The following is a 56,241-nucleotide window of genomic DNA, read 5'->3' as shown; positions in this document are numbered from 1 at the left end:
ATTGGCAGCAGAAGAATCCTGACGGCTACGTAGAATAGATCTTTAGCTTTTCTCGCTCGTCCCTGAAGGACTGCCGTTCTTCAGGGATGAACCAGTCGATGTCTCAACGACGCTGCAGCAGGGTTTGCACAATGCGCTCGCTGGCTTTTCCATCACCGTATGGGTTGTGAGCGAAGCTCATCTTTTGATACTCCGCGGTATCCGACAGCAGCAGCCTGAGTTGACCTGTGATCAATGCCACGTCCGTGCCGACCAGGCGTACCGTGCCGGCCGCCACGGCCTCGGGACGCTCAGTCGTATCGCGCATTACCAGCACGGGTTTGCCGAGTGATGGCGCTTCTTCCTGGATGCCACCCGAGTCAGTCAGAATGATGTGAGCCCGCATCATCAGGTAAACAAATGGCAGGTAATCCTGTGGTTCGATCAGGTAGACGTTCTTCAGATCGCGAAGTAGACGGGTGACTGGTTCCCGCACATTGGGATTCAGGTGCACGGGATAGATGAAATCTTCGTTTGGAAATTCCGCCGCAGCGGCGGCGACACTTTCGCAGATGCGCTCAAAGCCGGCGCCGAAACTCTCACGGCGATGACCGGTGATGAGAATCACGCGGCGGTCCGTTCGCAAGTAGGGAAAGCTGGCCTCGAGTTTCTGGCGCAGCGCGAGATCGTTTTTGATATTCTCGGTGATGGTCAACAAGGCATCGATGACCGTATTGCCTGTTACCACAATGGCGCTTGCGGGTACGCCCTCGCCCAGGAGATTGGCCTTGGAAGTGTCGGTAGGGGCGAAGTGGATCTGCGCCAAGGCGCCGGTCAACTTGCGGTTGGCTTCTTCCGGCCAAGGGGAGTAGATATCACCTGTACGCAGGCCAGCCTCTACATGACCGACGGGAATCCTCTGGTAATACGCAGCCAATGATGCAGCCAGGGTCGTTGCGGTGTCGCCGTGTACCAGCACGTAGTCAGGTTGAAATTGCTGCAAGACGCCTTGCATGCCAGATAGAATTCCCGCCGTGACGGCAGTCATGTCTTGGCCCGGCTTCATGATATTCAAGTCGAAGTCAGGCTTGATGCCGAACAGCGCGAGAACCTGGTCCAGCATTTCACGATGCTGCGCTGTTACGCAGACTTTCGATTCGATTGCCGGGTTGTCGGCAAGTGCCTGAACCAGAGGCGCCATCTTGATGGCTTCGGGACGAGTGCCGAATACGGTAAGGATTTTCATTATTCAACGGGATGAACGGCGGTGCATGGGCCGCAGGCGGAAAGGCTCTCTATGGCGCTTGGCGCCCGGAGGTCCATTACGATAGCAAGAAATTCCGTAAAATTGCGCCCCTCTTGAGGCAGTTCCACTGTGCGCCGCGCTTGTAGCCGGTATTGGTGAAAGGTAGACATGCGCTTACGGCAAGTAGGGATTGGACGGAGTGCTGCTGTCTTGCTCGTGATTGTGGCTTTCCTGGCCATAGCGATGGTGTTTCGTCCAGAACCCGTTTCCGATTTCCTGTATTACTGGATGATCGCGCAAGCGCCTGATCTGTACCACAAGGGTGGTGTGGTGGGTTGGCTGTTCGCTCCAATGAGGGCAGCCGGCATTGCGCCGTACGCCGCGGCGGCATTGCTCAACATATGTTGCGCGGTCCTGGCAGTCTTCGCCATATTGCCTTCAGGCAGGTGGCCGGGCAATCGCATGACGTCGCTCTCGGGTGCGGGCGTGGTGATACTGGCCATTCTTGCCGCCACCCCTGCGGCAGCGCTGGTGGCTACCGATTTGATGGCGTTGAGCGCGTTTGTGATCGGGATGCGTCTGCTCACATGCCAGGGCCCGTCGTCGCGTCGCTGGCTGACGGCCACGGGAGCGCTATTGTCGCTAGCCTTGAGTGCATCGTTGCGCCCGATCTATGCGCCGGTGATGATCGTTTCCGGTGTCGCACTGATGTTGATCCAACACGGAATGTGTGCCTCAGAGGAGACAAGCCGCTTGAAAGGGCACCGGTTTTCAGCAGGCCTCGCGGGGGTGCTGATCGTGCTTGGCGGGCTCCTTGTGGCCAACTTGCTAGAGCGCAGCCTGTTGAATCATTCCCGCACCAGTCAATATGCTCCCGGCGTGGTGCGCGCAGTGGTCGCCATTGGCCATGATATGGGGGATGGCAAGGAGACTTGCGGCCGGTGGTCGGAAAGCCGCGCGCGTTTTGGCCTGGATCGCAGGGCAGAGCCTTTGGTGCCGTTCATATTGGACCGGCAGAGGGAAGTCGGTTGGAAGAATCTGCCTGGGCTGTATGCATGCAAGATTTCCCGCTTGCTGGGCTTCCGAGATTGGTTTGCTTCTTGGTTGGAGGGGTCCCAGCGCTACCGCCAAGATCGGATCTTGGCGGACAGCATGGGGGTGGATGTGTCGGAGGTGGACGCGGCGGCGCAGCAAAGCCATGTTGCCAGAACCGACGAGATGCGGCTCGCCTATGAGGCGCGAGCCCGCATGCTTGTCAATGCCTCTCATTGGATCGGGGGCATGTTGCAAATCATGATTGTGCTGTTTCTTGCCGCGTCGACGATGGCGCTAGCGCGTGCCAGGTCGCTTCGATTTGATTTGTGCGTGCTTGGCGTTTCTCTTGTTCCGGCCATGGCGTTGATCGTTTTGCACGGCGTATTCTTCGAGGTGCAGGCGCGCTACGCCTTTCCTGTCTGGGTGCTTCCCCCTGTTTTCATGACGTTGATCGGTAAGGCAACGGACAGCGGCTTTCTCGCCGCAACGGCTGGCCGGCCTCCGGTGCCGGATGTGGTGTAAATTCGCGAACTACCCGTTCCTGGTCCGTTTTCCCGTCTCTTGATGCCAACCCGCATTCTCATTGTCCGCACATCGTCCCTGGGCGATCTCGTGCATATGCTGCCCGCCATTTCGGATATCGCCCGCCATGTGCCGGACGCTGAAATCGACTGGGTCGCCGAAGAAGCGTTCGCCGAGATCCCCGCCTGGCACCCCGCCGTGAACGAGGTCATCAAGGTCGCCCACCGTCGTTGGCGCAAGGCATGGTGGTCGGGCCAGGTGCGGGCCGAGCGCAAGGCGCTGCGCGAGCGACTGCGCGCCAAGAAGTACGACATCGTGCTGGACATGCAGGCTCTGCTCAAGTCCGCCTGGCTGGTGCGCCAGGCGCGCGGCGTGCGCCATGGCCTGGACTGGCGCTCCGCGCGCGAGCCGCTGGCGTCCCTGTTCTACAACGTCCGCCACAAGGTGGAGTTCTGGCAACCGGCGGTGATCCGCCAGCGCAAGCTGGCGGCGCTGACCTTCGGTTACCAATATGCCGGGCAGCCGGACTTCGGTTTGCAGTCTTTTGCACGGCAGGGCGGGCCGGGCCTGGCCGGCGATACGGTTCACGATGTCCCGAGCGAGGGGCTCAACGTATCCGACATGCCCAAGCTGCACCATCTGGACCTGGACCGGGGCTATGCCGTGGTCATGCCGTCCGCCAGCCGGGACGACAAGCTCTGGCCCGAGGACGACTGGCGCGTTGTGTTCCGCCGCCTGCGCGACGCCGGTTGCGCCCTGAAGCTGCTGGCTGGCAACGAACAGGAAGCCGAGCGCGCCCGCCTGCTGGTCGCCGGCATGGACGGCGCCGAGGTCTTGCCGCGCATGAGCCTCACGGACGTCGCCCGCCTCTTGGCCGGATCCCGCCTCATGGTAGGCCTGGACAGCGGCCTGACGCATCTTTCCGCCGCGCTGGGCCGCCCCACGATCGGCATCTATCGGGCCTCGACCCCGGTCCGCACGCCGCTGGTCGGCTCGAACTACACCGCCAGCCTTGGCGATCGCGGCGCTTCGCCCTCGCGCGAGGCGGTCATGGCCTCGGTCGAGCAGGCGCTGGCCGCCAAATGACATGAACCGCGGCGTCTATACCCTGGCGCTGCGGGCCGCCTCGCCCCTGGTCTGGCTCTGGATGGCTCACCGGGCGCGTCGCGCCGGCGGGCAGTGGCAGATTTTCTCCGCCGAACGTTTCGGCCGCGGCGCAATGCCGCCGGCCTCGTTCGCCGCGCCTGTCTGGGTGCATGCCGTCAGCCTGGGCGAGACGCGCGCCGCGCAGCCCCTGCTGCAAGCCCTGCTGGATCGCGGCCTGCCGGTGCTCTTGACGCACATCACGGCGACGGGACGGGCGGAAGGCGAGCGCCTGTTCGCCGACGCCATCGCGCGCGGCCAGCTGCGCCAGGCCTGGCTGCCCTACGACTTTCCCGGCGCCACCCGCCGTTTCCTGGCGCGCTGGCGGCCGCGCTGCGGCCTGCTGATCGAACGCGAAATCTGGCCGAACCTGCTGGCCGCGGCGGGTGCCCAGCGCGTGCCGATGGGCCTGGTCAGCGCCCGCTATTCCGAATCGTCGCTGCGCCAGACCCGCCGCATGGGCGCGGTGATGCGTGAAACGCTGGCAGGCCTGGACCTGGTGCTGGCGCAGACGCCGCAGGACGCGGAGCGGCTGCGGCAGGCCGGCGCGCCGCAGGCCGTGGTGACAGGCAGCTTGAAATTCGACCTGACGCTGCCGCCGGCGCGCGTGGACGCCGGACGCCAGTGGCGCGCGGCGCTGGGCCGGCCGGTCGTGGCGGTCGCCAGTACGCGCGAAGGCGAAGATGCCGGTTTCATCGATGCGATCAAGCGCGTGTCGGCCCTGCCGGGCGCGCCCTTGTTCCTGCTGATTCCCCGGCATCCGCAGCGCTTCGACGAAGCGGCGGGCCTGCTGGATGAGGCCGGGCTGCCCTTTGTCCGGCGTTCCCGGGATGTATCGCCGGGGCCGGACACGGCGGTGCTGCTGGGCGACAGCCTGGGCGAAATGGCTTTCTACTACGCGGCCTGCGATGTGGCGATTGTCGCCGGCAGCTTTGCGCCGCTGGGCGGGCAGAACCTGATCGAGGCCTGCGCGGCCGCGGTGCCGGTCATCGTGGGGCCGCATACGTTCAATTTCCAGCAGGCGGCGATCGAGGCCATCGAGGCCGGCGGCGTTCTGCGCGCGGCCGATGCCGGGCAGGCGGTGCAGGTGGCGCTGGAATTGCTGAAGGACGATGCGCGCCGCCAGTCGATGGGGCGGGCCGGGCGGGCGTGGTTCGAGACGCATGCCGGCGCCGTGGCGCGCACGATGGGCGCCTTGTCGCCCTGGCTGGCCTGAGAGCGCCATCGCCCGGTTTCCAGGCGGCATGACATCCCCGGGTTCGTGGCGATCGGCCGTCAGTGCTGCGGCGCGGCCTTGCCGGTGAGCGTGACCGCCCCGGCGTTCAATTCCTGGTTCAGGCGCCGCGCGTCGCGGCCCGCGTCTTCGGGTCGCATGCCGAGCATGCCTTGTCCCAGCGCATAGGCCCACAGGTTCGCCAGCAGGATCAGGATGAACAGCACGCGCATGGCCGGCCCGTCCCTTCAGTCCGGATTGCCGGCCGTGGCGCGGGCCATGGCGGCCAGGCCGTCGAGCACGGGATGGTCCAGGTAGACCGGCACGGGCGTGGCGCCGAATGCGCCGCCGGCGTCGGCGAGCAGGCGCTCGATTTCCTGGTGGACTTCGGGCCAGCCGCCGCCCGCCGCGAAGATCTGCGGCGTTTCGCCATAGCGCTGGCGGCCGGCCAGCCATTGGCGCACCACCGCGCCGGCCTGCGCGGCGGCGATGCCGGAGGCGATCGCCTCGTGCGTATCGGCGGGATAGGCGACGACGCGGCCGTCGGCGACCGGCAGGTTGGCGGTGCCGTGGGCCAGCGCGTTGCGCATCATGGCGGGGCCGGGCAGGATCAGGCCGCCGGCGAACACATTGTCGGGGCCCACGGTGTCGATGGTGGTGGCGGTGCCGAAGCTGGCCAGCAGGAAGGGAGGATGCGCGCCGGGCAGGCGCGACAGCACGCCCAGCAGCGACGCCCACCGGTCCGAGCCCAGCTGGGCCGGCTGGCGGTAGCCGTTGGTCAGCCCCAGCGTGCTGGGCTGCGAGCGGGCCCAGGTCACGGCGCAGCCGCGCTTGAGCAGGATCTCGGCAATGGCCGCGCCGCGCGCGTCGCCGGCCACGTTCACGCCCAGGGCGCGCAGCGGGCGGCGGGGCAGGCCATCCAGCCAGCGGTCCAGCGCCGCCAGGTCCAGGCCGTCGAACGCGACAGCGGCCGGCTCGCGCGGCATGTCGGGATTGTTGGCGTCGAGCCAGCCGACCTTCAGGCGGCTGTTGCCGGAGTCGATGAGAATGATCATGCTTGCGGCCGAATCGAGATTTCGCCGACCGAGACGGGCGTGTCGCCGGCCTCCGTGCGCAGCAGCAGCCGGCCTTGCGCGTCGACGCCGCGGGCGGTGCCGCTCATCAGCACGGCGCCCTTGTCCAGCACGTTCACCGGTCGTCCGGCCAACGCGTCCACGTCGGCGTAGCGTTGCGCGAAGGCGCCGAAGCCTTCGCGTTCCAGCGTGCGCACCGCGTCGTGCCAGGCCATGGCCGAGGCGCAGACCAGGTCCACGGGCGTCGAGGGCCGGGCGTCCGATTGCGCGGCCACGCGGGTCCAGTCGGCCACGTCGCGACCCAGGGCCAGCGACAGCGCGTCGGCGTCGATCAGGTTCACGCCCATGCCGATGACCACGGTGTAGCCGGCGTCCGCGCCGCCGGGGTTGCGCGTGGTTTCCACCAGCACGCCGGCCAGCTTGGCGTCGCCCCACTGGACGTCGTTGGGCCATTTCATGCACAGACCGGGCCGCGAGCCGGGGCCCGCGACGGACCGCAGCGCCTCACAGGCGGCGACGCCGGCCAGCGGTGACAGCGCGGGCAGCTGGGCGGCGGGCAGGTGCACGTCGAAGGCGCAGGAAAACATCAGGGTCGCGCCCGAGCGGTTCTGCCAGGGGCGGCCGGCGCGTCCGCGGCCGGTTTCCTGCAGGTGCGTGCCCAGCAGCCAGGGCTTGCCGGCGCCTTGTCCGGCGCGGGCGCGGCCCAGCAGGTCGGCGTTGGTCGAGCCGGTGCTGGCCGTCCAGGCGACGTCTTGAAAGGCGGGCAGGCGCGAGCCGAGTTCCCGGGTCAGGGCTTCGGGCGCGGGCAGCGCGGCGTATGGGTCTTGAACGGGCATGCCCGCGATTGTAGGGCAGGAGCGCCGGATCCCGGCAAAAGGCGGCCAGGGCCGTTCCCGGTATGACCGCAGGGCCTTGGCGGGCGCCGGTAATGCCTCGCGAGTGAAACGCGGCAGCGTATATGATGGCGGATACATTTTTGCATCGGTGTGTCTTCCCTATGCCCCATTCCAACTCATGCCCGCCCGGCGCCGCGCCTTTCCGCAAGGAAGGCGGGGTGTGCCATGTTGCGGGAGACTGGAGCGTGCTGGCGCTGGCCCAGCCCGGCGAGGTCGAGCGCCGGCGCGAGGCCATGGCCCGCGCCGCGGGCGGCGAGGGCGTGCGCTGGGATCTGCACGGCATCAGCCGGCTGGACACCATCGGCGCGCTGCTGATCTGGCAGGCCTGGGGCGAACGCCTGCCGGAGCGCGTGCGCTGGGCGGCCGGCCAGCAGGACGTGTTCAACGCGCTTTCCCTGAACAAGGGCGGCACCCGCGATGTGCCGGCCAAGGAAGACCCCTGGGGCTGGCTGCGCGCCGTGGGGGATGCCGTGTTCCGCGCGGCCGGCAATGGCCGCGCGCTGCTCATCATGCTGGGACAGCTGATCCTGGATCTGGGCGCCATGCTGCGCCGTCCGAGGCTGGGGCCATGGCGCGAGATCTCGGCCCAGGTGTACCGGGCCGGCGCGCAGGCGCTGGGCATCACGGCGCTGGTGGGCTTCCTGATCGGTGTCGTCTTGTCCTATTTGTCGGCGCAGCAATTGCAGATGGTCGGCGCCGACCGCTTCATCGTGCGCCTGCTGGGCGTGTCCATCGTGCGCGAGCTGGGGCCGGTGCTGGCCGCCATCCTGGTGGCGGGCCGGTCGGGCTCGGCCATCACCGCCCAGATCGGCGTGATGCGGGTGACCCAGGAGCTGGATGCCATGCTGGTCATGGGCATCTCGCACGGGCAGCGCCTGATCCTGCCGCGCGTCGTGGCGCTGGCGGTGGTCATGCCGCTGCTGGTGCTGTGGACCGACGCCATGGCGCTGCTGGGCGGCATGCTGGCGGCGCAGGCGCAGCTGGGCGTGTCGGCGCAATGGTTCCTGACCTCGCTGCCGGACGCGATCTCGCTCACCAATTACTGGATCGGCATCCTCAAGGGAGTGACTTTCGGCGTGCTGATCGCGCTGATCGCCTGCCATTTCGGCCTGCGCATCCAGCCCAACACCGAAAGCCTGGGGCGCGGCACTACCACCTCCGTGGTCACCTCCATCACGGGCGTGATCCTGCTGGACGCCCTGTACGCGGTGATCTTCAGCACGGTGGGCATCTGATGGGACGGTGCCGATGAACGCCGCGACCCAGAACCGCCTGTTCGCCGAGGACGGCGTCACCACGGAACCGGTGATCTCGGTGCGCGGCCTGCGCACGGCCTTCGGCGACCACGTGGTGCACGACAACCTGGACCTGACCGTCTTTCGCGGCGAGATCATGGTGCTGGTGGGCGGTTCGGGCACGGGCAAGACGGTGCTGCTGCGGCAGATCATCGGCCTGGAGCGGCCGGCGGCCGGTTCCGTGCGCGTGCTGGGCCAGTCCCTGTTCGATCTGGCGCCGGCCGAGCGGCGGCGCCTGTCGTACCGTTGGGGCATGCTGTTCCAGGCCGGGGCGCTGTTCTCGGCGCTGTCGGTGTACGACAACGTGGCCCTGCCGCTGCGCGAACTGCGCGCCATTCCCGAAGATCTGGTGCACGACGTGGTGATGTGCCGGCTGGCCATGGTGGGCCTGTCGGCGCAGGATGCCGGCAAGCGGCCATCGGACCTGTCCGGCGGCATGGTCAAGCGGGTGGCGCTGGCGCGCGCGCTGTCGCTGGATCCCGAGCTGGTGTTCCTGGACGAGCCTACCGCGGGGCTGGATCCGCTGCGCTCGGACGAGTTCGTCGACCTGGTGCGCAGCCTGCACCGGCAGCTGGGCTTCACCGTCGTCATGGTGACGCACGATCTGGACACGCTGCTGGCGCTGGCCACGCGCGTGGCGGTGCTGGCGGACAAGCGGGTGATCGTGTGCGACACGGTGCCGGAAGTCCTGAAATTCGACCACCCGTTCATTCATACATTCTTCCTGGGCGAACGCGGCCTGCGCGCGCTCGGGGACCTGGCGCCGAAGGGATTGCAACATGGAAAACCGTAGTCATGCGCTCATGGCCGGTATCTTCACGCTGGTCTTGCTGGCCGCCGCCGCGCTGGTGGCCATCTGGATCGGACGGGACCGGACCCAGCTGCAGCCATATGAAATTGTCTCCGCCACCGCCGTCAGCGGCCTGAACTCGCAGTCGACCGTGCGCTACCAGGGCGTGCCGGTGGGCAAGGTGCAGTCGCTGGCGCTGAACCCCGACAAGCCGGGCCAGGTGCGCATCCGCATCGGCGTGGCGCCGTCCACGCCGATCACCGAATCGACCTGGGCCGAACTGGGCGTGCAGGGCGTGACGGGCTTGGCCAACGTTGAGCTGCGCGACGACGGCAGCTCGCTCAAGCGGCTGACCTCGACCGCGGCGGAGCCCGCCGCGATTCCGCTGCGACCGGGCTTTTTCGAACGGCTCGAGCAGCGCGGCGGCAAGCTGATCTCGAACGTCGAGGAAGCGACCAACCAACTCAAGCTGGTGCTGAGCGAGCAGAACGTGCAGGCGCTGGGCACGGCGCTGCGCAACGCCGGCGAGCTGACCGAGTCGCTCAAGAACGCCAGCCGCGAGTTGCAGCCGGCCATGGCCAAGATCGGGCCGCTGGTCGATTCGCTGGGCGACGCCTCGCGCCAAGCCGGCCGCGCCGCGCGCGAAGTGGGCGATCTGGCGCAGCAGGCGCGCGAGTCCCTGGCCCGCCTGAACGCGCCCGACGGCCCGCTGGCCACCGCCACGCGCAGCCTGAGCGACATCGCGTCGGCCGCGGCGCGGCTGGACGGCGAGACCCTGCCGGCCATTACCGGCATGGCCCAGAACATCGGCCAGGCCGCCCGCGGCGCCACCTCCACCCTGCGCCGTGTGGACAGCACGCCGCAATCCTTGCTGTTCGGCCCCGCGCCGGCGGCGCCCGGACCCGGCGAAGCCGGATTCGCCGGCTTTGGGAGCACGTCCAAATGAAGATGCGCAGCGCGTTTCTGGTCTTGACGCTGGCTTTGGCCGGCTGCGGCGTGGGCCGCGTCGGCACGCCGCCGTCCGTGTTCGATCTGGGAGCTGACCTGCGGCCCGCCTTGCAGCTGCCGGCGCGCGCGCCGATCGCGCTGGCCTACACGTCGGTGCCCGCGCTGTCGGACTCAGGCATCATCTGGCGCGTCGGCGACAGCGCGGCGCCCAAATCCTATGCCACCTACCGCTGGGCTTCCTCGCCGTCGGACCTGGTGCGTCAGCGCCTGACCGAGCGCCTGTCGCGCCAGGGGCCGGTGCTGGGCGAACGGGTCAACGGCCAGACGCCGCAGCTGCAGGTCCAGCTGCAGCAGTTCGAGCAGGTCTTCGCGCCGGACGGCGCGTCCAGCCAGGGCCGCGTAGTGCTGCAGGCGGTGCTGGTGAACGGGCACAAGGTGCTGGGCCAGACCCGCATCGCCGTCCAGGCGCCCGCGCCGACGCAGGACGCGGCCGGCGGTGTGGCCGCGCTGCGCCAGGCGACCGACGACGCCGCCGACCAACTGGCGCAATGGCTGGCGACCGCGCTGCCGTCCGCCGGTTAACATCGCTGCTTTCCGCTACACCGCTTGAGTCCGCCCATGTCCGCACGCACCGAAACCCTGGCTTACACCGGCGCCGCTGGCCGCATCGATTGCGCCGTCGATTGGCCCGACGGCACGCCGCGGGGCTGGGCGCTGGTGCTGCACCCGCATCCGCTGCAAGGCGGCGCGCGCGAGAACAAGGTGGTCACCACCATCGCGCGGGCCTGCGTGCAGCATGGCCTGGTCGCGGTGCGCCCCAACTTCCGTGGCGTCGGCCTGTCCGAAGGCGAATTCGACAAGTCCGTGGGCGAGACCCGCGACATGCTGGCCCTGGTGGCGCAGGTGCGCGAGCAGCATCCCGAGCTGGCGCAGGCGCCCTGGGTGCTGGCCGGCTTTTCCTTCGGCACCGCCGTCGCCGCGCAGACCTATGCGGCGCTGGCCGAGCAGGGCGATGCGCCGCTGCCCTCGGCGCTGATGCTGATGGGCCCGGCGGTGAACCGGTTCCAGTCGCACGAGGTGCAGGTGCCGGGCGACACGCTGATGGTGCATGGCGAGCAGGACGAGGTCGTGCCCTTGTCCGAGGCCATGGACTGGGCGCGGCCGCGCTCGATTCCGGTGGTCGTGATCCCGGGCGCCTCGCATTTCTTCCATGGCAAGCTGCTGGTGCTGCGCGAACTGGTGCAGGCGCGCCTGACGGTCGCGCTGGGCTGACGGGCGCCTGATCGCGGTGCGGCGGCCGCGCGGCGTTGCAACAGGTTGCATGTTGGAGCGCACGGGGAACCCCTTGCGCGCGGGGCGGGTCCTATCGACTGCCTATAATTGTCAGCCACTTGCCCCGCGCCGGCGGGCGTCTTTCCTGGACCCACGTTGCCGATGAAGAATTTGCCTTACTCCGCCCAATCCCCCGTTGTCTTTGCCCGCCGTGCCCTGTCGGGCGCCGTGTTGGCCGCGCTGCTCGCCGCCGGCGCGCCGGTCCTGGCGCAGCAACAGGCGCCCGCCGCCGCGACCGCGCCCGCGGCCGCCGTGCCGGCGACGACGGGAGTGGTGCCGGTGGGCGACGTGTCAGCCGTGCCCGCGCCCACCATCGCCGCCAGGGCCTGGATCGTCATCGACGTGAACAGCGGCCAGCTGCTGGCTGCGTCCAACCCGGACCAGAAAGTCGAGCCGGCCTCGCTGACCAAGATCATGACTGCCTACGTGGTCTTCAATGCGCTCGAGGAAAAGCGCCTGACGCTGGAGCAGACCGTGCCCGTGTCCGAGCACGCCTGGCGCACCGGCGGCTCGCGCATGTTCATCGAGCCGCGCAAGCCGGTCACGGTGGACGAGCTGAACCAGGGCATGATCGTGCAGTCGGGCAACGACGCCTCGGTCGCGCTGGCCGAGGCCGTGGGCGGCAGCGAGACCGCCTTCGCCGCGCTGATGAACCAGGAAGCCGAGCGCCTGGGCATGAAGAGCACGCACTTCATGAACGCTACCGGCCTGCCCGATCCGCAGCACACCACCAGCGTGCGCGACCTGGCCACGCTGTCCTCGCACCTGATCACCGACCATCCGCAGTTCTTCCACTACTACAAGCAGAAGAGCTACACCTACAACAAGATCACCCAGCCCAACCGCAACCGCCTGCTGTGGGCCGACCCCTCGGTCGACGGCATGAAGACCGGCCACACCGATTCGGCCGGCTACTGCCTGGTGTCGACCGCCATGCGCGGCGACCGCCGCATCCTGGTGGTGGTGGTGGGCACCGACAGCGAAGCCACGCGCGCCGAGGAAAGCCTGAAGCTGCTGAACTGGAGCTTCCAGAACTTCGACACGGTCAAGCTGTTCGACAAGAGCCAGCCGGGCATCGACGCCCGCGTCTGGGAAGGCACCGTCGAAACCGTCAAGCTCGGCCCGCCCAACCCGGTCTCGATCGCCGTGCCGCGCGGCAAGGCCGGCGAGCTCAAGCCGGTGGCGCAGCGCAACGATCCGCTGATCGCGCCGCTGGCCAAGGGCCAGCAGGTCGGCACCCTGCAATTCACGCTGGACGGCAAGGTGCTGCGCACCGAGCCGCTGGTGGTGCAGGACGCGGTCGAGCGCGCGGGCTTCTTCGGCCGCATGGTCGATACCGTCAAGCGCTGGTTCAATTAGTCCACCCCCGAAGCGCCCTTGGCGCTTCCCCCTCAAGGGGGCGCCACGACGGACCGGCGGAGCCGGATCCGTGTGGCCTGGCTTGTGGGGCGGTGGTGGCTGGCGGGGGCGCGTGCCTCGCACTCTCTTGAGTCTTCTTGGCTGTGGTTGCGTTGTCTCGTGACCTGAAGAACCTCATTGTTTCCGCGCCGCCGCTGGCGGCGCGGGTGTAAGCTTGCTACGGGCGTTTCCCTTCGGGGGCGCCCGTTCTCCATTTGGGCGCGCGCCGGGCGGCGCGGCCCTGTTCAATTCATATTCTTGGGGGTTTCATGATTCCGGGCGTGCAGGGCGACAGCCAGGTTTATCTCAATGGTGATTTCCTGCGTATCGACGAGGCCAGGATCTCCGTGCTGGACCGGGGCTTCATCTTCGGCGACGGCATCTATGAAGTCGTGCCGGTATACCGCGGCAAGGCCTTCCGCATGGCCGAGCACCTGAACCGTCTGGACCGCAGCCTGGCGGCGCTGCGCATCGCCCAGCCTCACGACCGGGACGGCTGGGTCCAGCTGATCAATGAGCTGCTGGCCCGCAATATCCAGGACACCTGCATCGTCTACCTGCAGGTGACGCGCGGCGTGGCCAAGCGCGATCACCAGTTCCCCGCCCAGCCCGTGCCGCCCACGGTGTTCGGCATGGTCTCGCCCTGGGCGCCGCCGTCGGCTGCGCAGCGCGCCAGCGGCATGACGGCCATCAGCATTCCCGACGAGCGCTGGCTGCACTGCGAGATCAAGTCCGTGTCGCTGCTGGGCAACGTGCTGGCCAAGCAGCAGGCCGTGGACGCTCAGGTCGATGAAGTGGTGCAGTTCCGCGACGGCTTCCTGACCGAGGGCTCGTCCACCAATATCTGGGTGGTATCCGGCGGCAAGCTGCTGGCTCCGCCCAAGAACAACCTGATCCTGGAAGGCATCCGCTACGGCTTGATGGGCGAGCTGGCCGCCGAGGCAGGCATTCCTTTCGAGTCGCGCCGCATCGGCCGCGAGGAAGTGGAAAACGCGGACGAGCTGCTGCTGTCCTCGGCCACCAAGGAAGTGCTGCCCATCGTCGCGCTGGACGGCAAGCCGGTGGGTTCGGGCAAGCCCGGCCCCGTTTATGAGCGCCTGCGCGCGGGTTATGATGCCCGCATCGCCGGCCTGTAAGCCGGCCGCGGCACGCGCCGGTTCCTACGTTCTCGTGGGGCTGGCGCACCACCCGCGACGCCTGGACGGGCATCGCTACGCGGGTGGGTTTCACATCAGGCTTCCATCATGCACATCCCGCCCGAAGAATCCCTCATCGAGTACCCCAGCGACTTTCCCATCAAGGTCATGGGCAAGCAGCATCCCGAGCTGGCCCAGACGCTGACCGAGGTGGTGCTGCAGTTCGACCCGGGCTTTGACGCCGCCACCGTCGAGATGCGGCCCAGCAAGGGCGGCAACTACATGGGCCTGACCTTCACCGTGCGCGCCACCTCGCGCGAACAGCTTGATGCGCTGTACCGCGCGCTGCATGGCCACCCCATGGTGTCGATCGTCATCTAGGCCGGCATGGCTGTGATCAAGTGGCTCGCGAGTCCGGCCGACTACCTGTCGGTCTGGCGCGACATGCAGGATTACACCAACCTGCGCGGCGCCGACACGCCGGACGAGATCTGGCTTTGCGAGCACGCGCCGGTCTACACGCTGGGGCAGGCGGGCTCGCCCGGGCATGTGCTCAATCCCGCCGGCATCCCCATCGTGCATTGCGACCGGGGCGGGCAGGTCACGTATCACGGCCCGGGCCAGGTCATGGCCTATGCGCTGTTCGACCTGCGGCGCGTCGACATGTACGTCAAGGAATACGTCACGCTGCTCGAGGGCGCGGTCATCGACACGCTGGCCGAGGCCGGCGTGGCGGGCGCCTGCCGCAAGCCCGGCGCGCCGGGCGTGTATGTGCCGGATCCCGATGGCGGCGGCGAGCTGGCCAAGATCGCCGCGCTGGGCATCAAGATCCGCAACGGCCGCGCCTATCACGGGGTGTCGCTGAACGTGGACATGGACCTAGCGCCCTTCCTGGGCATCAATCCCTGCGGCTACGCGGGCCTGCGCACCGTCGACATGGCGGCCTGCGGCGTGCGCCGCGAGCTGGCGGACGTGGGCGAGGCGCTGGCGCGCAATCTGGTTGCCGCCTGGCACCGCGCACGGCCCACGGCGGTCGGCGGCGAACCCGCCTGTAGTCCCGTCTGAACGCCGGTTCAGACGCAGCGTTCGCCATCCGTTTTCCCGCCAGATCCTTCTCGTCCGACATGAAATCCATCACCGCGGCGGACATCTCCGCCACCACTCCCGCGCAGCTGGCCGCGCTGCGCGCCGGTCCGCCAGAGGCCTACGCCGCCTGGATCCAGGCCGCCGCCGACCTGGGGCTGCTGGAGGCCCAAGCCATCCTGGGCCAGATGCTGCTCGACGGTCATGGCATGGCGCGCGATCCCGAGGCCGCGCTGGGCTGGTTCAAACGCGCCGCGCAGGCCGATCACCTCATGTCCATCAACATGGTGGGCCGCTGCTACGAGAATGGCTGGGGCGTGGCGCGCGACGAGACCGTGGCCGCCTACTGGTTCCGGCTGGCCGCTGATCGCGGCCTGGACTGGGGCATGTACAACTATGCCCACATGCTGCGCGATGGCCGCGGCGGCGTGGCGCAGGATCCGGCTGCCGCGTTGGCCCTGTACCAGCGCGCGGCGCAGTCCGGCCATGTGAAGTCCATCGGCGTGGTGGGGCGTTTCCACGAGGCCGGGACCGTCGTGCCGCGGGACCTGGAGCAGGCGTTCGATTGCTACCGGCGCGCTGCCGAGGGCGGGGATTTCCGGGGCATGTTCCATCTGGGCCGGCTGCTGCTGCAACGCGGCCAGCGCGACGAGGCCGAGGCTTGGCTGGACCGCGTGCCTCAGACCGCCACGGCGGTTTTCCTGCGCGAAGCGGACGCCATGTTGCGGGAAATGGGCGTTGCGGCGCGCTACGGCGAGCCCGCCGTCAAGGGCGCGTAGTCCGGTTCCGTCCGGCGACTTTGCGCGGCACGCGGAGCGTTTCGCGTGGCCGAACCAAGGGCGGTCACGCCGCTTGCTTCGTGCCTGCCTCGCCGTCGGTGCGCCTGCCTGCAGCGTTCAGGTGCTGAGCCGCGCTTCCAGGACCGCTTCCAGCACGACGCGCGCGCCCGGTCCGCGATCGCCCGCCAGCCGTTCCAGCAGCAGCAGGCCGGCGCGCCGGCCCAGCTCCGCCGCGCTGGCCGTGAGCGTGCTCAGGCCCGGCGCCCATTGGGCCGCGCTGCCGTCCTCCGACACGCCCAGCACCGCGACATCCTGCGGCACATGCAGATCGCGGTGGTGGGCTTCGGACACGGCCCCGGCAGCGAGCAGATCCGAGCTGGCGAACACGGCGTCGAACAGGGTGTTGGTGGCCAGGAGCCGCAGGAAGGCCATTCGGCCGTCGTTCGGCTGGCAGGCCTCGGGCTGGATGATATCGGCCGCCAGTTCCAGGCCCAGCGACCGAGCCGTTTCGATGAAGCCCTGCCGGCGCTCGCGTTCCCAGGGCGTGTCGGCGCTGACGCAAGCTACGCGTGCATAGTTTCTATCGGCGAAATGGCGGGCGGCCAGGCGGCCGGTATCGATGTTGGCGTACAGCACGGCGCTGTCCAGCGGCCCGGCGGGCGTGGCCCAGGTTTCCACGATGGGGATTTCCAGCGACGCCAGCGCGGCGCGCAGGCCCGGATCGTCCGCCGGCCCGATGCACAGGACCGCCGCCGGCGCCAGCGCATGCAGCCGGGGCAGGCCAGCCGGCTCGTGCCAGGGACCGGCAGCCAGGTAATGACCGGTCTCGGCCAGTACGCAGGCGCAGGCCTGCACGACTTGCGCCGTCGGCCCCGTATCCAGGCGGGGGGCGATCAGGGCGACGGGGCGGGGCAAGGCGGGCATGGGCGGATTCTGGAAAAAGACAGGCGTGACGATAACCCAGACGCTGCTGGGGGCGGCCTGATACGTGCGGCCCCAGACTGGCAGACTCAGACGGGCGACCCCGGGGCGGGCGGACCTGGTCCATGAAGGGTAAAATGCCCTTTTTTGTCTCGGACCGGGCGCCTGGGTGCGCCGGTCATGAAGGTGCCTCATGTCCACGCTTGTCGAGTCCCCTGTCCCCTCGGACGAATCCGCCGCCGCTTCCGCCGTGGCCTACGATCCGACGCAAAAGCAGAAGTCGCAGGCCAAGACCGCGCGCATTCCGATCAAGATCGTTCCGGCCGAACGCCTGAAGAAGCCGGAATGGATCCGCGTCAAGGCCGCCGCGCCCGGCTCGCGCTTCTACGACATCAAGCGCATCCTGCGCGAGCACAACCTGCACACGGTCTGCGAGGAAGCGTCCTGCCCCAACATCGGCGAATGCTTCGGCAAGGGCACGGCCACGTTCATGATCATGGGCGACAAGTGCACGCGTCGCTGCCCCTTCTGTGACGTGGGCCACGGACGTCCCGATCCGCTGGACCCCAAGGAACCCGAGAACCTCGCGCGCACCATCGCCGCGATGAAGCTGTCCTACGTGGTCATCACCTCGGTCGACCGGGACGACCTGCGCGACGGCGGCGCCGGCCATTTCGTCGATTGCATCACGCATATCCGCGAACTGTCGCCGACCACCCGCATCGAGGTGCTGGTGCCCGACTTCCGCGGCCGCCTGGACCGCGCGCTGACCATCCTGAACGCCGGTCCTCCAGACGTCATGAACCACAACCTGGAAACCGTGCCGCGCCTGTACAAGCAGGCTCGTCCGGGTTCGGACTACCTGCACTCGCTGAAGCTGCTGGCCGAGTTCAAGAAGCTGCATCCCGAGGTGCCGACCAAGTCCGGCCTGATGCTGGGCCTGGGCGAGACCGACGAGGAAATCCTGCAGGTGATGCGCGACATGCGCGAGCACAACGTGGACATGCTGACCATCGGCCAGTACCTGCAGCCGTCGGAGCACCATCTGCCGGTGCTGCGCTACGTGCATCCGGACACCTTCGCGATGTTCGAGCGCGAGGCCTATGCGATGGGGTTCTCGCATGCGGCGGTGGGGGCGATGGTGCGGTCTTCGTACCATGCGGACGAGCAGGCGCACGCAGCTGGGGTGAATTGACGCGGTGAGCCGCCATTTTCTGCGGTCTTGCCCGAAGGAATAGGCGCTGCCGCACGGCAGCGTATTCTCGTTGGTCAGGCTAAGGAAGTGCGAGGGACTCGTACAGGGCGAGATCGCTTGCGGAATCGACTTCGCCCCATTTCCCCGTATAGGGGATCGCTGCAATGGGCAGCGCGTCCAGCGCCAACGCCCTTTGGATGGCGCCGGTCATATGCAGTGAATCGCGCTCAGAATCGTCCAAGCTGGCCCGCAAGCGCTCAAGCATGGCCCAACCGGCGGGCGTGAATCGTAATAATCCCATGTATTGGCCTTGGACTTCTTCCACGCTTGAAGGCTTGCTGCCAATTTCCAGCAGCCTGCCGCCATCGGACACGCGGAACGTTTCAGCGTCCGACAGCGGGCAATCAAAGCGCGCCTGCCATAGTCGCAGCCAGTCCGGATCGTATGTCAGTGCGAGGGCTGCGTCGCTGTCCATGAGTTTACGGACAGCGTTTGCTTCGTAGAAAATATCGGAATAGCTCACGATGCAGGCTTCTGCCTGCAGCCATTCGCGAGCGCATGCCAGCGACGTCACCATATTGGTTCGCCGCCAGTCGGGATTGTGAAACATGGGCAGGCCGTAAGGGGACAAGGCTTCGTGTCGGTAGCCGGTGACTAGCGCGATTTCATGGATGCCAGCCGCCCGCAGCGACGCCAACTGCCATTCAAGCAGCGGCTTGCCTCGCAAGCTCACGAGCCCTTTGGGTTGCGTATCCGTCAAGCCGCCCATGCGGCTGCCGCGGCCAGCCGCGAGAATGATAGCCTTCATGCAAACAGCCTCCTGATACTGGCAAGATCTCTTGGATCAGGCGTAGATTCGCGTTCTGGATGCCACATCCAGCCCTCCCATCGCAGGCGCTCGTGGGCGAGTCCTTCCAGAGTGCCGTCATCGGCGGTGGCAAGAACCTGATAGCCGGCAGGGCAAGTAGCCGGCGCCTTGCTGTGAAAGCTGTTCACTTCGCCGCTATATCGACCCTGGATACCATGGCGCGTTGCGATGTGTCCGGGTACGGGGATGTTGTCGACGCCTGCGCGATACACCATCAACTGCAGGCCGCGGCAAATGCCGAGCACGGGCATGCCTTGTGACTCGGCCCAATCCAGGAGGGCCAGTTCGGTGGCATCGCGCAAGGGCGCGGCGCCGATGTCTTCGCCTCCTGACAGAATCAAGCCATCCAGCCGCCAACGCTCGCAGAAGCGCCGGGAATCTTCCGGTCCCAGATTGGGTACAGGCAGCCAGACCAGGCCAGGCAGAGCCACCGCCATGAACCTGTGCCAGTCCTGGGCCAGTGCGTCGCGCGGTTCACGATAGTTTTCGGCGTGCACGATGCGCATGGTAATGCCGAGGCGGCGTTCATTTTGCATGCAAGGGCCTAAGAATCTTCTCTGCGCAGTTCAGTTCCGCTGCGCCAGCTTGCGTCAGCCGCGCGTAGAGACTGTCCCCGCAGCCTATGGCAGCGGGAAGGCCGAATTCCGCGCAGCGTATCGCCATGTGCGAGTTGGCGCCGCCGAAACGGGTGACCAGCGCTGCCGGGTGTTGGGTAAAGATCCAGTCGAATCCCGGGTCTGCGTTCTCGATACAGACGATCATGCCCTGGATGTTCACACGCGCAGACATCTCGGCAGTCAGCTTCACGATGCGTCCGGACGCCGCCCCTGTGCCCACGAAATTGGGGATGCTGCGATTCAGTGTTGCGACATAGATATCCCGAACGCTGAAAATGATATGAGCAAGCTTGAACTCATGTGCGGCTTCCATCTGGATGCGCGAGGCCGCGACCTGCGCCAGATAGTGGCGATCCAGAAAGTCCATGGGCGGTACCGTGAGACTGGACTCGATAGAAGCCCAGTCCAGGAATGAGAGATCTTCACGCGACAAGCCGATTTTCTCACCCCAGGACACCAGGTCGGAGAGCGCATTGGACAGTGTTCTGGAAAAGATGAACTTGATCTGCTCCCGCGCCGCAATGGCGCGGGCGGCGTAGGCCAGCAGCTGTCGTGAATTCAGAACATCGAGCCCGCATTCGCGCAGCAATCCGTCGATCGCAGTGCATTCATCCTCGTTCATGGAGAAAACGGGCGTCGTTGAATGAGCAAGTTGTGGCGCCTGATCGTGGAACAGATCGTCTCGTTCGTCATATCGCAGCGAAGTGATCTCGTAGGTGCCGGGACGCAGGTGTCCATAGCGTGTCAGGAAGTCCTCCCGGGAGATCTCGCCATGACAGACCTGTGAGTACTCGTTGACGATGTTGCCAGTGATGGTGCGTATGCTGCGCTTGAACTCATCCAGGCGCTCCTGCCGCAAGCCATTGCGACGCACCGCAGAACGCAACAGCGCCTCGGCAATGAACGCATGCCTGGCAGCAACCGCGAATGGTTTTACGCCGAGACGGCGGCAGGCCTTCAACAAGTGACTGGCACGGACCAGGAAGGCATGCGGTTCCGCGTGATTCACATCAGTCAGCCGTAGCGCGTCCAGCTGTGCGGCGAGTTCCAGGGCCCGGTCCAGTGTGGAGTCCTGCTTCGGCCCGATCGCGTTTCTGGTCAGGATGCGCAGCGCCTGCGTGTACTGTTCACGTTCTGCGGTCGAGAGAATGTTTGGATAGCGCTCCGAGAAATCATGTTCGAAGCAGAAATCCAGGCATGTCGGAACGATGTCAAATTCAATCTTGTCGTGTAGTTCCGGGCAAGACTCCAGCCGGTTCATCCAGGCGCTCACGAGCTTGCCGCCCGTGTCGCGGTCCAGGCCCTCAGGCAGGAAAGAGTTGAAGCTCATCCGCACGTCAATATATGGATGGCTGTTGATGAGATACATGAGTTCGCCATCACCCAGCTCCTGGTAGCCCATCTCGGCGCGCGCTTCGCGCCAGGTGCTGCGGGTAATGAGCGTTCTATAGAGAGAAGATGACAGTGGTTGCGGCGTTGTGCCGATCAGCTCCGCTGGATTCCAATCGGGCATGATGGCCAGAATCGTCCGCTCGCCGACCACGCCTTCACGAGGCAGGGAGCATTCCTGGACAAAGCGCTCGACGAACTCCAGCTGTCGGGCGACGCGGCGTTCGGTAACGGGATGCCAGTGTCGGGCCCTAGCCATCCGGCGGACTTGGAACAGATAGAGTTTTCCCGTGCGATCCAGGCCGAATTCGATGTCCAGTGCGAGGCATGCGCACAGGGATTCCAGTTCTTTCGCCAATTGCAGGAAGCGCAGAATGCGGGGAGAGCGCAGCAAGCCAGGTTCGGCGTGACGGTAGACGAAAAGCCCCTTGTTGATGACGCTGCCGCCTGTGATGGTGTCGGTCCTGCCGCTCTCGTCGTCGAAATCGATGCAGTAGTAGGGCGTGCCATGCACCATGTCATACGTCATGATGACGCCGTTGACCGCGATGTCCTCGATCATCGGCTGCACGAGCACTTGGTCCTGGGGGTTGCCGGTCATGGATTGCATGACGCGGGTGATGGCGTCGGTCACGTCGCCGGGGCTCGCGCCATTGACATGTTGCAGGCTGAGGAAGGCGCCTGCCATCGATTCGTTGGCGCCATCCTCGATCAACGCGCTGCTACGCACGGCCAGCTTCGCGCCTTGGAATTGGTCGCGGATACGCTGCAGGATCCGCGGCCTGGAAGCTTGCCACTCCTGGATCGAGAAAAAGTAGCTGTCGGGCACGGTGGCCTGCGTGAGCCTGCCCTTGAGGGTTTGCAGGGTTTCCGCCTTGCTGCCGAATGTGAACAGCCGGGCGTGCGCGGCATCATGAGACGTGCGGGTTTCAGGCATGGTCGGGCCGTGATTCAAGGGAGAGGACGGCAAGGTGCTTGAGCACGGGGTGTATCACGTAGTAGGGCGGATCTTCGACTTGGGGTTGCGGCTGCGCGTCGATCATGCCGTTGGCCAGAAGCCGAGTTCGCATTACGCGCAGAAGCAGGTCCGCCCGGATTGCCGAGTCATACTGGTGATCGATGTCGGCTCCGGCCGGAGGCTTGGGATACGTCCGACGAGCCACGATGGGGCCCGTGTCTATGCGGGGATCCAGGAACAGTGCCGTCACTGTCGGGTGGTCGCCGTTCAGGAGCGCATAGTACAGCGTCGTGCTGCCTCGGTACGTTGGTATATCCCCGGAGTGCATATGCAGGAACCGTGGTCCGAGCGAGAGGATGGCTTCCCCCACGATTTGACCGCCAAAGCCGGAATAAATGACCACGCGCGGCTGGATGGAACGGATGATGTCCGCGATTGCCGCGTCGTTGACGTTGCGGGCATCGCAGGTTTCATGGGAAATGCCTGACGTCGCGCAGGTCTGCAGCAAGGGTTCGTCCAACCTGGGCAGCAACAGGTCGACGATCGCGGGTTCCAGGACCGGCAGGGAGGGGTTGGGCTTGGGGCGTTGGTCGCCCATCAGCACCACATGCCCGGGCAGCATGTCATGCGCCACGAGCGCCTGGAGGTAGGCTTGAGAGCGGCTGGTCGGCGCGGCGAGCAGCAGTACGTCGTCCAGGATCATGGGAGTGTCACTTGCAGGCGTGCGCTCAAGGCGGCGATAGCGTCGCGTTCATGTCTCAGCAGTTGGCGTAGCCTGTTCATCTGATCAACGTCCAGGGCGCCTATGTACGCGGAAAGCGTGTCCATGCATTTCAGCAGAGCGTTCAGATATTGCAGGCGTTGCGTCCGTTCGTAGCCCAGAACCAGCGCTTCGGCGAACAATAGATATCGTTCCAGATCCCTGAAGTCCTCAGGGTCCGTAGGGCGCCACGAGGCGTCGTATTGTCCGTGTAGGCGTTTTGAAACCTCGAACCTTTGCAGCAGGCGGTCCAGGGTTGCGTAAGCCGAGGCGTCCGGTGCATGCGCCAGTTGCCGTGTCAGGCGAGCCAATAGCGAATGGGTCGGGCACGAAACCACATCCGACCTTGTGGCGCGCGGAGTTGTCTCCAGGCCGCAGTTCTGTCGGGCTGAACGCCAGGCGCATAGAAACTCCCGTCCTTCAAAGCGGGTGTAGGAGTAGGTATTGCGCTCGTCCAGCAGTGCGCCGCGATCGTAGGGATATTGCGGGGTATCGGTGGGCGTCATGCGATGCCGGCCTTGCCCAGCACGTGCCGGGCCAGTTGTGTCATGTCCGGCTCTGGTCCCGATGTGGAAATCGTGAGGTCGGCCGTTTCTGGTCGCGGAAAGGGAATATCGACGCCGACCACATTGGGGCGCGCGCCTGTCAGTGCATCTTGGTACAAGCCCTTGGTGTCGCGCCGTAGCAGCGCTTCCATGCTTGCATCCATGAATACCTCAAAGTAGCGGCTGAACCGCTCGCGGTTCTGCGTGCGCATGTCGGGGAAGAGGGACAGGATGCAGCACACGACATTGATTCCTTGGCGATCGAGCATTTCGCATAGCGCGGTCATGCGTTCGGCGTTGGCTCGTCGCCCTTCGACCGAATAGGCGGCATCGGTCTGGTCATGCGCGAAGACGCGCCGCAATTCGTCGCCGTCAAGCAGGACCGTATTGGCAGCGAGGCCACGCCAGAGGCGCGCGATCTCCTTGCCTAGCGTGGTCTTGCCGGAGCCGGACAGGCCGATCAACCATATGACCATGAAATGCTCTCCATGCAGGGCCGCGCAATCAGAATGGCGCAGGCCAGGTTCCCTGGGCTATTCCAGAACGCGATCCAGGTTCAGTAATGTTTGCGCCGCGACCTGGGTGGAGAAGCCAAAATACGGAGCGAAATAGAGGCTGCGCAGATCGCTGCGCATTTGCGCTTGTTGATCCCAGACCGAGTCGTTTTCCAGCAACCCGGCGATGGCCTGCATCTGCGGCTCAACCGCGATGATGTAGTTGCGCAGCAAGGCATCTGGAGAGTGTCGGCCGATCAGCGCGTCCTGCTCGGCTCCCGGGATGTTCAACAAGATCATTTTCTTGTTCGTGTAAATGCCGGCCAACGGCGGGCCGCCGTAGTCGAACAGCATGTAGTCCGCGATCTGGTAGAGCGGCAGGTTGTCGGTCGAGTCCACGATCAATCGCGTGAAGGGCAGCTGCGACAGGGCGTCAATCGCGGCGGGATCAGAGCGGGGCGTCAATGGATGCACCTTGACCAGCACGTTGTAGCGCTCTGTCAGGGCGGCGATTTCCTCGTTGAAATGGCCTAGGGACGAGACGGCGCCGTGCGTGGGCAGCCAGACGACGGTTTTCTTGTCCGGGGCGCATCCGAGCGAGGATGACAACGCGGCGGCATCCGACGGCGACGTGAAGTAACGGTCCAGCCGCGGGTACCCGATCTGCACGATGGTTGCCTTGGTGTGCCGGGAGAAATACCCCGCGTGATAAGGGCCAAAGCAAAGAATGACGTCGTACAGGGCATTCCAGCTGGAGAGGTTCCAGCCTGATTTTCCCGCAGCGTACATGAAACGCACGTTGACCTGGGCCAGTCGCTTGATCAACGGTTCGCCCGAGGTGTCGACGGGATGATTCGACACCAGATATCGATACTTGAGCTTCTTGCCGAGTATGTCCGTCGTATGGAAGACCTGGCAATGCCAGGGAGCAAAGGCTTCCCCGGCCGGCAAATCGGCTTCGCCGTGCAGCAGCACGTCGAAGCTGTCCTGGGGCAGTGCATCCCAGATACATGAGAAATGGTTCAGCAATTCCTTCGAGTGGACCAGGAACGCGATCTTGTCGATCACGGGCTCTTCGTTCTTCCGTGGCCGTATGGGCGGGCGCAGGCGGGGCGCCTGGTCATGTTCGACGTGGTACTGAAGCAGGTCCACGCAATCTTGCTTGAACCGGTCGGGCAGGGCGGCCAGGTTCGCGTTGAGCTGGGCGTAGGACGGCAATTGACCCAGGTCCGCGCGGATTGCGAGCAGTTGTTCCTGCAATTGTTCAACGCGTTCGTGTAACTGAATTCCGTGTATTTCGTTCGCTTTCAGCTGATCGTTGAATTGTGCAACCATGGCGCGTAACGCCTGTTGCTCTCGCTGCAATTCGCTGGCAAGCGCTTCGGTCCGGGTGTCCAGCTTGAGGGAAATCTGCTCGGTCGCCTCCAGTCGGGACTGCAGGTCCTCAAGCTGGATTCCGGCGCTGTCGAACCGTGCGACGAGTTCATCGGTGGCAATCAGCTTGTTGCCCAAGCGACGAAGAATTGGCGGTTTTGTCATGTTTGGCGGAGGTTGCGGGCGGGGTTTCCCGCTACGATCTTGGTTCTCACTGGGCCAGGGGAGGCATGACTGCCGGCTATGCGATCGACAGGCTGGCAAGGGCAATGAAAGATCGCCAAGTATATCCAGCGCAACCGTGTAGATTCCGTCCAACAATAGTCAAAAATTACTGTTTTGAGACCGATTTATTCTTGGACATGTTTGATCCGAACATTTCCGTCACCATGGTCGGCGGGCGGCTGGGAAGCCCCGGTTCCGGAGTTGGATCGAAGCGCAAGCCAGCCGCGCTGACGGCATTGTCTAGTTGGACGCAGGAGGGCTGAATTCGTTCAGCCAGGCGGTGACCACTTCTTCGGGATAGCCGCGATGGAAGTGCTTGCGCCAAGGATAGGCGGCATTGCCGGAGCCATCTTTGAGTTTGACCTTGCTGGTTTCGCAAATGAACTTGGCCGGGCTGCCGGCGACCACGGTATCCGCTGCGACATCCCGGTTGACCGAGCTGTGGGCTCCCACCAGAGCGCCCTTGCCGACCGTAACGCCCGGTAGCAAGATCGACATGGTGGCGATGGCAGCATAGTCTTGCACCGTCGCTCCCGACATCACTTCGCTGGGAGGATGAGGATCATTGGTCAGCACCACATAGGGGAAGATCCAGACGAAATTGCCGATGGTGGAATGCTGCCCGATGTGTACATTGCTGTGAAAGCGGACGTAGTCTCCGATGGAGCAATGGCCTTGGATGTCGCAAAGCGTGCCAATCTGGAAGTTCACGCCGGCCCGGGTTGCTTCGCGTGCGGTGACGCGGTGGCCGGTGACCAACTTTTCGCCAAACGTCGAGCCTTCGTAGAAGATGCTGTGCGAACGGATCAGGCTGCCGGCTCCCAGAGTCAGCGGGACTCCCTGGGCCAGGGGCGTCGGATGGCCGATCTCACAGTGAGAGCCGATTGTGGTGTTGTCGCCAATGACGGTGTTGGGGTAGATGATGGAGTAAGGGCCAATGGAAACGTTGCTGCCAAGCTTGGCTTCGGGAGAAATGATGGCGGTTGAGTGGATCATTGAAAATTCCTTTGCGTGGTGGACATGGAAAGGCGATTTACAGGCCAACAGGTTGTATCTGAAAGGCAACGGGAAAACGCGACGACGTTGTCGCGCTTGACCCGTCGACAGCCAGATCTATGGCTTGGCCTTGAAGATCGCGACATCCGCGCCGCTGCATAAACGGACGAACTTCTGGTCGCCAAACAATCCTTGCTCGGCCAACGTCGTGCGCGTACTGCGGTCTTGTTGCATCCGCTGGACTACGCTCGGCTCCAAGCCAGCTATTCGTTTGTTGAATGCCGCCTCGTCCATAAAGCCGGGAGCAGTCAGACTCAGCAAAATGTACTGGATAGGATTGGATCTGTCACAGTACGTGCCCGCGGGCGACAGGTCGCCCCACGCTACTGAAAAGCAGGTGTTGGGCATGGATAAGGCGTTGAACGGGGGGGCTACTTCGTAGTCGTAGAAAATCTGGCTTATCGGCTGGCTGCCGGCGTCGGCGGCAATGCAGTTTTCTATGAAATCGGCACGTTTATTGATCGGCTTCGAGCGCAGAGACTGGACCAGATAAGTCGCGTGGTTCCAGGGAAACTCCGCCATGGCGGTCATGGCAGTTTGTCGTTGCACTCTCAAGGCGACGTCACTTACCAGCAGTGCGACGATCAGGAATAGGACGGCTGCGCCTCCCGCCGACCGCTGCCAACCGATCACGCCGATAGCAATAAGGAAAGAGACCGCGGTGAAATAGGAGCCGGCGCTGACTTCGGATTTGATGCCGAATATCAAATAGGCCATGACGACCGCGAGGGTAATCAGCGCAGCCAAACATTCGAAGCGCCTTGAGACGCTATGGCGGGTGTGAACGACCAGGCCGAGCATCAGCAAAAACATCGCGGTGGCATTGAGCCACGAATGGAAAGTAGCCTCATAGAAGCGGCGCCAGGGGCTGATGTTCAGGCCGCTGACTTGCGTTACCTGCATGTGGTGCTTTAACACTCCCAAATAGTCATGCAGAATCTGGGGATGAAATGGGGCTGCCAGAAGCGCCGGATTAGTCAAAAGGATCAGTGTTGCGACGAACAATGAGCCCAACGCGAACAGAGTGCCTAGCATGTGCCAGACAGGTTTTCCGATGAGACGCCTGACGATGATCAGAAACAGGAATGGAGCGATGAGCAGCCCGCTGAGCTTGACGGCCCCAGCCGCGGCAAGGACTATCACTGCAGGCGCCAAGGCCCGGAATGATGATGCTTTGTCGCGCAACAGCAGATACGCGCTCAGGATCGACAGGAACGAAATCTCTGTGACGGTGCCGAATCGCATGGAAAAAAAGGCGATGGCAGGAAATAACAGATAAATGAGGGCGGCTGTGGCGCAGATCGCTTCGTTTTGCGTGAATCGCTTGACGATCTTGCGCAGAAAGTAGGCGCCTCCCAGCGCGAATAGAAGAGAGACCTGGCGTGGCACGACAATCAGCGGCCAGTCGATACCGAAATAGGACGAGATCAGATATAGCGGATAGGTTATCCAGGCGAGTGGCGCCCAGTAAAGCCAGCCATAGGCATAATAATTTAGGATCCAGAGTTTGGAAAACTGTCCGGAGGCTATGGACGTATGCGCGTCTCGCAAGGCGAGTTGAAAAGCAAGATCGTCCACCGTTCTCGATGCGAGGCGCCCCAATTTTTCCGAAAAGAGAAAATTCTCGTAAAACAGGAGCAGCACGATGGCGGCGCAGCCTGCGTAGCAGGCAATGGCTAGCCAGTTGATGGGCGACCTATGTGTAGCGGGGGGTGAGAAGGGCATAGACGCTTGCTGTGTCATTTTGCGTGCCCGATGCGATAGCGCTCCGCATCCCAATTCAGCAGGGAGGCGATGTCGGTCCTGGACAAGGTCGTAGTGATGGCATCCGGTGTCAGCCGCGCCAGTACGTCGTAGTAGCACCTCAACTGCTCATGTCGGGCGCGGTTGAACGCCTCGGGCACGAAGACGCCGACGTCGCGTATGAAAATGGGATAGCCGAGGTCCCGATGCTGCGGCATGCGGCCCAAGCAATCGGCAACGGAGTCATATGTCTGGGCGATGGGGCCTAGGAATACGACGTGATCTGGATACAGCGCCCAGGAATTGTCCAGTCGGGCATACAGATCGCGGTCGTGGACCAGTTCGGTCAATGCCTCGTCCTGCAGCAGAATGTAGGACTGGTTTTTCATGGCCTCCACGTCATGGGACGGCGGGGCGACACAAGGCAGCCCAATATCGTGGGCCTTCGTGCGTAGCTGCGTCGTGAGCAGAGATAGCAGCCTGTCCGCTTCTTCAACCGTTCTTGCGCCGATGACCACGCCGTGATTGCGCAGGAATACGACGTCTGCGCCGGGCCGGTCTTTCAACTGACGCGCCACAGCGACAGCCAACGGGGCGCCAGGCTTGTGATAGTCCACCAGCACCCATTCACAAGAATCGCCCAGTCGTTCTTGCAGCAGCATTTCGCAGTCTTTTTGGACCAGATGGACCAGGGCGTTGATCTCGTGCAGATGGGCGACGACAGCATGGGGCAAGAGGGCGTGCAGCAGCGTTTCTATCGATGGGCGCAACCGTGCATCGACGTCGCGGGAGATTGGCGATACTTCGAAATCATCCCGTGCGATGGCCGATTGGAGATGAGCCAGGTCGACGGGCACGAAAATTTCCTGGCTGGCAGCGTCGGCTAGCCAGGTACCGGAGGCCTTTATCCACAGCGCGCCATTGCTCTTGTACGAAACATTGCCGCCTGCACCCTGGACCAAAAGCCGGTCCCGGCCGATTCTGGCGCAGAAGTCCACGATAGCGGCATGCAAAGAGGTATTTGGGGAAGTCATGATTGCTTTTGCCCCAGTTGAGCGACGAGACGGCGTAACGCCGAAAAACTGCTGAAAGACGCTTCCGGGGCGTTTTCGCCTTCGCCTAGAGGGGTGCCGGGGTGGATCTTCTGCAAAGTAACTGCATTGATCGTCTCGCGGCCCCCTCGAATGTCATTGACTGGATTGTCGCCGATCATCCAAATCGTGTTGCCTTTGGGACGCATCTTTTCCAGCGCAATGGTGAACGGCGCCGGGTGCGGCTTGTCGAAACCAGCTTCTTCGCTGGTGACGATGTAATCGAAGTACTGGTCCAAGCCAAAATAGACGACCTTGCGAAACTGGATCTGCGCCGTTAGATCCGTAACGATGGCAGTCGGAATGCCGAGCAGGCGCAGGTCATCCAGAAGTTCTTTGACGTCATCAAACAAGATGGCATTGCTGAGGAAGGTGCGCCAATAGGTTTGTTCAAAATCCAGCGCAAGAAGCACTTGTGACCCCAAGCCCATGATCTCCAGCATGCGTTGCAGATACAACAAACGGCTGTGCGAGGACGCGGTGTGCTGCAAGCGGGATTTGACTTCATCCCGGGCCTGCTTGAACGCTGTGTCGAATTCTTCAGGTCGGATCGAGAAAGTCGTCGAGACTTTCTCGCGCACGGCCTGTTGCGCGGCCGCATGGGCCGGATCGTACGGATAGAGCGTGTTATCCGTGTCGAACAGAATTGCGTCAGGAAGGCGATCGAACCGATCGGGTGCGTAGATTTTCATCATATGAAGCGTGTCGTCAAGGCTTGCTGAATATGTGCGAGCGTGATCAGCTGCATGAGGCCTCCTACGCCATTCGCCCATTTCGCAGAAGTGTCGAGGAATTCGAAGATTTCCGGGCAGATTATCTGTGCCGCCAGCTCGATGTCCTTGCCTGTCGTCTCGCCTTCGATGGTTAGAACGATTTCCGCGCCGTCTGCGCTGGTCACCATATCTACGTGCAGGCCACAAACACCGATGAGAGCCCTGGCCAGCGAGGTTTCACTCAAACCGAGTCTGGAGCGTGCCACGAGCTTCAAGCGCAAGGGATGCCTGTCCGATGTCTCGGTCAGCATGCGCGGGTGTATCGGCTTGAGCGAGAAAAGCAAATCCGCATGGGCGGCCTGCGGACGGATGAACTTGGCGGAATCTGGTTCACGGCGTTCGAATGAACCCAGGACGCGCTCGCGTGTATGGCCGCGCACTTCCACGTCGCGCTTGAGTTTCAGGTAGCGACGCAGATCTTCGTCAATGTCGAGGTAGACGCTCAGGCTATAGCAATTGCGCAGGATCGGCAGATACAGTGCATGCAGGCCGCTGGCAAAGATGAAGTCATTGCTTTTGATCTTGAACGGTTTGCTCATCCGTCCGGTCTGATGATCGTAGTGCCGTGATTGAATGGGCTTGCCGTCGCTTAATGCTACGAGATCGTTCGCAAAGGCTTCCAGGTCGTTGGCTCTTGGATTCAAATGAGTCATGACCTGCCACATGGGTTTTTGTCGATCCCACAGGTGGTAGTCGTCTCCAGACAGCTTGGCGACCGAGTGCGTGCCAAACAGATCCGTCAGTGCATCGGAGTATGTGTCTTTGCCGGCGCCGGAGTCTCCGGCGATTCCCAGTACGAACGGGCGTCGGCTCAAGCGGAAGAAGTCATTCCGGCTCACTCCCTCCCGCCAGATTCTGGCGGCCAACACCAGGCCCGTTGCCACCAGGGTGGTATGCAGTATGGAGAGGCCGCGTGGCAGCATGTTTGTCAGTGGAGCACCGATCAACGTCGCCAGCGAACTCTGTGCGGCGTATTCGGCAAGCAGGCTGGTGCCGAGATAGAGAAATGAAAACAGGCAGACCAGCGCTCGTGCGATGCGATCGCTACGAGCCTAGTAGATGACCAGCAGCGGCAGAACCCAGACGAACCAGCCAGGCGCGGCGGGCGTCATGAGCACGATCAAGAGGAAAGCGATGCACAGAATGGCGCACAACAGATCGAAATTCAGGCGGCGGACGCGCCAGGCCGCGTAGAGTATGAGCAGATGGACAAGCGGCACCAGGTATACGGTGATGTTCTCGCCGATCGGAACGGCTAGGCGATAGATCTTGGTGACTTCCGGGTTGGATTGGATCATGGCCAGCCCGTCGCTGGATAGCAGGACGAACGGCAGGAGAAAAAGGGTGGCGCCCAAGGCGAAGGCCTTGGCGAAATCGGGAAGAAACTTGCGGTGAGGACGATTGTGCTGAAAATAGATCAGGAAGAAGGGCAGCGCAGCCGCCATGCTCAGCTTGGCTGAGATGGCAGCGGCAAGTGCCAGGCCTGCCGTCCAGTTCTTTTGATGGCGGATGCAGTAGAGGGTCAGCGTCAGCAGGGCGACGGGCACCAGATCGTTGTACCCAAGCCAGTAGGTGGCGACCAGCGTGATCGGAGAAAACCAGTAAACCAGGAGGAGCATGCGGTCGCGGCCGGGGAGCAGACGCCGCAGCACTGCCAGCAGGGCGACGTCAACCAGCCCTAGTGTCAGCGCGTAGGCGTGCTCCGGCGCCATGCCCACGAGCTTGCCCAGCAGCGTGAGCGGCAGAAAGACCAGCCACATGACATAGCCATACGGAAAAGCCGCCGGGCTTCCTCCGTGGGCAAGCCATACTCCCCAGGGGTCCATGTTCCATTGCGAAACGCTGGTGGACAGAAAGGGCGCGTACCAATCCACGACCGGCTGCGAGATCGCGCCGGCGACGATGGCCAATCGGATTGCGATGCCGATCAGAAACAGTGGGTGAACGAGCAGCGTCTTCATTGCAGGCCAAGTGCGATTTTCCAAAGATCGGGGCGCTTGGTGCATACGGCTTGGGCGGCAATGCCGCGTTCGGTGAGCAAGGCCGCATAGGCCGGAATTTCCGTTTCAGCATTGCGTCCCTGCAACTCGGGCGAAACGATGCAGAGGCGGAAACCGGCGTCTTGCAGGCGGCGCGCCTCGTCCCCGCTCAACGGAAAGCGCGTGAAGCAATCCACCCAGACCCAATCGACTTTGCCCGCGAGACTGAGCGCGGTATCGATGGATTCGAATTCGGATACGCGGACGGCGCAGCGCTGCTCGCCCGCCTTGGCCCATTTCACGAGAAACGGAAATGACTGGTCGAGGAAGAAGAAATCGGTGATGCCATGCGAGTCCATTACGGAAAGCAGGCGCGCCTCCAGTCCCTCTTCCTTGACATTCAAGATCAGCGTGCCGTGTCGGTACGCCGCGATCCACTCAAGGAAATCTCCGCCCGGAACCAGCGCATCATGGTGGATGATGAGGTTTTCGCCGCGGCTGCGGATATCGACCTCTATCCCATACTCGACCGGCGTCGTGTTCAGTTCTTCCAGCGTATTGCGGCGATGAGCGATAAAGATCATGGCTTGGTGGACCTCTTCAGTTCCAGGCTGAACGCGATTGTGCGTTTGATGAATTTTCTCTTGGCGGCCCAATTGACATTCCAATGGGACGTTCCGTGCGCGCGTTCGCCGAAGCGTACCGGGAAGCGCTTTACAGCCAGACCCCGGCTTCGCGCCAGGTAATAGGCGTACAAATCCAGGGAAAAATCGTGCGGCGGCCGGTCCCAACTGGCGAAGAAATCCCGATGAAACATGGTGGGCTGTGCATTGATGTCCCACAGGCGGGTTCGCAGCAGCAACGTTTCGAACAGGCTCATGCCGATCGTGAAGAAAACGTCCGCCACCGGGCGGCCGTATCGGCGGCCTTTGACGAACAAGCCGGCACCGTGCGCTTCAAATAGCGCCAGACCCTTGACGGCGTCATGGGGGTCTGTCTGCATGTCCGCGTGGGTCCAGGCGAGGATTTCGCCCTGGGCGGCGCGCAATCCCTGAAGAATGCCGTAGCCATAGCCCTGATTGCGTTCGACGCGGACGCTGCGGCATCCAGGGTATGAGGGCAGCAAGGCGGCCAGCACGTCGGGGCTGTTGTCGGTGGAGCCGTTATCGACCAGAATGACTTCGGCGTCCGACCGTGCCGTCAGCGCCTTGCAGCGTTCAAGCAACAACGGCAGGTTGGCTGCTTCGTTGTAGCAGGGGATGACCAGGGATAGTTTCATAGAGATCCGTCGGACACTCGCATCCGAAAAACGAAGAATTTCATGCCGATGAAATTCAGTACGGCCGATACGCCGGTTGCCGCGACGAACGCCACCTGTACCATCTGTTGCGATGCAGGCAGATGCTTGAGCGTCAGGGTGTTGATCACCACATTAGCGCCGAGCGTGGCGGCATAGAGCGCCATGAAACGCCAGTGACTGCCTGTCGGATGTGCCTGATGGTTGAATGTCCAGTATCGGTTGGCCACATAGGCGAACGCCGTGCCCGCCATGAAACCGATGGCCTTGGACCAACCGACAGGCATCGGGCTCCATGCCAGCAGGGCATGATAGACAAGAAAGTCGACCGCGACGGTCAGTCCGCCCACCACCAGGAATACGGGCAGTTCCTTCTTCATCATGGCCGCGGGCCCGGCAACGGCGGATCGATCTTGCGGTATTGTCGAGCCAGCAGCGGTACGGCTTCCGCGGGGACGCGGCCATCGTTCTCAAGGCGATAGGGATGCGATGCCCATTTATGGAAGCAGGACTGCCAGTACTCGAAGGTTCGCAAGTCGTTCGGCGTTCCCCAGGAGAGCAGGTGATCGACGGTAAAGACCTGGCAGCGCAGCCCCAGGGCGATGGCATCATTGATCGTCGAGTCCAGGTAGAACTCGCCGTTCACCCGACCATCCCGAGCCAGCAGCCTGGCCACGACCCGCTGAAAATCCTGCGCGTGTCGGAACGTGAAATTGCCGATGACGATCGGATCCGTTTCCGGAGAACCCAGCGGTTCCTTGACTGAAATGGCGCGGATGCGGTCGTCGGGCGCATCGATCCAGCCAAACATTTTGGGATGACGGACGGCGTTGGCATGGCCGCGTGCCGCCCAGACGATAATGTCTACGTCAGGCGCTTCCAGCAGGCGATCAAAAGCCTGTGCGTCATATAACATGCCGTTGTCGCAAGCGGCGAAAGTAATCGGCCCCGACGCGTCCGCGATCGCCTGCTGCAAGGCATCCAGGCCGATCAGCGCGGTGCATGCCTGGCCTTCGGTGACTGCGTCGATGGTGGAGATGACGGCGCCCGGATAGACGTGCGCGAGCTGCGCGCTGATTGCCGCGTGGCCGGGCATGTCCCGCCGCAAGACAAACGCGTGATGCCGGGACGGGGGCAGATCATGGGCTGCCTGCTCCACCATGGGCCTGCCTGATACGGGGATAAGCGGTTTCGTAGCGGCGTAGCCTTCATCCGCGAAACGCTTTCCCAGCCCTGCCATGGGCATCACCATGCTTCCTCGTGGCGGCAGCGGCGGCTGCGCGGGTTCGGCGAGCGTGCGGAACGCGCGAGACCAGCCGTTGTATTCGGCCACGTCCTGAGGCGTTCCCCACTGCATGAAATGCTGCAGGGCGTACACGGCGACAGGCATGGACTGAGCCAGCAAGGGGCGGTATGCCAGGCTCACATAGTATTCTCCGTTGACGTGTAGCTGGAGATCCACGGTTTCCTTGAATGCGCGCTTCATCAGGGCGCCATTCCGGAAATAGTAGGTACCGCTGGAAGCGAACTCCTCCATGCGGTTCTGCGTGTATGGCTGTTTTTCCTGAATGTCGAGCACCCAGCCGTCCTGCTCGCGCATGTAGGCGTAGTTGGTGCTGCCAAGCGTGTGTGGATGGAATCCCTTATAGGCGGGAATCGCTCCCGCGCAGCCGGTTTCGGACGTGAAGCGCACAAACTGCGGCCAATCCCAATAGCAGGTGAAGTCGCAGTAATTCACGACGACGGGCGAGTCGTCACGGATCAAATGCTCAACCAGGCGGACGGCATGAACCGGGCCCAGCTTGTGGGACGGGATGCCCACGACACGGCCGGTGGGACAATAGCGTTCAAGCGTGGCTCGCACCGCGTAGTCCGGGTTGTCGAGATGGTCCTGGTTGCAGATAAACAGAAAATCCGTCTCTCCCGGGAACATGTCGATCACGTGGGCGATGATCGGTTTTCCGTCGATGGGGATCAGTGGCTTGGGAAGCGAATAGCCGGCCCGCCGGAATCGTTCGCCAAAACCGGACATGGGGATAATGATCTGCACGAAATGTTCGCTCCGGATTGAGGGGCAGGCCGGGCCGCGATGTGGGCGAATCCTGGCGAAAAGGCGTCTATTTTAGTGGAGAAGTGAATGTACCGTCATGTGCGTGGGCTGGCGCAGACGCGAGCAATCCCACGGTTGCGGGAAAGCTCGACGCGGTTTCTGGCTGCCCCCCATGACGCCACTCCCGTTCACTGGCCGAACCAAATAAGGGCTGGCGGAGCGTCCCCGGAAGGCGCCTTCCGCGCCACTTCCACGGGCACATCCGTTTGCAGTTCCGCCGCCGCGATCTGGTTCGCCAGGACAGGGGGGGACGCGTCGATCAACAGCAGCGCGCCAGCGGGTTTGAGACGCATCGCGCCAGTTAGATAGCGCACGCTTTCGTCTTTCAGCGTCAGCACTATGCGCGCGGCGAACGGTTGTTCCCGTGCCACTGTCGGCTTTACGGCAATGGCCAGGGCTTGGATGCCGCGACCGTTCAAGGCGGCTTCGGGTATGGGGATCGTCAGACGACCCATCCCGGAGGAGAAGGAGATGGGTTGAAAATTCAGGGAATGCCCGCCCCAGGACAGTTCCTGGACCAACGGCGAGCAGCCGCGCAGGTATGCCCACCCGATTGGATTGATAGGCACGCAGACGGGGGCGCCGCTATCGATCCGGTAGGACTGGGCCTGCCAGTATGAAGCGTTGATCGTCGGGAATTGCGGCTGCTGATTCAAGCGGCCTGCCTGGGATGTCCAGCCAGCCGCGATCAGCCAGCATGCGAACAAGGCTGGCGCCGTGTGGCGCCGCGGTCCGCTGCTTGGGGGGGCGGTCGGCAAGATATTGGCGAACAGGCCCGCCATGATGAGGGTGACGCCGAAGAAAATGACGATGACGTGCCGGTAGATGGACGAACTTGCCAGATGAGGCAGATCGGCGGTCCAGCTATCGCCGAACGCCAGCGCATTCAGGAGCGTGGTGAAGACAATGGCCAGGCCGCCGATCGGAATCAGGGCATTTGCACGGCGCTTGCGGAACAGGATGAGCGCGACCAGCAACGCGGCGATCGCCATGCCATACATGCCCGGATGGAGGAATCCGGCGCGCATTGGCCGGCCGCTCGTGAATACGCCCAGGTAGCCAAATGCGTACTCGATACCGATGTACAGTTTTTCTGGCAGGCTTGTGGTGGTCGGCGTGGCGAAGGCGCCATTGGCGCGGCTAAGCAGCATCTGCGCCGCCTGCGCGCAGCAGGCGACCACGGATGCTGCCGCAAGCCATCGATAGCGCCGGCCTCTTCCCAATATCGCGGCCAGCAGCAGGCCGGGCAATGTCGCCACGACGGCCGGTTTCGATATCATGAGAACCGGGGTGAGCCATGCCCATCCGGGCGGAGCATCCATCTTGTCACTGACCAGCGCCAGTGCCGACAGGATCAAGATGAAGAAAGCCGCAAAATACGTAAAGTTGATGAACGTGCGAGTCTCGTAGTCCGCCAGGGCGAGGACACTCAACGCGACCAGCAGGCGCAGGCCGTCGCTTTGCACGACGCGTCGGAACGGACCTAGGCAGAAGCTCCCCACCATGGCCGCGGTGAGCAGGATCGCGGTCCAGCTGTAGGCGTATGGAATGCTGGAGGCGGGTAGCGCCAGGGCATGAAACAGCAAGGCGAGGAGGCGCTGTGGCAAGGGGATATAGCCGGCGTCGGTCGACATGAGGCGTGCGACCAGCGATGGCGCCTGCGCGTTCGCATAGTAGTTGGTGGCCATTTCGGCCCACATTTCGCCGTCGAGCAATAGCGCAGGCTGCATGGCCAGCAGATAGCAGACATAGAGCGCAATGCACAGTGCGAAGTACCGCCTGGGCAAGCGTTCATCCTGCGTCGCGCACGCGCTGTCGGATCCGACCATTAGGAGGCGGACGCGGGCAAGAAGGCTGGTGGCATCGGCGGACATCGAGATTCCGTTTTCCGTTCAAGGGAGCTGTCGCAAGGGAAATGACGTCTTTTCCGGGCTTGCCCGGCGCGTCGGGCAAGCCCATACACGGATTCAACGGATGGCGTTGCCGGCGTTGTAGATGTAGCGGAACAGGTGCGGCTTGGTGCCGGCGGCGGCGCCCTGCGTGTCCTTGGCAAAGGCGATGGCCTTCGTCAGGCCACGCATCTTGACTTCCTGCCTTGGGTGGGCGAGCAATACCGCGCTTTGTTCGAACAGGTTCAACGGAGCCTCGGGATCGGCGACCGGTTGCGTGAACTCCGGGAAGGTCTGTCGCAGAACGCTGGGCCGCGCCGTCTGCAGTACGCTTTCCAGGACGATGGGAATTTCGGTGCGTGTGGCCAGGTCCCGCGTCGCGGCCGACAAATTGCCGGTGTGGCGACGATAGGCGACGATGCGGTGGTCGAACAGCCCCAGCCGATAGCCTTGACCCGCCGCGCGCAACCAGTAATCGTAGTCCTGAAGTTGGATCAGCCCCTCGTGGAAGGGGCCGACGGCATCGATCACGCTGCGCCGCATGGTTGCGGAAGGGGCGCAAAGATAGTTGTCGTCGAAAAACAGGCTGCGCAGTAAGTTGGATTCGCGGGGGGGCTGGAAAAAAACCGGATAGAGCCCATCCCGGATCGGGGCGCCTGTCTCATTGATGAGCTGGGGCTTGGAAAAGACCACGTCCCAATTCGCGGTGCCGAGAATGGCTGCCTGATGGGTGATCCGATCTTGCGTGGCGATGTCGTCGCCGCCCATGAGCGCGATGATGTCCCCTTGCGCGATGCGCAAGCCCGCGTTGAGCGCCGCGCTGGGGCCGGCATTCTCCTGTTCAAGCAGCGTGATCTTCGCGCCGAAATGCTGCCGGACGCGCTTGGCGCTGCCGTCGCTGGATCCGTCATCGACGACAATGATCTGAAGATTGTCGTAAGTCTGCGCGCACAGGCTGTCGATGGCCCGAAGCGCATAGTCTCCCTGATTGAAGATAGGAACGATGACGGAAACGGGGAGGCTCATGGGTTCGTTACTGCGCGCAGAATTGGCGTATGCGGTCGATGACCGTGTCGACTTGCGCTTCGGACATTCCGGGCCACATCGGCAGGGACAGGGTCTCCGCCGCTGCCGCTCGTGCCAGGGGCAGGCTGTCTAGCGCCAGCGCGAGCTCTGCGTAGGCTGCTTGCATGTGAGGCGCCGTCGGGTAGTGGACCAGGCAGCCGATCTTGTGTTCGTTCAGATATGCCGCCAGAGCATCGCGTTGCTTGCTGCGGATGACGTACAGGTGATAGACGGGCACGGCGCCGGCGACGGAGACAGGCGTCGTGATGCCGGGGAGGGTCCGCAGACCTTCGGTGTAGCGGGCGGCGATGGCGCGACGCTGATCGTTCTCCTTATCCAGCGTACGAAGCCGGACTCGCAAGAATGCCGCCTGCAGTTCGTCGAGCCGGGAATTGACGCCCGCGACTTCATGCACGTACTTCTTGTTGGAACCGTAGTTGCGCAGGCGGCGCAGATCTGCCGCCAGGCGATCGTCATTGGTGACGATCGCGCCGCCGTCGCCCAGTGCGCCGAGGTTTTTTGTCGGATAGAAACTGAAGGCGGCGGCATCGCCCAGCGCGCCAGCGCGGCGGCCAAGATATTGGGCGCCATGCGCCTGCGCGGCGTCTTCCAGGACGAAGAGACCGTGCCGCGCCGCGATATCGCTGATCCCCTTCATGTCCACCGGTGCGCCATATAGGTGAACCGGCACGATGCCCTTCGTTTTCGCGGTAAGCGCGGCCGCAATGCGGCTCGTATCGAGGCCATATGTTCCGGGATCGATCTCCACGGGGACTGGCGTGGCGCCCACCATGCTGACGGCCAGCCACGTTGCGATGAAGGTCTGCGACGGTACGATGACTTCGTCGCCCGGGCCTATGCCCCGGGCGCGCAGGGCCAGCGCCAGAGCGTCCAGGCCATTGCCAACGCCAATGCAGTGCTTGACCCCGCAATACGCCGCGAATTCCGTCTCGAACTTTTCAAGCTCGCTGCCCATGATGATGTGGCCGCTTGCCAGCACACGGGCAAAAGCGTCTTTCAGCTCGTTTGCGACTGCTGCGTGAGTGGCGTGGATGTCAAAGAAGGGGATCATTTCAGTCGTCTCTGTTCGACGGTTTTGAGAAAGTCTTGATAATCTCGGATGTAGTCAGACTCTTCGTATGGCATCGACGCGAGCACCAGGCACACGGCGCCGGAGGAGAAGTTGTTCAATTCGCGCCATACGAGCGATTTCATCAGCACGCCGCGGAAGGGGCGGTTGCATGTGATCGTGCGACGCTCGTAGCCGTTGTCCAGGACGAGATCGAAGCTCCCGGATATGCCGATGATGAGTTGTTGCAGCTGATGGTGCGCGTGTCCGGCGCGCATCTCGCCACCCGGAACGTCGTACAGGTAGTAGACCCGCTTGATGTCAAAGGGAACATGCCGATTGCCTTCGATGAAGGTCAGATTGCCGCGTGGATCGGAAATCTTGCTGAGATCGACTAGTTCGATGACGGAGTCAAGTGATTCGTACGGTTGATCATGCATGTGAATCTTGCCTTATGCGCTGGCGTCGAGCTGGGTTGGTATGTCTTGTGTGTCTTCGAGCCGAGTAAGTACGTCTTGCACATTCACCGAATAGTCGTCGTGAACGCTGTAGCGATCGTCACGGACGTAGGCGCGCGGGCCGATGACGAATTCGACTTGAGCTTGTGATACGCGGCCAAGCAATTCCCACAGATACAGCTGGTGGCTGGGATGGTCCGAGGCGAGCACGATGAGGCGGGTGCCAGGGTCCGCCCAGACGATGTTGGTTATCTGGGCTCCTGTAGGCGCAATGATGATCTCGGCGTCCCGGAAAATCTGGATCTGTGTTTCCAGGCTGAATTCGTCCGTGCGCAGGATTTCGAATCCCCGCCTGGCCAGTTCGTATTCGAGCTCGACCTGGTTGGTGAGTTTGCGGATCTTGCCGCTTCGGCCCGCGTATATTTTGCGCTTGCGTCCCGGCGCCTTGATGGGAAACCGGGCCTTGCATCGGTCAATCGCGGTTCGGATGCGCCCGACGTCGAGGAAGGACTGACGCGCGATCGGCCCGCCATTGTAGGCATCGACGACTGAAGTGACATCGGAGGGCTGATACACCGTGCGCACGGGGTACATGGTGCCCGACTCCAGGAACAGCACCGGACAGGTGCTCGTGTTCGCGTATTCAAGCAACTTCAGCATGTTTTCATGCAGCTGCCGTTCCACCAGGAAAGGCAAGTCGTCGGGCAGCCCGGCCTCATCGGCCAGGACCAGACGGGGCAACGTTTCTGCGACGAAATGGAAATAGTTGTTTGAGTATTCGTGCATCAAATTGATGCCCGTCGCGATTTCCTGATTCGGCCGCAGCGCGAAGTCGAAGAAGACTTCCTTGCGGTTGTTCCAGAAGGCCGCGCGATAGTATTTCAACGCGGCGGCAGGCTCGTCTTGATATGCGGCAACCTCATCGTGGATGATGTGGTCGCGCGCAATCATGTAGCGGGTGCCGGCTAGCAGCACCGCATGGTCCAGCTTGGCCACGTAGGCCAATCCGGGAAAACTCTTGATCCGGGTCACGCCTTCCGCCTGCTGGGCACGATCTTGCAGGACGATGGGATAAGCATCTCCGGCGGCATCCCGCAGCGATCGCAGGCCGGTCACCGGCAACCGTATTGTTGCTTGCAGGCTTTCGCGCGACGGCGCCGCCGCCGCGATGGCGTTGCGCAATTCGGTCTCGGATTGAAAATCCAGAGGTCCGGGCGCTGCGGTGCGGCCTTCAGCCATGCCAAATGCAAGGTAGTGCGCTAGCAGGCTGTCGGGCCAGTGAACCAGATCGGGGTGGCGCAGCTTGTACCATTCCGGGTTGAACGTGGGGCCTGGGGCATAGCCTGCCGATTCTCCGTGATGGAGAAAATGGGATAGCGGATCGAAACCGTACTCGAGCGCCTCCGGGTAGGTATCCAGATACCACCTGGTATTGAAGAGAGGATGAGGATCCCGGCCCTCCCTGGCTCCGTGCGTGCAGTAGTGCTTCAGCGCATTGCCATGGTCGGCGGGCACGTCGGGATAGCGTTCGGCGTACCATTTCGCGTCAAAGAGCCGGCACGGATTGCGCAGTTCGCGTGCGCCGTTGGCGACATAGTGTGCGAACGGGTTGATTCCGCTGGCGGCGACATCCGGATACGTTGCCAGATACCAAGCCGTATGAAACAGGGGATGAGGATTCAATCCTTGCGCCGTGCCGGCCAGAAGATAGTGTCCCAGCGGATTTCGGCGGGCGGCGGGATCGTCAGTGTGCGCGAGGTACCAGTTGACGTCGAACAGCTCGGCGAGTGTGCCGAGCGGATTGCCGTGATCATGACTCAGGACTGGCCCTGCCGGCAAGACGTTTGGCATGTGGCCGCTGGTGGCTGGCGTTGAAGTCGATCTTGCCGGATCGCTCGAAGGTTCTGGCGTTGGGTTCTGCTGGGGTTCCACCTCTGGCAATCGCGCGCGCATATCCTCCAGAGGTTCGTCGACCACGATGTCGGGTACGTCGTTAACGACCGGGCTGGCGGCCGGCTGGACTGGGCTGGCGGGTTCGGGGGGGGAAAGCATGCGGCCCTCATACCTGCCGAATATGAGGTAGTGCGAAAGCGCACCATAGCGCCAGTTGAGGGTGTCGGCATGCGTTTGCGCATATCGTACAGGGTCGAACTCAGGGCTGGGCAGATAGCCCAGCCTTTCCCCTTCGATCAGATAGTGAACGAGCGGGTTGAAGGCCGACTGGGTGACGCGCTGGTATCGGCTCAGATACCAGCGCGTATCGAAATAGGGATTGGGATTCAGGCCTGCGCGGGCGCCGTGGCGCAGGAAATGCACCAGCGGATTTGCACCGGCGGGAATCAGCGCGGCATATTCCGTGCAGTATTGCTGTACGTCGAAGTACTCCGACGGATCGCGGAGTTCCGAAGCGCCGTAGAGGACGTAGTGTTCAAGCGCGTTCTGTCCGGATTCGGCGACATCCGGGTAGCGGGACAGATACCATTGCGTGTGGAAAAGAGGATGAGGGTCCAGTCCTCTCTTTGCCCCTTCCGACAGGTAGTGTTCCAGCGGATCCGATTGAAGGGAAAGGTCCGGCACCTGCCGGCGATACCATGCGGCATCGAACAGGTCGAGCAGCGTGGCGGGGGGTTCAGCATGATCCGGCGAATGCGCCACGGTTTCCGTGTCGTGGTCCGTTGCCCGATGGCCGGCGCGCCCTTCGGCTTGTCCAAAAAGCAGATAGTGGGAAAAGGGACCCTGGGGCCAAAGCGCGGAGTCCGGGTAGTAACTGATGTACCAGGCCGGGTCGAATTCAGGGCTGGGCCAGAAGCCTCGGCGCTCGCCGTGGTAGATGTAGTGGCTCAACGGGTCAGTGTCGGCCGCTCCTGCTTCCGGGTGATGCTCGACGTACCACTTCGTATTGAAGTGTGGGTTGGGCTGATGGCCAGCCTGGGCGCCGTGCTGGATGAAATGCAGCAACGGATTGGTCCGGGGACTCGCTCCCAGGTAGGTTGCCGAGTACCAGGCTCCGTCGAAGTAAGCGCAGGGCGCTCGTCCTTCCTTTGCGCCATAGTTGACGTAGTGTGCAAGCGGATTGAGGCCGCTGGCCGCTACGTCGGGATTGTTGCGCAGATACCAGCGACCGTGAAACAGCGGATGTGGATCCGATTGCTCGGCAGGATCGGATGACAAATAGTGGCGTAGCGGGTCTTCTCCCTCGGCAAGCTTGGGCGCGTGCCGTGAATACCAATACGCATCGAAAATTGCGGCAATCGTCGGATCGACTCTATGGCCGATCATGGCGGCGGGCTGTCCTGGCAGCCGGCCGAGTAGGCGGGCGGCCAAGCGCTTTGCCTTGGCAAGGGGGGGCATAAAAATGAGTGTTGAGGATCGAGTAGAGCGCGCAAGTGCCGTTATTGGCCGAAGTAGGCGTCCGCGACGTCTGTCGCGTTGCCATCCATCCTGATTTTTCCATGATCCAGCCAAATGACCCGATTGCAGGTATGGCAGATCAAACTCTTCGAGTGACTCGCAAGGACCAATATGTTAGTAGATGCGACTAGGTTGTTCAAGCGAGCTTCGGCCTTGTGTTTGAAGCTCTCGTCGCCTACCGACAGCCATTCATCCATCAACAGGATTTCGGGGCGAATCACGGTTGAAACAGAGAAGGCCAAACGCAGATGCATGCCGGCGGAATACGTGCGCAAGGGCATGTCGATAAAAGCGCCAAGCTCCGAGAAATCAATGATTTCATCGATATGCTGCTTGATCTGTGCACGGGATAGGCCCAGCAGCGACCCTCGCAGAAAAATATTCTCACGCCCCGATGATTCTGCGTCGATTCCGAAGCCGATGTCGATCAAGGAACCGATTTCGCCTACGGTTCTTGCCGAGCCACTCGACGGCGAATAGACGCCACTGAGCAGGCGAAGCAGTGTGCTCTTTCCTGCACCGTTATGACCAAGCAGACCGATGCGGTCTCCATCCTTGAAGTGGAAGGACAGATTTTCCAGCGCTCGCACGGTGATGCGGCCATTCTCGTCCGCACTGATCTGCCCGCCCGTCGCAACCTGAAAAATACGCTTCTTGATGGACCTGGAACTCGCGCTGTAGATGGGAAAGTCGACACAGACACGGTCGAATTCGATTGAAGCCATGGATTTCTATAACTGCAATGAGTGAGCGTCAAAGCCAGTAGGCGATACGACGACGGTACCGCCCATAGAGGGCGAGAGTCAGAGTCCAGCCGAATACGGCCAGGCCGCATGCTGCCAGCCAATTCTGGGTGCTGGGAAGTTGGCCCAGCAAAGGCGCGCGGACGATTTCGATCAAATGGAAGAATGGATTGAACGTGAGCATGTACATGCCAGCGCGCTCCGGCAGCAGGTTTGGCAGCCACATGATAGGCGTCAGATAGAAGACGACCTGCATCAAGCTTGCAATGATCTGCGGGATGTCACGATACCTGGCGCACACCACGCCCAGTGCCGTCGATAGCCAGGTCAGGTTCAACAGCAGCAGGAGGAAGCCGGGCAGGGCCAGCCAGATGGTCTCTGTGACGGGCCTGTCCATCACGAACAGCACGATCGGGAAGATCGCAAAGTTGTGCGCGAGGATGATCACGTTACGCCAGATTGGTCGCAGGACATGGACGATCAGAGGGATGGGCAATTGCTTGATGATCGCATCGGCCTGGATGAAATTGGTGCAGCCCTCGGTCAATGCAGTCGAAATGAACCCCCAAAGGATAAGTCCGACGGCGAGGAACGGCAGATATTCCTCGGTGGGTGCTTTGAAAATCTGTCCAAAAACCAGACCGATGGTACCTATCATGACTCCCATGCTGATGGTCAGCCAGAATGGTCCGAGCATGGAGCGTCGATAGCGTTGACGGACGTCCTGCCATCCCAGGGTGGCGACCAGGGGCAGACGCTTCATGCCGGCGCTGATGTCGCTCAGGGCGTTGGCAAATAGGCGGATGAACATAAGCCAGATGAGTAGTGTGGTTCAGTGAAAGGACGCCGTCGGCTGCAGCAACGGACGATGCACCAATTGCAAAGATGGTGCAATGTCATTGGGCCGGTTGATCGGCAGCAGTGTATGCGGTAATGGGTAGAGATCGCGACGGGACACCTTGGCCCAGGTATAGCCTTGAGCCTCCACGGCGTACAGAAAGGCGCGCTCCATGGCGTGTGCAAGCGTGCCGTCTATCTGGCCTGCCTCGTCGTCAAAATCCGAGAATTGCAGATCGAGTTCCAGCAGTTTTCGCAAGGCATCCGTCCGGCACCAGAACATCGAGCCAGTGGGGCACTCAAGATAGATCCCTTCATGGATCCCGGTTCCTGTGCGTGCCAGCAGGTCGCGGCAGCGTTGATAGTTGGCGCCCCACGCAAAGATCGGCCTGAGATAGAACAGATGCTGCGGAAACACCATGCCGACGGTGCCCGATTGCAACAGGGCCAGATTGGAGGCCACGATGAGGGGCGAGCCGAGCAGGTGTTCATATAGATAGTGCCGCCAGCCCTCTAGCGGCGAACCGCCGTGAGGGGATTTCTTCGTGTGCAGGCTCAAGGCTATATCGTAGCGGTCATAGACATCTCGAAAGCCCACCAGCTTGGGAGCGATGTCGCGCCCGCGGTTTTCGAAGACTCGTACTTCCAGCGCGCCCTTGGTGAAACCCGTGAAATGGTCTTCGATCTCCCTGCGCTTGGTGTCCGATGTGGTCGAAACGAATACGTCGATTCCGCCGGGCACGTTCTCCAGGTACTTGATGATTTCCGCGCACAGGTCGGGATAAAAAACGTGGATGATGGCGCACAGCCGCTGAGACTTGATATGCGGTGAATAGTTGAATGGCACCTCTATCGCCAGGTCATCGGCATCGTCCGGCCGGTTGCGGCCAGGTGGCAGGCTGGGGAGAGGGGGCGGGCGGAGCCCCGCACGCAAGCCGGCGATGCCATTGGTCCGGAATGCTCGAATGGCCTTTCGCAGCGCAGCCCATATTCCCCCATGATGTTGCGAGAGCGTGCGCAGGCGGCGGAGAGCGGCGCGAGGTTTCAGGATAGGAGCCATCATTCAGGAATGGTGCTTGATGAGGTGTCGATTGCTGATCCACGCCCACGTCTGCCTGATGCCTTCCGGAAAAGGCGTCTTCGCGTGCCAGCCTAGCTCCTGCGCGGCGAGCGACGTGTCCAGAACACTGCATGGAACATCCATGTCGCGTTTGGGCAGGAACTCCACGGCAAGCGAGCGTCCGGATACCGACTCGATGGCTTGGATGATGTCCAGCAGGCTGCGGCCATGGCCTGCCCCGACGTTGAACACACGGGATGTCCCTTCGTGCTTGACTGCCTGGATCAGCGCATCGATGACGTCGTCGGCGTAGATATAGTCCCGGACGACAGAGCCATCCCCCCAGATTTGAAGCGGCGCGTCGTCCAGGCAGCGTTGCATGAAGGCGGCGATGGCGCCTTGACTCTTGATTGCCGTCTGGTAGGGACCAAAGGGGTTGGCCACCCGGAGTACACGATACTCGATGCCATGCAGGTACTCATAGAGCGCCAGGTATTTTTCGATCGACAATTTGGAAATGCCATACGCGGTAATCGGCATGGTGGGTGCGGATTCCGGCGTGGGTACCTGCTTGGGCAGACCGTAGATCGTGCCGCCCGACGAAATGAAGATAATGCGCTTGATGCCCAGGTCACGGCACGCATCCAGTAATCCCAGCGTCGAGGCGACGTTGGATTGCAAATCGGCGATCTTGTCCTGGTTGGCACTGGCCGGCGTCGTGGCGTTGGCGAGGTGAAAAACGGTGTCACACCCGCGAATGGCTTCTTTGACGTGTTGAATGTCGGCGAAGTCGCCCGTCAGCCATTCGATGCCACGCAACGCGTCGGGGAAGGACTGGCGGCGCCCGAACGCGCGCAGCGCGGCTGTTTGGCCACGCAGGCGCTGGCAGAGCGTCGTACCCAGGAATCCGCCCGCGCCTAGCACGGCGCAGCGAGTGTCTTTCAATGCGCTCACGCAAGGGACTCCTGTCCGGCGGACGGTTCCGATGCGGCATCCAAGGTTTGGAGTACCTTGCCCATTTTCATGCCTTCCGCCGCCCAATCGGTCGCCGCACTGGCTTTCAATCCTGCTGCGCGCAAGCGTTGTGCTTCCTGTGGATTCTCCAGGACAGTGCAGATCGCATTGGCCAGGGCCAGGACGGTAGGACGTTCAAGCAGGGCGATTTCGTCAGAGAGCAGCCACTCGGTACAAGGCGCGCGGTTGCTGACCACGGGAACGCCGCAAGCCATGAGCTCGAGCGGCAGCAACGACAGATTGGAGAAGGACAGGACCAGGCCGACATCGCATTGCGCGTACAGGGCCGGCAGATCTGCCAGATCGACGATGCCTGGATTGGTATGTTTGAACGGGATTTCATAGCCGCTCAGGTCCGCACCGGCAAGCACTGCGATGGCGTCAGGGTGGCGCTTGGCGACTTCGGCGAGTACCAACACGCCCAGTTCAAACGAGCGCCGGGCGGTATTTGGACGCGCGTAGAAGAAGATGTTCTTTGTTTCAGGGTTCTTTCTTGGGAGGACGCGATAGAGTTCCCGGTCATAGGAGAAGCTCACGGCGTGCGTGGTCATGCCGAAGTCTCTATGCAGCATGTCGGCCAGCCACGTGCCGGCCGTGATCCCGGTGAATCCGAATCGGTAGGTTTCTTCCGCGAAGGTTGCCAGTGAGCCCGCGGGGAAGAACCAGGGCTCATAGTCTTGCACAAAGTAGCATTTATGCCGCGTCGTTTGAAAGTTGCGGACATCGTATGCGGTGTGCCACGCGGTAGCGATCGAAATGTGGGCGGTCGGCGCGCTGTCGGAACCGATATAGGCCTTGGCTTTCAGCGGGAAAAACCAATCGGCGATTTCCCGTTCGACTTCCCTGGGATCGAGTGTCGGCGGTCCGCCGGAAATGATGATTCGACAGTCGAATCCCTGATGTTCAAGATTGCGGATGAAACGGAAAATATTCAAATGTCCGCCAGAGCCGCGGCCGACCTGGGGAATGAACCAGTTCACGGTGTTGGGAGACGCCATGCCGGGGCGATACGGTGCCCCGACGGGATGTTCCACCACGAAGCCGTAGGCGCGGACAATTTCCGCCTTGGCGAACACCGGGCTGCCCATCAGGGCCTGGCTGTTGAACTCTTGCCGGATGCGCTGGCGCAACGCCTTGAGACCGTGAGTGCGGCCATAGCGCCACGCTGCTCGCGCCTTGTGCAATATATGTTTCATGGTTGCGTTTTTCTTGTTCGCCAGCCGGATGTTGGCAATCCATGCATCATGCGCCGGTCCCGAGAAAGCCAATTGCGCACGCACTCCGGTAATCGTTGGGCGCGTGAGCCGAGGTAGTGCCCGATTGCTCGCATCAGGTTGTGGAGCGGCATCTTGGCCACAGTACCGAAATGGCTGCGACGAAAGCCGGCGACACGCGCATAGACGAGATCGTTGTGTGTCGACCCCAGCCAGGTGCGCAGCATGTGCTTGGCGCTTGGTGACAAGACATAGCCGAACAAACGATACAGCGCATGCGATTCGTCGAAACTGCGCTGCAGTTTTTCGAACAAGGCGAAATCGTGCGAATGGTAGACCAGGCCATCATGCGCATAGCCCTTTTTCCATCCGGCTTCGATGATTTGCTGGGCCCAGATCTGATCCTCGGCAAAATCGACATCGGGATAGGGAATCTGTTCCCACACGGATCGACGCACCAGCGCGTTGTTGTCCGAGAAGAAGTGCAGGCGCTGGCGGTAGGGCTCGTCACGGTCATAGCGGGCCTTGTCGTCGAGCCAGACCACGGGCTGTCCGGCAAAATTGCCAAAGTGCCCGTCCAGATCGCGTTTGGTGTAGGGGCTGGCCTCCGGGTACGCACAATGGCGCCCGAACACGCCGGCGATTCGGGGGTCTGAATCGGCCAGGGCCACCATGGCAGCAAGCCAATGCAGATTGTACGGGAGTGCATCATGAGTGATGAGCACTGCGTATTCGCCGGTGGTTTGCGAAACGGCCAAATTGCGCGTCTTGCCGTGGCCAAATTCGGACGGCGAAATTTCCATGAGACGCAAGCGTTGATCCTCAACGCCGCGCACAAATTCGACCGTGCCGTCCTTAGAACCCGAATCGATGACCAGGACGTCGAAGCTGAAGCCGGTTTCCTGCGAGAGCACTGCAGGCAGAACGCGGCGAAAGATCTCCCCCGGATTCTTGGTGGGTATGATGACGGACGCCTTGACCGCAGTCGGCGTCGCGCCAGACTTGAAACTAGTCATATACGCAGGCATTGGCGAATCGCTGGCCTTGCAGGTCCTTTTGGGACAACTGCGGTACAAAATCGATGGGCCAGCGGATGTTCAGGTCGGGATCGTTCCAGAGAATGCAACGTTCGTGTTCCGGCGCATAGTAGTCCGTGGTTTTATATAGAAATTCCGCTGTTTCACTGAGTACGATGAAACCGTGCGCGAAGCCGGCAGGCACCCATAGCTGATGCTTGTTGGTTTCGTTCAGTTCGGCACCTACCCATTTCCCAAAGTTCGGAGAAGATCGGCGCAGGTCGACTGCCACGTCGAATACGCGCCCTTGCACGACGCGGACGAGCTTGCCCTGAGCCTGCTGTATCTGGTAGTGCAGGCCGCGCAGAACGCCTTTGGTGGATTTCGAGTGGTTGTCCTGGACGAATTCGCAGTCCACGCCAATGGTGGAGCGGAAATCCCGGTCGTTGTAACTTTCGAAGAAGAAGCCGCGATCGTCACCAAACACGCGAGGTTCTATCAGGAGAACTTCCGGTAGTTCGAGTTTGGTGACTTTCATCAATAGACCTTTTCGATCAATAGCCGCTGCAAATACTGACCGTAGCCGTTCTTGGATAGAGGGGCTGCCAGCGACTCCAGCTCTGCCTCGCCAATCCACCCCTGACGGAAGGCAATTTCTTCCGGACATGCCACTTTCAGCCCCTGCCGTTTTTCAAGCGTCGCGATGAATTGGCCCGCTTCCAGCAATGAAGCGTGGGTTCCGGTGTCGAGCCAGGCATAGCCGCGGCCCATGATCTCCACGGACAAGCTGCCGCGCGCCAGATAGGCGCGGTTGACATCGGTGATTTCCAGCTCGCCGCGCGCGGAGGGCTTTATGCTCTTGGCGATATCGATAACCTGTTGATCATAGAAGTACAGACCAGTCACTGCGTAGTTTGATTTCGGAGACTGGGGCTTTTCTTCAAGCGACAGTACCTTGCCATCCCCGTCGAATTCCGCGACGCCATAGCGTTCAGGATCGTGTACATGGTAGGCAAAAATGCTGGCGCCGTTGGGACGTTGATTGGCGGCATTCAGCAACAGGTGGAAATCATGTCCGTAGAAAATGTTGTCGCCAAGGACCAAGGCCGACAGATCATTGCCTATGAACTGCTCGCCGATGAGAAACGCCTGGGCCAGACCGTCGGGCGATTCCTGCACGGCATACTGAAGGTTGAGGCCCCACTTTTTGCCATCGCCGAGTAGTTGTTCAAATCGCGGCGTGTCCTGGGGCGTGGAGATAATAAGAATGTCCTGGATGCCGGCCAGCATCAGCGTGCTAAGCGGGTAATAGATCATCGGCTTGTCGAAGACGGGCAGCAATTGTTTGCTGATGGCAAGCGTTGCTGGATGCAGGCGGGTGCCGGAGCCGCCTGCCAGGATGATGCCTTTGCGTTTCACGAGTGCTGTTCCAGATGCGTCAGTTGATCAATAGTTCGGTTGGCGTGTACTGCCCAATGCGGTAGTTGGATTCGCAGGCTTTCAGCCAGTTTCCGGGTATGCAGGCGGGAATTGGCCGGGCGCCGCGCCGGAGTCGGATAGTCCGCCGTCGGGATGGGCTGAACCTCGTCGGCGGTCAGTTTCAGGATGGCGCCGTTCGTGCTCGCCCGATCAATGATGTGCCGAGCGAAATCGTGCCAACTCGTTTCGCCACTGGCAGTGAGATGGTACAGGCCAGTTGCCAAAGTGCCGGAGCGGTATGCCGAGACGGCGAGAGCAGTGACATCCGCGATCATTTCAGCGGAAGTGGGCGCACCATGCTGATCGTCGACAACTCTCAATGTATCGCGTTCGGCGGCCACTCTAAGTATGGTGCTCAGGAAATTCCGCCCATATCGGGAATATACCCAACTGGTCCGGAATACTAGCGCATTGCATCCCTCGTCAAGAATCGCCTGTTCCCCAGACAGTTTCGAACGGCCGTAGGCATTAATGGGGGTAGTGAGATCCTGTTCGGAATAGGGAGTGGCCGAACGACCGTCAAACACATAGTCGGTGGAATAATGAATGAGCAGGCTGCCAGTACGCCGGGCGTACCGGGCCATGGCGCCGACCGCGTGCGCATTCACAACGTAAGCAGCGTTCTCGTGCTGTTCAGCCTCATCGACATTGGTATAGGCTGCCGCGTTGACGATCAAGCTTGGAGAATGCCTGGACAAAATGTTGCCTATGGCCTCCTGATCTTGCAAGTCGCAGTCGGCGCGGTTCAGCGCGATGAGTTCTCCAAAGGAGAGAAGGGCGCGTTGAAGTTCACGGCCGACCTGGCCATCCTTGCCAAAAAGAACTGATCGCATCTTGGCCTCAAATTCTGTTGAACAGGGCTGCGGCGGCCAAGCCGATATTGCCCATTACGGTCTGGCGGCAGATGCCTGATCCCAAAACTCCCCATACGCGTGGAAAAAACGAGCGATTGCGGGCTTGGGAAAAGCAATTCAATTTGGCACGGTTTTCAGGCGGCATCATGGATTGATGTGGCATGAGCGCCTCAATGTGAGTGTCGTTCCACGCTTTGAGATGCCCCTTCAGGAGCATGTTCAGGCGATACAGGCGCGCCCTCGCGCTCTTGTTTGCGCCGATCAGATTGCCGCCATGTTGTCGGTAGAGAATGGATGGGCAGCCGTCATAGTGGACGTGGCCGCCGCAGGCGCTGACCAGCAGGTAGGTCCACCAATCGTGGGCGACGATCTGAGTGTGTGGACCGGTTTTTACAAGCAGGTCTCTGGCGGCCCTGTTGAACGCCATGGTGTTGCCGCCACCTACGTTCTGGGCTAGCGCGTTCGCAAAACAAGGCTGACGTTTGAAGAGCGGGGAGTATCCGAGGGAGTTGCCGTGTTCGTCGATCAGCTGCGTCCGAGAGCAATATAGGGCAGGTACATCGTCAGGTATGCTCGCCAGCCATCGTGCCGCGCGGTCAATTTTCGCAGGCTTCCAGATATCATCTTGATCAGAAAAGAAATAGATATCCGCGTCGATTGAAGGGTTGCAGGCCAGAGACAGGAAGTTCGCGGCAAAACCCTTTTGAGGGCCTCGCCATATGGACATGCGCGCCGGACCCCATTTCTGGCGGTATTGTTCCAGTATTGCTCTTGTACCGGATCCCCGGCTGTCGTCAGACGCGTGGACTATCCAATTTGAGTAGGTTTGGGAATCAAACGAGTCCAGTTGTGCCGGCAGATAACTTTCGCCATCATATGTGCACAAGAGAATCGCTGCTGTTCGGCTCACACGGCACCTTTCTTAATCATGTAGCTGCGTAACGGCAAACAGCAATCTTGAAGAATTAAAATGGACGGCATTGGATCTGGAGTGCTGCAGGTTCTTCGCCTTTGTCCTGATGCTCTGATATTGATGGTTCTGAAAAAGGCACGCTGAATTCGCGGGAGTCAGGCGGAATACTGTTTGGAAATCCACTCTCGATAAGTCCCATTGATGATTCGTTCCACCCAGTTCTGATTGGACAGATACCACAGTACCGTTTTGCGAATACCCGTTTCAAAAGTCTCGGCCGGCCTCCATCCCAACTCGCGTTCCAGACGGGATGCGTCAATTGCATATCTCTGGTCATGACCCGGGCGGTCTTTTACGAAAGTGATCTGTTGGCGGTACGACTGCCCGTCCTTTCGGGGGCTGAGTTCATCAAGCAACGTGCAAAGCGTGTGAACGACCTCAAGGTTGGTTTTTTCGTTCCAGCCGCCGATGTTGTACGTCTCTCCTGGTCGCCCATCTTCGAGGACCCGACGGATCGCACTGCAATGATCTTTGACGTATAGCCAATCCCGGATCTGTTGGCCATTGCCATAGATCGGCAATGGCTTGTCAGCGAGCGCGTTGTGAATGACCAGAGGGATCAGTTTCTCGGGGAAATGATACGGGCCATAGTTATTCGAGCAGTTGGTTGTAAGTACCGGCAGGCCATACGTATGGTGGTATGCGCGCACAAGGTGGTCGCTGGCGGCCTTGCTGGCGGAGTAAGGGCTGTTGGGCTGGTACTGATGTGCTTCCGTAAACGCCGGCTCGTCTTGTCTTAGCGAGCCATAGACCTCGTCCGTTGAAACGTGCAGGAATCGGAATGCACCACGGGCTGCGCCCGTCAGCCTTCCCCAGTATGCGCGGACAGCTTCCAGCAGCTGGAACGTGCCGACGATGTTCGTTTGAATGAATTCGCCAGGCCCGTGTATGGAGCGATCGACATGGGATTCGGCTGCGAAATTGAGAATGGCCCGGGGAGCATGCTCTGCCAGCAGGCGGCTGACCAATTCAGCGTCACCAATATCCCCCTGCACCAGTTGATGCGCGGGGTCGTTCCTCACCGTAGCGAAATTCTCCGGGTTGCCGGCGTAAGTGAGCTTGTCCAGGATGATGACGGGCTCTCGACTTGCTTGCAGCCAGTCCAACACGAAGTTGGAACCGATGAAACCGGCCCCACCAGTAACAATGATACTCATTCTTGTATGACCCTTGAGCAGCCTGCCGGCATTCAGCCCTGTTTCCCAGTATTCTGTAATTATGCCGCAATCATGGCGTGAGTTTTTTTCCAGAGATTGCAGGTGGCGTCGTCACATGTAAGCGTCTGTCTTCGCGACTCAGAAGAGCATGGCCATGGTGTGTGTGCCTTGTGGCGCTGGCGAGGCGCGTATTTAGGGCTTCTGCCGGGAATGCGCGCTGGCCCAGAATACGTCGGACCGACCTTGCGCGTGGTTGACATGTCTTGCCAGCACGAACATCAGGTCCGACAGCCGGTTCAGATACTGCCGCACCGGCGGATGGATGGCCTCTTCGTGCGCCAGAGTCGCCACCGCGCGTTCGGCGCGGCGGCAAACCGTGCGCGCCACATGCGCCTGGGCTGAGGCACGGGAGCCGCCTGGCAGGATGAACTCGCGCAAGTGCGGAAGCTGCGCGTTGTAGTGCTTCAGCCGTTCGTCCAGCCACAGGATTTGTGCCGGTGTCACTGCCGCATGACCCGGTATGCACAGCTCCGCGCCCATGTCGAACAGATCATGCTGGATCGCCAGCAGATCCTTGGCCACGTCTTCCGGCAGCGTTTCGGTCAGCAGCAGGCCGATGGCGCTGTTCAGCTCATCCACGTCGCCCAACGCCGCGATGCGCGGCGCATCCTTGGCGCAGCGGGAACCGTCCCCCAGTCCGGTGGTGCCGTCGTCCCCGGTGCGGGTGGCGATGACGGATAGGCGGTTGGCCATGGCGGCTCCTGTAGTCGGTGACGAAGCGTTAGGGAATCGACGGCTTGGTAAGCCCGCGCCGGGTTCGCCGGGGCGCGCCGCAAACAAACGTCGGAATTGTTGCGTAATCGGTGGGGAACTGTTGCGTGCGGGCGCTATCCTAGCATTGTGGAAAGCGCGTTCGCGGCCTCGGTCCGGCGCAGGCTTTCGTTGCTACAGGAGGATGAGTCCATGGCTTTCAACCGCAGATACGCCACCCCCATGGCGATCGCCACCGCGATGGCGGTCGTGTCCCTGGCCACGCCGCTGGCCTTTGCCCAGCAGGCCGACGCCAGCGGCGAGGTGCGCCGCGTCGATCCGGCCGCCGGCAAGGTGACCATCAAGCACGACGCGATCAAGGCGCTGGACCTGCCGGCCATGACGCTGGTGTACGAGGCCGATCCGGCGCTGCTGGCCAAGATCAAGGCCGGCGACAAGGTGAAGTTCACCGCCGAGCGCAAGGATGGCAAGTATGTGGTGACGGCGATCAGTAATTGAGCGGGGCCAGGCCCGCTTGTGGGCGACCCTTCGCCAACAGAGCTATCAAACAGAACTCGCAAGCAGAAAAAAGCCCGCCGCTAGCGATCGCGGCGGGCTTTTCGTTGAACGGCTGGGGAACGGCCTGGGCCGCTCCCGGCCTTACAGCACGTAGCGCGCCAGATCCTGGCTGCTGGCCGCTTCGGCCAGTTGCGCGTTGACGTAGGCGGCGTCGATCTTCACCGTCTTGTCGCTGGTGGAGGTGGCATCGAACGACAGCTCGTCCAGCAGCTTCTCCATCACCGTGTACAGGCGGCGGGCGCCGATGTTCTCGGTGGTTTCGTTGACGTCGTAGGCCAGCTCGGCCAGGCGGCGCACGCCTTCCTCGGTGAACTCCAGCTCCAGGCCCTCGGTGGCCATCAGCGCGGTGTACTGCTTGGTCAGCGAGGCGTCGGTGGACGACAGGATGCGCACGAAATCCTCGGCCGACAGCGAATCCAGCTCGACGCGGATCGGGAAGCGGCCCTGCAGCTCGGGGATCAGGTCGGACGGGCGCGACAGGTGGAAGGCGCCCGAGGCGATGAACAGGATGTGGTCGGTGCGGACCATGCCGTAGCGGGTGTTCACCGTGGTGCCTTCGACCAGCGGCAGCAGGTCGCGCTGCACGCCCTGGCGCGACACGTCGGCGCCGCCGGTTTCCTGGCGGGCGGCGATCTTGTCGATCTCGTCCAGGAAGACGATGCCGTTCTGTTCGACATTGTTGATGGCGGCGGTGCGCAGGTCTTCCTCGTTGATGCGCTTGGCGGCTTCCTCGTCGACGATCAGCTTGAAGGCGTCGCGCACCTTCATCTTCTTGGGCTTGGTCTTGTCGCGGGCCAGGCCGGCGAACATGCCGCGCAGCTGCTCGGCCATTTCTTCCATGCCGGGAGGCGTCATCACGTCCATCTGCGGCGCGGCCTGGGCCACTTCGATCTCGATTTCCAGGTCGTCGATCTTGCCTTCGCGCAGGCGCTTGCGGAAAGTCTGGCGGGCGCTGTTGTCCTCGCCGCGCTCGGGCTCGCCCGACACGCCGCGGGCCGGCGGCACCAGCGCGTCCAGGATGCGGTCTTCGGCGGCGTCCTCGGCCTGGGTGCGCACGCGGCGCATTTCCAGCTCGCGGGTCTGCTTGATCGAGTACTCGGTCAGATCGCGGATGATGGTGTCGACGTCGCGGCCAACGTAGCCCACTTCCGTGAACTTGGTGGCCTCGATCTTGATGAAGGGCGCGTTGGCCAGCTTGGCCAGGCGGCGCGCGATCTCGGTCTTGCCCACACCGGTGGGGCCGATCATCAGGATGTTCTTGGGGTGGATCTCGTGGCGCAGCGGCTCGGCTACCTGCTGGCGGCGCCAGCGGTTGCGCAGCGCGACGGCGACGGCGCGCTTGGCGCGATCCTGGCCGACGATGTATTTGTCGAGTTCGGAGACGATTTCTCCGGGCGTCATGTTGGATGC

General features: G+C 62.4%; 56 protein-coding genes (1 of these 56 only partly in view). 16 read left to right on the top strand and 40 right to left on the bottom strand.

Annotation, left to right across the window (positions count from 1 at the left end):
• Positions 1–38 carry the final stretch of a UDP-glucose 4-epimerase GalE gene (galE, locus tag ACEU5R_RS13065; RefSeq protein ID WP_103271655.1) on the top strand. 1,003 nt of this gene lie to the left of the window's left edge, so the window shows 38 of its 1,041 coding nt (coding positions 1,004–1,041); its start codon lies off the left edge, out of view; the stop codon is at positions 36–38.
• A 65-nt stretch (positions 39–103) separates the two neighbouring features.
• Here the strand turns inward: galE and wecB are convergent, their stop codons facing one another.
• Complete coding sequence (gene wecB, locus ACEU5R_RS13060) at positions 104–1,225, bottom strand: non-hydrolyzing UDP-N-acetylglucosamine 2-epimerase (RefSeq protein ID WP_103271654.1); 1,122 nt, start codon at positions 1,223–1,225, stop codon at positions 104–106.
• A 210-nt stretch (positions 1,226–1,435) separates the two neighbouring features.
• On the opposite strand from wecB, the gene ACEU5R_RS13055 reads away from it, so the two are divergent.
• The 3 genes from ACEU5R_RS13055 to ACEU5R_RS13045 are packed head-to-tail and all read left to right on the top strand — an operon-like array spanning position 1,436 to position 5,141.
• On the top strand, positions 1,436–2,782 hold the full coding sequence (locus ACEU5R_RS13055) for a hypothetical protein (RefSeq protein ID WP_392410463.1): 1,347 nt from the start codon (positions 1,436–1,438) through the stop codon (positions 2,780–2,782).
• A 42-nt stretch (positions 2,783–2,824) separates the two neighbouring features.
• Entirely contained in the window at positions 2,825–3,868 is a 1,044-nt protein-coding gene (gene waaC, locus ACEU5R_RS13050) for a lipopolysaccharide heptosyltransferase I (RefSeq protein WP_392410462.1), read from the top strand.
• A gap of 1 nt (position 3,869) precedes the next feature.
• Entirely contained in the window at positions 3,870–5,141 is a 1,272-nt protein-coding gene (locus ACEU5R_RS13045) for a 3-deoxy-D-manno-octulosonic acid transferase (RefSeq protein ID WP_392410461.1), read from the top strand.
• A gap of 59 nt (positions 5,142–5,200) precedes the next feature.
• On the opposite strand, the gene ACEU5R_RS13040 is transcribed toward ACEU5R_RS13045, so the two are convergent.
• From ACEU5R_RS13040 to ACEU5R_RS13030, 3 genes are read right to left on the bottom strand one after another with little or no spacing between them, the layout of a single operon-like run.
• The gene (locus tag ACEU5R_RS13040) at positions 5,201–5,371 is read right to left on the bottom strand and encodes a hypothetical protein (protein WP_392410460.1); all 171 of its coding nucleotides are present in this window, start codon (positions 5,369–5,371) and stop codon (positions 5,201–5,203) included.
• A 15-nt stretch (positions 5,372–5,386) separates the two neighbouring features.
• Positions 5,387–6,193, bottom strand: a complete 807-nt coding sequence (locus tag ACEU5R_RS13035) for a type III pantothenate kinase (protein ID WP_392410459.1) — start codon at positions 6,191–6,193, stop codon at positions 5,387–5,389.
• A complete protein-coding gene (locus ACEU5R_RS13030) occupies positions 6,190–7,047 on the bottom strand; it encodes a biotin--[acetyl-CoA-carboxylase] ligase (protein ID WP_103271649.1) in 858 nt (285 codons plus the stop codon). The genes ACEU5R_RS13035 and ACEU5R_RS13030 overlap by 4 nt, the downstream gene beginning before the upstream one ends.
• A 161-nt stretch (positions 7,048–7,208) precedes the next feature.
• Here ACEU5R_RS13030 and ACEU5R_RS13025 point away from each other — a divergent pair, with 161 nt between their 5' ends.
• The 10 genes from ACEU5R_RS13025 (at position 7,209) to ACEU5R_RS12980 (ending at position 15,868) form a co-directional block, all read left to right on the top strand.
• Positions 7,209–8,342 (top strand): MlaE family ABC transporter permease, encoded by a 1,134-nt coding sequence (locus tag ACEU5R_RS13025; protein WP_392410458.1) that lies wholly within the window; start codon positions 7,209–7,211, stop codon positions 8,340–8,342.
• Between the two features lie 13 nt (positions 8,343–8,355).
• Positions 8,356–9,195, top strand: coding sequence for an ABC transporter ATP-binding protein (locus ACEU5R_RS13020; protein WP_103271647.1), 840 nt, complete (start codon positions 8,356–8,358; stop codon positions 9,193–9,195).
• Positions 9,182–10,138 (top strand): MlaD family protein, encoded by a 957-nt coding sequence (locus tag ACEU5R_RS13015; protein ID WP_392410457.1) that lies wholly within the window; start codon positions 9,182–9,184, stop codon positions 10,136–10,138. Before ACEU5R_RS13020 ends, ACEU5R_RS13015 begins: the two co-directional genes overlap by 14 nt.
• Positions 10,135–10,722, top strand: coding sequence for an ABC-type transport auxiliary lipoprotein family protein (locus tag ACEU5R_RS13010; protein WP_103271645.1), 588 nt, complete (start codon positions 10,135–10,137; stop codon positions 10,720–10,722). Before ACEU5R_RS13015 ends, ACEU5R_RS13010 begins: the two co-directional genes overlap by 4 nt.
• 36 nt (positions 10,723–10,758) lie before the next feature.
• Positions 10,759–11,412, top strand: coding sequence for an alpha/beta hydrolase (locus tag ACEU5R_RS13005; protein WP_103271644.1), 654 nt, complete (start codon positions 10,759–10,761; stop codon positions 11,410–11,412).
• Positions 11,413–11,574: 162 nt separating this feature from the next.
• On the top strand, positions 11,575–12,831 hold the full coding sequence (locus ACEU5R_RS13000) for a D-alanyl-D-alanine carboxypeptidase family protein (RefSeq protein WP_103271643.1): 1,257 nt from the start codon (positions 11,575–11,577) through the stop codon (positions 12,829–12,831).
• Positions 12,832–13,139: 308 nt separating this feature from the next.
• A complete protein-coding gene (locus tag ACEU5R_RS12995; protein WP_103271642.1) occupies positions 13,140–14,006 on the top strand; it encodes a D-amino acid aminotransferase in 867 nt (288 codons plus the stop codon).
• A gap of 108 nt (positions 14,007–14,114) precedes the next feature.
• Positions 14,115–14,387 (top strand): YbeD family protein, encoded by a 273-nt coding sequence (locus ACEU5R_RS12990; protein WP_392410456.1) that lies wholly within the window; start codon positions 14,115–14,117, stop codon positions 14,385–14,387.
• A 12-nt stretch (positions 14,388–14,399) separates the two neighbouring features.
• Entirely contained in the window at positions 14,400–15,071 is a 672-nt protein-coding gene (lipB, locus tag ACEU5R_RS12985; RefSeq protein WP_392410470.1) for a lipoyl(octanoyl) transferase LipB, read from the top strand.
• A 59-nt stretch (positions 15,072–15,130) separates the two neighbouring features.
• A complete protein-coding gene (locus ACEU5R_RS12980) occupies positions 15,131–15,868 on the top strand; it encodes a tetratricopeptide repeat protein (protein ID WP_392410455.1) in 738 nt (245 codons plus the stop codon).
• A gap of 117 nt (positions 15,869–15,985) precedes the next feature.
• Here the strand turns inward: ACEU5R_RS12980 and ACEU5R_RS12975 are convergent, their stop codons facing one another.
• Positions 15,986–16,792, bottom strand: a complete 807-nt coding sequence (locus ACEU5R_RS12975) for a LacI family DNA-binding transcriptional regulator (protein WP_103271638.1) — start codon at positions 16,790–16,792, stop codon at positions 15,986–15,988.
• A gap of 190 nt (positions 16,793–16,982) precedes the next feature.
• Here ACEU5R_RS12975 and lipA point away from each other — a divergent pair, with 190 nt between their 5' ends.
• Positions 16,983–17,984, top strand: coding sequence for a lipoyl synthase (gene lipA / locus ACEU5R_RS12970; RefSeq protein WP_392410454.1), 1,002 nt, complete (start codon positions 16,983–16,985; stop codon positions 17,982–17,984).
• 79 nt (positions 17,985–18,063) lie between these two features.
• Here the strand turns inward: lipA and ACEU5R_RS12965 are convergent, their stop codons facing one another.
• The 34 genes from ACEU5R_RS12965 to ACEU5R_RS12800 form a co-directional block, all read right to left on the bottom strand.
• Positions 18,064–18,792, bottom strand: a complete 729-nt coding sequence (locus ACEU5R_RS12965) for an NTP transferase domain-containing protein (RefSeq protein WP_103271636.1) — start codon at positions 18,790–18,792, stop codon at positions 18,064–18,066.
• Positions 18,789–19,388, bottom strand: coding sequence for a gamma-glutamyl-gamma-aminobutyrate hydrolase family protein (locus tag ACEU5R_RS12960; protein ID WP_103271635.1), 600 nt, complete (start codon positions 19,386–19,388; stop codon positions 18,789–18,791). Before ACEU5R_RS12960 ends, ACEU5R_RS12965 begins: the two co-directional genes overlap by 4 nt.
• Entirely contained in the window at positions 19,378–21,795 is a 2,418-nt protein-coding gene (locus ACEU5R_RS12955) for a PEP-utilizing enzyme (protein WP_103271634.1), read from the bottom strand. The genes ACEU5R_RS12960 and ACEU5R_RS12955 overlap by 11 nt, the downstream gene beginning before the upstream one ends.
• The gene (locus tag ACEU5R_RS12950) at positions 21,788–22,519 is read right to left on the bottom strand and encodes a formyltransferase family protein (protein ID WP_103271633.1); all 732 of its coding nucleotides are present in this window, start codon (positions 22,517–22,519) and stop codon (positions 21,788–21,790) included. The genes ACEU5R_RS12955 and ACEU5R_RS12950 overlap by 8 nt, the downstream gene beginning before the upstream one ends.
• Positions 22,516–23,082 carry a hypothetical protein gene (locus ACEU5R_RS12945; RefSeq protein ID WP_158658306.1) on the bottom strand — a complete coding sequence of 189 codons (567 nt, stop codon included), beginning with the start codon at positions 23,080–23,082 and terminating at the stop codon, positions 22,516–22,518. The genes ACEU5R_RS12950 and ACEU5R_RS12945 overlap by 4 nt, the downstream gene beginning before the upstream one ends.
• On the bottom strand, positions 23,079–23,597 hold the full coding sequence (locus tag ACEU5R_RS12940) for an adenylyl-sulfate kinase (RefSeq protein ID WP_103271631.1): 519 nt from the start codon (positions 23,595–23,597) through the stop codon (positions 23,079–23,081). The genes ACEU5R_RS12945 and ACEU5R_RS12940 overlap by 4 nt, the downstream gene beginning before the upstream one ends.
• Positions 23,598–23,654: 57 nt before the next feature.
• Positions 23,655–25,127, bottom strand: coding sequence for a CDP-glycerol glycerophosphotransferase family protein (locus ACEU5R_RS12935; protein WP_392410453.1), 1,473 nt, complete (start codon positions 25,125–25,127; stop codon positions 23,655–23,657).
• Positions 25,128–25,454: 327 nt separating this feature from the next.
• Positions 25,455–26,210: an acyltransferase gene (locus tag ACEU5R_RS12930; protein ID WP_103271629.1), complete on the bottom strand. Its 756-nt coding sequence runs from the start codon at positions 26,208–26,210 to the stop codon at positions 25,455–25,457.
• 117 nt (positions 26,211–26,327) lie between these two features.
• Positions 26,328–27,995, bottom strand: a complete 1,668-nt coding sequence (locus tag ACEU5R_RS12925) for a hypothetical protein (protein ID WP_392410452.1) — start codon at positions 27,993–27,995, stop codon at positions 26,328–26,330.
• A gap of 14 nt (positions 27,996–28,009) precedes the next feature.
• On the bottom strand, positions 28,010–29,047 hold the full coding sequence (locus tag ACEU5R_RS12920) for a class II aldolase/adducin family protein (RefSeq protein WP_103271627.1): 1,038 nt from the start codon (positions 29,045–29,047) through the stop codon (positions 28,010–28,012).
• Entirely contained in the window at positions 29,044–29,799 is a 756-nt protein-coding gene (locus ACEU5R_RS12915; protein ID WP_199770946.1) for an HAD family hydrolase, read from the bottom strand. Before ACEU5R_RS12915 ends, ACEU5R_RS12920 begins: the two co-directional genes overlap by 4 nt.
• The gene (locus ACEU5R_RS12910; protein WP_392410451.1) at positions 29,796–30,800 is read right to left on the bottom strand and encodes a hypothetical protein; all 1,005 of its coding nucleotides are present in this window, start codon (positions 30,798–30,800) and stop codon (positions 29,796–29,798) included. Before ACEU5R_RS12910 ends, ACEU5R_RS12915 begins: the two co-directional genes overlap by 4 nt.
• Positions 30,801–30,929: 129 nt before the next feature.
• Positions 30,930–31,838, bottom strand: coding sequence for a glycosyltransferase 87 family protein (locus ACEU5R_RS12905; RefSeq protein ID WP_392410450.1), 909 nt, complete (start codon positions 31,836–31,838; stop codon positions 30,930–30,932).
• On the bottom strand, positions 31,835–32,440 hold the full coding sequence (locus tag ACEU5R_RS12900; protein ID WP_103271626.1) for a phosphatidylinositol-specific phospholipase C/glycerophosphodiester phosphodiesterase family protein: 606 nt from the start codon (positions 32,438–32,440) through the stop codon (positions 31,835–31,837). The genes ACEU5R_RS12905 and ACEU5R_RS12900 overlap by 4 nt, the downstream gene beginning before the upstream one ends.
• Positions 32,437–33,135, bottom strand: coding sequence for a glycosyltransferase family 2 protein (locus tag ACEU5R_RS12895; RefSeq protein WP_103271625.1), 699 nt, complete (start codon positions 33,133–33,135; stop codon positions 32,437–32,439). The genes ACEU5R_RS12900 and ACEU5R_RS12895 overlap by 4 nt, the downstream gene beginning before the upstream one ends.
• Positions 33,132–33,536: a GtrA family protein gene (locus ACEU5R_RS12890; protein ID WP_103271624.1), complete on the bottom strand. Its 405-nt coding sequence runs from the start codon at positions 33,534–33,536 to the stop codon at positions 33,132–33,134. The genes ACEU5R_RS12895 and ACEU5R_RS12890 overlap by 4 nt, the downstream gene beginning before the upstream one ends.
• A complete protein-coding gene (locus tag ACEU5R_RS12885) occupies positions 33,533–35,203 on the bottom strand; it encodes a sugar phosphate nucleotidyltransferase (protein WP_392410449.1) in 1,671 nt (556 codons plus the stop codon). Before ACEU5R_RS12885 ends, ACEU5R_RS12890 begins: the two co-directional genes overlap by 4 nt.
• Before the next feature lie 188 nt (positions 35,204–35,391).
• Positions 35,392–37,137, bottom strand: a complete 1,746-nt coding sequence (locus ACEU5R_RS12880) for a hypothetical protein (protein WP_392410448.1) — start codon at positions 37,135–37,137, stop codon at positions 35,392–35,394.
• Between the two features lie 93 nt (positions 37,138–37,230).
• On the bottom strand, positions 37,231–38,178 hold the full coding sequence (locus ACEU5R_RS12875; protein ID WP_103271621.1) for a glycosyltransferase: 948 nt from the start codon (positions 38,176–38,178) through the stop codon (positions 37,231–37,233).
• A 7-nt stretch (positions 38,179–38,185) separates the two neighbouring features.
• Positions 38,186–39,289 carry a DegT/DnrJ/EryC1/StrS aminotransferase family protein gene (locus ACEU5R_RS12870; protein WP_103271620.1) on the bottom strand — a complete coding sequence of 368 codons (1,104 nt, stop codon included), beginning with the start codon at positions 39,287–39,289 and terminating at the stop codon, positions 38,186–38,188.
• Positions 39,286–39,726, bottom strand: a complete 441-nt coding sequence (locus ACEU5R_RS12865; protein WP_103271619.1) for an FdtA/QdtA family cupin domain-containing protein — start codon at positions 39,724–39,726, stop codon at positions 39,286–39,288. The genes ACEU5R_RS12870 and ACEU5R_RS12865 overlap by 4 nt, the downstream gene beginning before the upstream one ends.
• A 12-nt stretch (positions 39,727–39,738) precedes the next feature.
• Positions 39,739–43,068 carry a glycosyltransferase family 61 protein gene (locus ACEU5R_RS12860; RefSeq protein WP_392410447.1) on the bottom strand — a complete coding sequence of 1,110 codons (3,330 nt, stop codon included), beginning with the start codon at positions 43,066–43,068 and terminating at the stop codon, positions 39,739–39,741.
• A gap of 68 nt (positions 43,069–43,136) precedes the next feature.
• Positions 43,137–43,880: an ABC transporter ATP-binding protein gene (locus ACEU5R_RS12855; RefSeq protein ID WP_103271617.1), complete on the bottom strand. Its 744-nt coding sequence runs from the start codon at positions 43,878–43,880 to the stop codon at positions 43,137–43,139.
• Positions 43,881–43,908: 28 nt separating this feature from the next.
• A complete protein-coding gene (locus ACEU5R_RS12850) occupies positions 43,909–44,709 on the bottom strand; it encodes an ABC transporter permease (protein WP_103271616.1) in 801 nt (266 codons plus the stop codon).
• A 21-nt stretch (positions 44,710–44,730) separates the two neighbouring features.
• Entirely contained in the window at positions 44,731–45,798 is a 1,068-nt protein-coding gene (locus ACEU5R_RS12845; RefSeq protein WP_392410446.1) for a rhamnan synthesis F family protein, read from the bottom strand.
• Entirely contained in the window at positions 45,799–46,749 is a 951-nt protein-coding gene (locus tag ACEU5R_RS12840) for an NAD-dependent epimerase/dehydratase family protein (RefSeq protein ID WP_392410445.1), read from the bottom strand.
• A complete protein-coding gene (locus tag ACEU5R_RS12835; RefSeq protein WP_233772633.1) occupies positions 46,746–48,089 on the bottom strand; it encodes a glycosyltransferase family 4 protein in 1,344 nt (447 codons plus the stop codon). Before ACEU5R_RS12835 ends, ACEU5R_RS12840 begins: the two co-directional genes overlap by 4 nt.
• Complete coding sequence (locus tag ACEU5R_RS12830) at positions 48,002–49,039, bottom strand: glycosyltransferase family 2 protein (RefSeq protein ID WP_103271612.1); 1,038 nt, start codon at positions 49,037–49,039, stop codon at positions 48,002–48,004. Before ACEU5R_RS12830 ends, ACEU5R_RS12835 begins: the two co-directional genes overlap by 88 nt.
• Positions 49,032–49,577, bottom strand: coding sequence for a dTDP-4-dehydrorhamnose 3,5-epimerase (rfbC, locus tag ACEU5R_RS12825; RefSeq protein ID WP_158658301.1), 546 nt, complete (start codon positions 49,575–49,577; stop codon positions 49,032–49,034). Before rfbC ends, ACEU5R_RS12830 begins: the two co-directional genes overlap by 8 nt.
• Positions 49,577–50,458 (bottom strand): glucose-1-phosphate thymidylyltransferase RfbA, encoded by an 882-nt coding sequence (gene rfbA, locus ACEU5R_RS12820; RefSeq protein WP_103271610.1) that lies wholly within the window; start codon positions 50,456–50,458, stop codon positions 49,577–49,579. The genes rfbC and rfbA overlap by 1 nt, the downstream gene beginning before the upstream one ends.
• A complete protein-coding gene (gene rfbD / locus ACEU5R_RS12815; protein WP_103271609.1) occupies positions 50,455–51,351 on the bottom strand; it encodes a dTDP-4-dehydrorhamnose reductase in 897 nt (298 codons plus the stop codon). Before rfbD ends, rfbA begins: the two co-directional genes overlap by 4 nt.
• Positions 51,352–51,358: 7 nt before the next feature.
• Entirely contained in the window at positions 51,359–52,282 is a 924-nt protein-coding gene (locus ACEU5R_RS12810; protein ID WP_392410444.1) for a glycosyltransferase family 2 protein, read from the bottom strand.
• A 158-nt stretch (positions 52,283–52,440) separates the two neighbouring features.
• Complete coding sequence (gene rfbB, locus ACEU5R_RS12805) at positions 52,441–53,502, bottom strand: dTDP-glucose 4,6-dehydratase (protein WP_103271607.1); 1,062 nt, start codon at positions 53,500–53,502, stop codon at positions 52,441–52,443.
• A gap of 192 nt (positions 53,503–53,694) precedes the next feature.
• Positions 53,695–54,255, bottom strand: coding sequence for a cob(I)yrinic acid a,c-diamide adenosyltransferase (locus tag ACEU5R_RS12800; RefSeq protein WP_103271606.1), 561 nt, complete (start codon positions 54,253–54,255; stop codon positions 53,695–53,697).
• 210 nt (positions 54,256–54,465) lie between these two features.
• Between ACEU5R_RS12800 and ACEU5R_RS12795 the strand changes: the two genes are divergently transcribed.
• Complete coding sequence (locus ACEU5R_RS12795) at positions 54,466–54,771, top strand: copper-binding protein (RefSeq protein WP_103271605.1); 306 nt, start codon at positions 54,466–54,468, stop codon at positions 54,769–54,771.
• 141 nt (positions 54,772–54,912) lie between these two features.
• On the opposite strand, the gene hslU is transcribed toward ACEU5R_RS12795, so the two are convergent.
• A partial coding sequence (gene hslU / locus ACEU5R_RS12790; RefSeq protein ID WP_392410443.1) for an ATP-dependent protease ATPase subunit HslU occupies positions 54,913–56,241 on the bottom strand: 1,329 nt, incomplete at its 5' end.

The organism is Achromobacter sp. 413638 (assembly GCF_043119405.1).
GTDB lineage: Bacteria > Pseudomonadota > Gammaproteobacteria > Burkholderiales > Burkholderiaceae_B > Achromobacter.
The sequence above is the reverse complement of the archived record's forward strand: the minus strand, read 5'-3'. Positions and strand labels throughout refer to the sequence as shown.

What these genes read in the sequence shown, in the direction of transcription:
- ACEU5R_RS12830 (WP_103271612.1), bottom strand. Translation starts at nt 49,039, where the DNA reads ATGACTAGTTTCAAGTCTGGCGCGACGCCGACTGCGGTCAAGGCGTCC.
- ACEU5R_RS13020 (WP_103271647.1), top strand. Translation starts at nt 8,356, where the DNA reads ATGAACGCCGCGACCCAGAACCGCCTGTTCGCCGAGGACGGCGTCACC.
- ACEU5R_RS12910 (WP_392410451.1), bottom strand. Translation starts at nt 30,800, where the DNA reads ATGCTGCCACGCGGCCTCTCCATACTGCATACCACCCTGGTGGCAACG.
- ACEU5R_RS12955 (WP_103271634.1), bottom strand. Translation starts at nt 21,795, where the DNA reads ATGCCTGAAACCCGCACGTCTCATGATGCCGCGCACGCCCGGCTGTTC.
- ACEU5R_RS12855 (WP_103271617.1), bottom strand. Translation starts at nt 43,880, where the DNA reads ATGGCTTCAATCGAATTCGACCGTGTCTGTGTCGACTTTCCCATCTAC.
- ACEU5R_RS13005 (WP_103271644.1), top strand. Translation starts at nt 10,759, where the DNA reads ATGTCCGCACGCACCGAAACCCTGGCTTACACCGGCGCCGCTGGCCGC.
- ACEU5R_RS13045 (WP_392410461.1), top strand. Translation starts at nt 3,870, where the DNA reads ATGAACCGCGGCGTCTATACCCTGGCGCTGCGGGCCGCCTCGCCCCTG.
- ACEU5R_RS13010 (WP_103271645.1), top strand. Translation starts at nt 10,135, where the DNA reads ATGAAGATGCGCAGCGCGTTTCTGGTCTTGACGCTGGCTTTGGCCGGC.
- ACEU5R_RS12915 (WP_199770946.1), bottom strand. Translation starts at nt 29,799, where the DNA reads ATGATGAAAATCTACGCACCCGATCGGTTCGATCGCCTTCCTGACGCA.
- ACEU5R_RS12895 (WP_103271625.1), bottom strand. Translation starts at nt 33,135, where the DNA reads ATGAAACTATCCCTGGTCATCCCCTGCTACAACGAAGCAGCCAACCTG.
- ACEU5R_RS12870 (WP_103271620.1), bottom strand. Translation starts at nt 39,289, where the DNA reads ATGATCCCCTTCTTTGACATCCACGCCACTCACGCAGCAGTCGCAAAC.
- ACEU5R_RS13015 (WP_392410457.1), top strand. Translation starts at nt 9,182, where the DNA reads ATGGAAAACCGTAGTCATGCGCTCATGGCCGGTATCTTCACGCTGGTC.
- ACEU5R_RS12845 (WP_392410446.1), bottom strand. Translation starts at nt 45,798, where the DNA reads ATGATGGCTCCTATCCTGAAACCTCGCGCCGCTCTCCGCCGCCTGCGC.
- ACEU5R_RS12990 (WP_392410456.1), top strand. Translation starts at nt 14,115, where the DNA reads ATGCACATCCCGCCCGAAGAATCCCTCATCGAGTACCCCAGCGACTTT.
- ACEU5R_RS12905 (WP_392410450.1), bottom strand. Translation starts at nt 31,838, where the DNA reads ATGAAGACGCTGCTCGTTCACCCACTGTTTCTGATCGGCATCGCAATC.
- ACEU5R_RS12865 (WP_103271619.1), bottom strand. Translation starts at nt 39,726, where the DNA reads ATGCATGATCAACCGTACGAATCACTTGACTCCGTCATCGAACTAGTC.
- ACEU5R_RS13040 (WP_392410460.1), bottom strand. Translation starts at nt 5,371, where the DNA reads ATGCGCGTGCTGTTCATCCTGATCCTGCTGGCGAACCTGTGGGCCTAT.
- ACEU5R_RS12975 (WP_103271638.1), bottom strand. Translation starts at nt 16,792, where the DNA reads ATGCCCGCCTTGCCCCGCCCCGTCGCCCTGATCGCCCCCCGCCTGGAT.
- ACEU5R_RS12940 (WP_103271631.1), bottom strand. Translation starts at nt 23,597, where the DNA reads ATGGTCATATGGTTGATCGGCCTGTCCGGCTCCGGCAAGACCACGCTA.
- lipA (WP_392410454.1), top strand. Translation starts at nt 16,983, where the DNA reads ATGTCCACGCTTGTCGAGTCCCCTGTCCCCTCGGACGAATCCGCCGCC.
- ACEU5R_RS13035 (WP_392410459.1), bottom strand. Translation starts at nt 6,193, where the DNA reads ATGATCATTCTCATCGACTCCGGCAACAGCCGCCTGAAGGTCGGCTGG.
- ACEU5R_RS12875 (WP_103271621.1), bottom strand. Translation starts at nt 38,178, where the DNA reads ATGAGCCTCCCCGTTTCCGTCATCGTTCCTATCTTCAATCAGGGAGAC.
- ACEU5R_RS12925 (WP_392410452.1), bottom strand. Translation starts at nt 27,995, where the DNA reads ATGCCCTTCTCACCCCCCGCTACACATAGGTCGCCCATCAACTGGCTA.
- ACEU5R_RS12795 (WP_103271605.1), top strand. Translation starts at nt 54,466, where the DNA reads ATGGCTTTCAACCGCAGATACGCCACCCCCATGGCGATCGCCACCGCG.
- ACEU5R_RS12950 (WP_103271633.1), bottom strand. Translation starts at nt 22,519, where the DNA reads ATGATCCTGGACGACGTACTGCTGCTCGCCGCGCCGACCAGCCGCTCT.
- ACEU5R_RS12920 (WP_103271627.1), bottom strand. Translation starts at nt 29,047, where the DNA reads ATGACTTCCCCAAATACCTCTTTGCATGCCGCTATCGTGGACTTCTGC.
- ACEU5R_RS12965 (WP_103271636.1), bottom strand. Translation starts at nt 18,792, where the DNA reads ATGAAGGCTATCATTCTCGCGGCTGGCCGCGGCAGCCGCATGGGCGGC.
- ACEU5R_RS12890 (WP_103271624.1), bottom strand. Translation starts at nt 33,536, where the DNA reads ATGATGAAGAAGGAACTGCCCGTATTCCTGGTGGTGGGCGGACTGACC.
- ACEU5R_RS12995 (WP_103271642.1), top strand. Translation starts at nt 13,140, where the DNA reads ATGATTCCGGGCGTGCAGGGCGACAGCCAGGTTTATCTCAATGGTGAT.
- ACEU5R_RS12980 (WP_392410455.1), top strand. Translation starts at nt 15,131, where the DNA reads ATGAAATCCATCACCGCGGCGGACATCTCCGCCACCACTCCCGCGCAG.
- rfbD (WP_103271609.1), bottom strand. Translation starts at nt 51,351, where the DNA reads ATGCGATCAGTTCTTTTTGGCAAGGATGGCCAGGTCGGCCGTGAACTT.
- wecB (WP_103271654.1), bottom strand. Translation starts at nt 1,225, where the DNA reads ATGAAAATCCTTACCGTATTCGGCACTCGTCCCGAAGCCATCAAGATG.
- rfbB (WP_103271607.1), bottom strand. Translation starts at nt 53,502, where the DNA reads ATGAGTATCATTGTTACTGGTGGGGCCGGTTTCATCGGTTCCAACTTC.
- ACEU5R_RS12880 (WP_392410448.1), bottom strand. Translation starts at nt 37,137, where the DNA reads ATGTCCGCCGATGCCACCAGCCTTCTTGCCCGCGTCCGCCTCCTAATG.
- ACEU5R_RS13030 (WP_103271649.1), bottom strand. Translation starts at nt 7,047, where the DNA reads ATGCCCGTTCAAGACCCATACGCCGCGCTGCCCGCGCCCGAAGCCCTG.
- ACEU5R_RS13000 (WP_103271643.1), top strand. Translation starts at nt 11,575, where the DNA reads ATGAAGAATTTGCCTTACTCCGCCCAATCCCCCGTTGTCTTTGCCCGC.
- rfbC (WP_158658301.1), bottom strand. Translation starts at nt 49,577, where the DNA reads ATGAAAGTCACCAAACTCGAACTACCGGAAGTTCTCCTGATAGAACCT.
- ACEU5R_RS12800 (WP_103271606.1), bottom strand. Translation starts at nt 54,255, where the DNA reads ATGGCCAACCGCCTATCCGTCATCGCCACCCGCACCGGGGACGACGGC.
- ACEU5R_RS12900 (WP_103271626.1), bottom strand. Translation starts at nt 32,440, where the DNA reads ATGATCTTTATCGCTCATCGCCGCAATACGCTGGAAGAACTGAACACG.
- ACEU5R_RS12945 (WP_158658306.1), bottom strand. Translation starts at nt 23,082, where the DNA reads ATGACGCCCACCGATACCCCGCAATATCCCTACGATCGCGGCGCACTG.
- ACEU5R_RS13025 (WP_392410458.1), top strand. Translation starts at nt 7,209, where the DNA reads ATGCCCCATTCCAACTCATGCCCGCCCGGCGCCGCGCCTTTCCGCAAG.
- waaC (WP_392410462.1), top strand. Translation starts at nt 2,825, where the DNA reads ATGCCAACCCGCATTCTCATTGTCCGCACATCGTCCCTGGGCGATCTC.
- ACEU5R_RS12850 (WP_103271616.1), bottom strand. Translation starts at nt 44,709, where the DNA reads ATGTTCATCCGCCTATTTGCCAACGCCCTGAGCGACATCAGCGCCGGC.
- ACEU5R_RS12960 (WP_103271635.1), bottom strand. Translation starts at nt 19,388, where the DNA reads ATGCAAAATGAACGCCGCCTCGGCATTACCATGCGCATCGTGCACGCC.
- ACEU5R_RS12930 (WP_103271629.1), bottom strand. Translation starts at nt 26,210, where the DNA reads ATGATCCACTCAACCGCCATCATTTCTCCCGAAGCCAAGCTTGGCAGC.